Source organism: Bradyrhizobium sp. 35, from assembly GCF_023073215.1.
GTDB lineage: Bacteria > Pseudomonadota > Alphaproteobacteria > Rhizobiales > Xanthobacteraceae > Bradyrhizobium > Bradyrhizobium canariense_D.
The window spans coordinates 397,937-455,607 of record NZ_JADPJC010000157.1 but is presented as its reverse complement, the minus strand read 5'-3'; the positions used below and the strand labels follow the sequence as shown (position 1 = coordinate 455,607).

Sequence of the window (57,671 nt, the reverse complement as noted above, 5' to 3'; positions counted from 1 at the left end):
CGCGCAATCTGATCGAGCGCAAGACCGCCAAGGCGGACCAGCGCCGCAGCATGGTCTCGATCTCGGAAAAGGGCGTGAAGCTGATGGCTTCCGTCGCGCCGTCCTCCGAAGCGATTTATGCCGAGATCACGCGACGCTTTGGCGCGCGCAAGCTCGTCGAATTGCAGGAGATGCTCAGCGAGCTCGAACAAAGTCTCGCAGGGCTCGGCGCGGGCGAGGAGGCAAGTGCCGAGGAGTGAAAGCAGATATGCGCGAGCGCGCGGCAACAATCATGGACATCGCCGCATTTTTTCGCTCAAAGTGCCCCGCAGCCGATGCGCAAAAATCGGCGCGCCGGGACGGATTGCGCCGCCTTTGCCAAGTGAAACCTTGCGTCATCGCGAGCGTAGCGCGGCGGTCGGGTTCGCGCTAATAACGGCATCGTGCTGTCGCGGCGCTCGTCATGGTGACGAAGGTCCAAAACAAAGAAGGAAGGCAACGTGGCGAACAAGGTCAAGGAAATCTGGAAGTCGGGCAAGGCCGTGGTCAACGCGTGGCTCGCGATTCCCTCCGGCTTCTCGGCCGAGATGATCGCGCAATGCGGCTTCGACAGCGTCACCGTCGACATGCAGCACGGCGTGCAGGATTATCTGTCGATGGTGCAGTGCTTCCAGGCGATGGACAAGCATCCGATCACGCCGATGGTCCGCGTGCCCTGGAACGAGCCCGGCATCATCGGCAAGGTGCTCGATGGCGGCGCCTATGGCGTGATCTGCCCGATGGTCAACACGCCGCAGGAAGCCAGGAACCTCGTCTCCTATGCCAAGTACCCGCCGAAGGGCGTCCGCTCCAACGGCCCGATCCGCGCCGGCATGTACGGCACCGCGGGCTCCTACCAGAAGACGGCCAACGACGACATCGTGCTGCTGCCGATGATGGAGACCAAAACCGCGGTCGAGAACATGGAAGCGATCTTCGACGTCGAAGGCATCGACGGCGTCTATATCGGCCCGTCCGACCTCGGCTTCTCCTACGGCCTCGAACCGAAGCTCGATCGCACCGAGCCCGAGATCCTTGCGATCTACGAGAAGATCATCAAGGAGTGCGGCAAGCGCGGCCTCAATCCGGGCATCCATTGCAGCGGCGCCGAAGGTGCCGCGCGCGCCATCAACATGGGCTTCAAGCTGGTGACGCTCTCGAACGAGGTCGGCCTGATGACGACCTACGCCAAGATGCAGGTCAACGCCACCCGGAAGGATTCCGGCGGCAAGGCCTGAGAACTCGCGAATGGCGATGGGGAGTAGCGAATGAGCTGCTCCCCTTTTCCATTCGCCACTCGCTACTCACTATTCGTCTGAAGGAGACCTCCCATGACCATCAGCCCCGTCATTCGCCTGCATCCCGATGATGGCGTGCTGATCGCGCGCGCGAGCTTGCCGCCGGGAACATTGGTGGCCGACGGCGTGACGACGGTCGAGCGCATTCCTTCCGGCCACAAGGTCGCGATCAAGCCGATCGCATTGGGCGAGCCGGTGATACGCTACGGCCAGATCATCGGCTTTGCGACGGTGCCGATCGCGCCGGGCCAGCACGTGCACGTGCAGAACTGCGGCATGGGCGATTTCGCCAAGGACTATGCCTATTGCGTCGACGTCAAGCCGACGCCGAATTTCGATCTGCCGGCGAGTTTCGAAGGCATCCGCCGTCCGGACGGCCGCGTCGCCACGCGCAACTACATCGGCATCCTCACCTCGGTGAATTGCAGCGCGCATGTCGCAAGCCTCGTCGCCGACGTCTTCAAGAAGAATCCGTTCACCGGCGACAATCCGCTGGCCGACTTCCCCAATGTCGACGGCGTGGTCGCGCTGACCCACAAGACCGGCTGCGGCATGACGCAGAACGAGCCCTTAGCGCTGCTCCGCCGCACGCTCGGTGGTTATGCACGGCACGTGAACTTCTCTCATGTGATCGTGCTCGGCCTCGGCTGCGAGGTGAACCAGATCGGCGGCCTGATGGAGGAGCAGAAGCTCGCGGGACGTCTGCGTGCGATGGACATCCAGGAAGTCGGCGGCACCCGCAAGACGGTGGAAGCCGGAATTGCCTTCGTGCGCGAGGCACTCGCGGAGTCCAACAAGGTCAAGCGCGAGTCCGTTCCGGTGAGCGAATTGACCGTGGCGCTGCAATGCGGCGGTTCGGACGGCTATTCCGGTGTTTCCGCCAATCCGGCGCTGGGTGCGGCCAGCGATCTCATCGTACGTCACGGCGGCACCGTGATCCTGTCGGAGACGCCGGAGACCTATGGCGCCGAACATTTGCTCACGCGCCGCGCCGTCAGCCGCGAAGTCGGCGAGAAGCTGGTCGATCTCATGCGCTGGTGGGACGAATACACGACGCGCGAAGGCGCCGAGATGAACGCCAATCCCAGCCCGGGCAACAAGGCCGGCGGTCTCACCACCATTTTGGAGAAGTCGCTCGGCGCGATGGCGAAGGCCGGCACCACCAATCTCGTCGAGGTGCTGCGCTACGCCGAACCCATCACCAAGAAGGGTTTCGTGTTCATGGACACGCCTGGCTACGATCCCGTTGCCGCGACCGGGCAGGTCGCCGGCGGCGCCAATCTGGTCTGCTTCACCACGGGTCGCGGCAGCGTGTTCGGGTGCAAGCCGGCGCCTTCGATCAAGCTCGCGACCAACACGCCCATGTACAAGCGCATGGAAGAGGACATGGACGTCAATTGCGGCACCATCCTCGAAGGCGAGGAGAGCGTCCAGCAGTGCGGCCAGCGCATTTTCGATCTCATCCTCAAGACCGCGTCCGGACAGCCGACCAAGAGCGAGAGTTTTGATTTCGGCGGCGCCGAGTTCGCGCCCTGGGTGCTGGGCGCGACGATGTAGCAAAGGCGTAGCCCGTGCCGTAGGCACGGTCTGCCCGTTGTTAGTGCTTGATCGAGGTCACCAGCGGTGTTCTGCTCAAAAAAGCTGCTGGAGTGCCGCACCCCGTGTCGATCTACGTCGCATTACACCACGTCACGCATTACAAATACGACCGCCCGATCGATCTCGGCCCGCAGACCATCCGTCTGCGGCCGGCGCCGCATACCCGCACGCCGATCCTGAGCTATTCGCTCAAGGTCACGCCGGCCAATCATTTCGTGAACTGGCAGCAGGATCCGCTAGGCAATTGGATCGCGCGCTACGTCTTCCCGGAGAAGACGACCGAGCTCAAGATCGAGGTCGATTTCACGGCGCAGATGACCACGGTCAATCCGTTCGACTTCTTCGTCGAGCCCTATGCCGACAGCTTTCCGTTCGAATATACGCAAGATCTCAAGACCGAACTCGCGCCTTATCTCGAGACCGTCAAGCCCGATCGGCTGTTCGCGAAATATCTCGACACGATCCCGCACGAAGCCCCGAACACCGTCAACTTCCTGGTCGATCTCAACAGGGAGCTGCAGAAAAAGATCGGCTACGTCATCCGCATGGAAGCGGGCGTGCAGACGCCGGAGGAGACGCTCTCCTCCGCGGCCGGCTCGTGCCGCGACTCCGCCTGGCTCCTGATCCAGACCTTCCGGCACCTCGGTCTCGCCGCCCGTTTCGTCTCCGGCTATCTGATCCAGGTCCGTCCCGACATCGATCCGATCGAGGGGCCGCCGGAGGTCGAGAACGATTTCACCGATTTGCACGCCTGGGCCGAGGTCTACCTGCCGGGTGCAGGCTGGATCGGCTTCGACGCGACCTCGGGCATGCTCGCGGGCGAGGGCCACATCCCGGTCGCCGCGACACCGCACTACCGCTCGGCCGCGCCGATCTCCGGCGGCGCGGGCTTTGCCGAGGTCGAATTCGCCTTCGACATGAGCGTCAAGCGCATTCGCGAGGCGCCGCGCATCACAAAACCGTTCTCGGACGAATCCTGGATACGGCTCAACGATCTCGGCGAGCAGGTCGACGGCGATCTTGCGGCGCAGGACGTGCGTCTGACCATGGGCGGCGAGCCGACCTTCGTCTCCGTCGATGATCTCGAAGGCGCCGAGTGGAACACGGACGCTGTCGGTCCGACCAAGCGCGGGCTCGCCGACGATCTGATCCGCCGCCTGCGCGCGCGTTTCGGACCCGGGGGCCTGCTGCACTTCGGTCAGGGCAAATGGTATCCCGGCGAAAGCCTGCCGCGGTGGGCATTTGGCCTGTACTGGCGCAAGGACGGCGTGCCGATCTGGAAGAATGCCGACCTCATCGCCAGCATCGAAAATCCGCGGCCGGCGCAGGCCAAGGACGTCCAGGCGTTCGTGGAGGGCGCGGCGCTGCGGCTTGGGCTCGATCCCGGCTACATCATGCCGGCCTATGAGGACACCGCGTACTGGCTGCAGAAGGAATCCGAGCTTCCCGTCAACGTCGATCCCTCCGATTCCAAATTATCCGATCCGGAGGCCCGCGCGCGGATGGCGCGTGTATTCGAGCAGGGGCTCAACAATCCTCGCGGCTTCGTGCTGCCGGTGCAGCGCTGGAATGCGGCACCACGCTGGCGCAGTGAGCGCTGGCAGCTCCGGCGCAGTCATCTTTTCCTGATGCCGGGGGATTCCCCGCTCGGCTTGCGCCTGCCGCTGGACTCGCTCGGCTATGTCCCGCCCGATCAATATCCCTACATCGTCGAGCGGGATCCGATGGAGGCCCGCGGCAAGCTGCCCGTGTTCAGCCTTCCGGCGCGTCCGGACTCGCCGGAGCGGCTCGAGCCCGAAGAGCTCAATACCTCCGTGCCGGTTCGCACCGCGATGTCGGTTGAGGTCCGCGACGGCGTGCTCTGTGCCTTCATGCCGCCGGTCGAGCAGATCGAGGATTATCTCGAGATGATCGCGGCGCTCGAAGCCACGGCCGAGGAGATGCAGCTCCAGGTCCATGTCGAGGGTTATCCGCCGCCGTTCGATCCGCGCGTCGACGTCATCAAGGTGACGCCCGATCCCGGCGTGATCGAGGTCAACGTCCAGCCGGCAAAGAACTGGCGCGAGGCGGTCGACATTACCGTCGGGCTCTATGAGGATGCGGGCAAGACGCGCCTCGGCGCCAACCGCTTCCTGGTCGATGGCCGCCACACCGGCACCGGCGGCGGCAATCACGTCGTGGTCGGCGGCTCGAGCCCGCAGGACTCGCCGTTCCTGCGCCGGCCTGATCTGTTGAAGAGCCTGGTGTTGCACTGGCAGCGGCATCCGGCGCTGTCCTATTTCTTCTCCGGCCTGTTCATCGGCCCGACCAGCCAGGCACCACGCATCGACGAAGCCCGCCACGACAGCATTTACGAGCTCGAGGTCGCACTCACGCACGTGCCGCCGCCGGGCACTCAGGCGCCGCTGTGGCTGGTGGATCGCTTGTTCCGGCATCTCCTCGTCGACATCACCGGCAACACCCATCGCGCCGAGATCTGCATCGACAAGCTCTATTCACCTGATGGCACGACCGGACGCCTCGGCCTGGTCGAATTCCGCGCGCTCGAAATGCCGCCGGATCCACGCATGTCGCTGGCGCAGCAGCTGCTGATCCGCGCGCTGATCGCAAAATTCTGGCGCGAGCCGCAACAAGGCAAGTTCGTGCGATGGGGCACCGCGCTGCACGACCGCTTCATGCTGCCGCACTTCATCTGGGAGGATTTCCTCGAAGTGCTCACCGAGTTGAAGCAGTCCGGGTATCCGTTCGAGCCTGAATGGTATCTGGCCCAGCTCGAATTCCGCTTCCCCGCGTTCGGCCGCATCCATCATGGCGGCGTGACGCTGGAGCTGCGGCAGGCGCTGGAGCCTTGGCACGTCCTCGGCGAGGAGGGCTCGGCCGGCGGCACCGTGCGCTATGTCGACTCGTCGGTCGAGCGGCTTCAGGTCAAGGCGGAAGGCTTCGTCGCGGGCCGCCATATCGTCGCCTGCAACGGCCGCCGCCTGCCGATGACCGCCACCGGCCGCTCTGGTGAAGCCGTGGCCGGCGTCCGCTTCAAGGCCTGGCAGCCGGCCTCCGGCCTGCATCCGACCATTCCCGTTCACGCGCCCCTGACTTTCGACCTCATCGACACCTGGAACGGCCGCTCGCTCGGCGGCTGCGTCTATCACGTCGCCCATCCCGGCGGCCGCAGCTACGACACCAAGCCCGTCAACACCTACGAGGCCGAGGCGCGGCGGCTGGCGCGCTTCCAGGACCATGGCCATACGCCGGGTCCGATGCAGCCGCCGCCCGAGGAACGCACAAATGAGTTTCCGCTGACCCTCGACTTGCGGACCCCGCTCCTGCAATGAGTATGATGCCGGGGCAGGGAGTGGCGCATGGCCGAGGGCGCAGCCGAAGAGGACGACCAGGCGGGTCAGGCGCAAGGTCAACGTGATGGCCAGCGCGAAGGCCAGCGCCGCTTCGCGCAATGGGTCCGCGACTACAGGCGCCTGCCCGACATCCCCGACGAGTTTCTCGGCCCGGACGGCAAGCCCCGCGCGGTCTGGAGCCGCTTCTTCGATGCCTTCGGTGCGCTCGCGCCCGATGAGGTTGAGCGGCGGTTTGGCATGGCCGACCGTCATCTCCGCGAGGCCGGCGTCACCTATCGCGCGCCCGGCGAGAGCGCCGACCGGCCCTGGTCGATCAGCCATCTGCCGCTGCTGATTGACGAGGCCGACTGGAAGCAGCTGTCCGACGGCATCACCCAGCGCGCCGAGTTGCTCGAGCTCGTGCTGCGTGACATCTATGGCGAGGGCCGCCTCGTCGCCGAAGGCGCGCTGCCGGCGGCCGCGATCGCGGGGAGCCCCGAATATCTCCGTCCCGCCTGCGGCGTGCCGCCGCCGGGCGGGCGCTATCTCTCGCTCTATGCCGCCGATGTCGGCCGCGGGCCCGACGGACGCTGGTGGGTGCTCGGCGATCGCACGCAGGCGCCGTCGGGTGCGGGCTATGCGCTGGAGAACCGCCTGGTGCTTTCGCGCGCCTTCTCGGATCTCTACAAGTCGATGAACGTCCCGCGCGTCGCACCATTCTTCGAGGCGTTTCGCGACAGTCTTCGGGCGCGCGCCGACCGCGACGAACCGCGGATTGGCGTGCTCACGCCGGGCAGCTTCAGCGAGACCTATTTCGAGCACGCGACGCTGGCGCGCTATCTCGGCTTCCTGCTGGTCGAGGGCGACGATCTCGCCGTCAGCGACAATCATATCCACATCCGCACGGTTGCAGGCCTCAAGCGCCTCGACGTGCTGCTGCGCCGTGTCGATTCCAATTCGCTCGATCCGCTCGAGCTCGATGCCTCGTCACGGCTCGGGGTCCCCGGCCTGATCGACGTGCTGCGCAAGGACGGCGTCGTCGTCGCCAACATGCCGGGCTCGGGTGTCCTCGAGGCGCGCGCGATGCTCGGCTTCCTGCCGGCGCTCAGCCGCCGGCTGCTCGGCGAAGAGCTGAAGATGCCGCACATCGCGACCTGGTGGTGCGGCCAGCGCTCGGCGCGCGACGAAGTGTTGTCGCGGCTCGACGAGGTCGCGATCGAAGGCGCGTATCGGCGCGGCGTTCCCGGTTTCGACAGCAACGGTCCGGTGCTTGCGAGCGAACTCGACGCCGCCGGGCGCCGGCGCCTGAGCGACGCCATCGCTGCGCGCGGCATGGACTATGTCGGCCAGGAGGTGGTGCGGCTCTCGACCATGCCGGTGTGGGAACAGGGGCAAATCACGCCGCGTCCCTTCGTGCTGCGCGTGTTCGCAGCCGCGACGCCGGACGGGTGGGCCATCATGCCCGGCGGCTTCTGCCGGATCGCCGAGCAGCCGGATGCGCGCGCGGTGTCGATGGGCGACGGCGCGCGCTCCGCCGACGTCTGGGTGGTCTCGGACAAGCAGGTCTCGACCGCGACGCTGCTGCCTGCGATCGACAAGGTGCGCATCCGCCGTATCGCCGGCGTGCTGCCGAGCCGCGCCGCCGACAATCTGTTCTGGCTCGGCCGCTATCTCGAACGCGCCGAGGCGACGCTGCGGCTGGTGCGGGCGCTGGGCTCGCCGAGCGGGCCCAACAAGGGCACCGCGGCCTCACTGCAATCGGCGGAACGTATCCAGCGCCTGCTGGTGACTTGGGGCGCGATCTCGCAGACCTCGCGCGCGGCGCCCGGCCGCATCGTTGCCGAAGCGCTGCAGAGCCCGGAGCGTTTCGGCTCGGCACTGTCGCTGGTCCGCGCGGCCCAGCGCACGGCGACCTCCTTGCGCGAGCGGCTGTCGCCCGATGCCTGGCAAGTCATCACGGAGATGGTCGAGCGGCTGGCCGTCGAGGTCGAGGACGACGACAGCGTGCTGAGCGCGGCCGAGTTGACCTTGCAGGAGCTCGCGAGCTTTGCCGGCCTTGCGCATGAGAACATGAACCGCGCCGCCGGCTGGCGCTTCCTCGATATCGGTCGGCGCACCGAGCGCGCCATCAACACCACGCGCTTTGCCCGGCAGTTTGCCTATGACGAGGCCGGCGACGAGGATCTCGATATCCTGCTGACGCTGGTGGATTGCCAAATCACCTACCGCTCGCGCTATCTGCTGGCGCCGATCCTGGCGCCGGTGCGAGACCTCGCCGTGCTCGACAATTACAATCCGCGTTCCGTGGCGTTCCAGGTGACGACGCTGAACGAACACATCGCCGCACTGCCGAGCCTGAAGGAGCACGGCCTGATCGAGAAGCCGCAGCGGCTTGCGGTCGCGCTGCAGGCGATGCTCGCGACCGCGCAGGCCGAAAAGCTCGAGGTCAAGACGCTGTTCGCCCTGGAGCAGGATCTGCTCAGCCTCGCCGAGGCGGTCGGGCAGCACTACTTCCCGCACGGTCCCAATGCGAGCCGGCCGGAAAAGCTGACGGGGCTGGCGTGATCTACGATATCCGTCACGTCACCACCTACGAATACGAGAGCCCGGTTAGCTTCGCGCGCTGCACGCTGCGGCTGGAGCCGAGGAGCGGCAATGGCCAGGAGCTGATTTCGCATAAGGTCGAGATCCGTCCGCGCCCTGCGGAGCGTAGCGTCCGGCGCGATTTCTTCGGCACGTTGACCGAGAGTGTCGTGATCGAGGCCGCGCATCGCACCCTGCGCATCGATTCCCGCTCTCGCGTGAAGGTGTCGCGCCAGCCGCCGGCGCGCGCCGCTGTCAGCCCGGCTTGGGAGAACATTCGCGACATCGCCTTCGAGGCGACGAGCCTCGGGCCGTCCTCGCCGGTCGGCTATGTCTTTGCGAGCCCGCTAGTGCCGGTGCTGGGACCGGTCAGCGCCTATGCGGCGGAAAGCTTTGCGCCCGGCGCGGGCATCCTTGCCGGGGCGGTCGATCTGATGCATCGCATCCGCACCGAATTTCGCTACGACCCCAAGGCGACGGTGATCTCGACGCCGCTCAACGAGGTCTTCGTCAAGCGCCATGGCGTCTGTCAGGATTTTGCCCATGTCATGATTGCGGGCTTGCGCGGGCTGGGCCTGCCCGCGGCCTATGTCAGCGGATATTTGCGCACCATTCCGCCGGCGGGCCAGCCGCCCCTGCAGGGCGCCGACGCCACCCATGCCTGGGTGTCGCTGTGGTGCGGGGACGAGCTTGGCTGGGTCGATTTCGACCCGACCAACGATCTTATGGTTGCTGGCGACCATATCGTGCTCGCAGTCGGCCGCGACTTCTCCGACGTTTCGCCGGTCGACGGCATCATCGTCGGCTCGCCGAAGCAGAAGCTCGACGTCGCCGTCGACGTGCTGTTGGTGGAATGATTGCGGGTCCTGCCCGCGACACCCATCCCGGGTGTGGCGGGTCTGCACCGCAACCGCGATATCGCGGGGCACAAACCGCAACATATTTCCGAGTTTGCGCCCCCGGGTTTGGCCAGTCGGCCAAGATGGGCTATGCTGGCGCCTGCTCGAGGACGAGAATGAGACGTCGGGAATTGGCGTGGAAAACCACCGACAGACGGGGCTGCATCCATGATGACGTTACCGAAACTGGCGGCGGACTCCCTTGAAAAATTGCTGGGCTCGTTCATGCGTCGCCGGTTCGACGAGCCCTCTGCGCGCATCGTCGAGAGCGCAACCCGCACGGCGATGGAATGCATCGGCAATAGCGACGCGCTTTATCACAATATCGAGCATACGATGCTGGTGACGCTGGCGGGTCACTCCATCCTCAGCGGCCGATATCTTCACGCCCATCTGTCGGCGGAAGACTATGTCCATGTCCTGATCGCCTGCCTGGCCCATGACATCGGCTATGTGCGCGGCCTGTTCGAGGAGGATGACACCGATGGCTTCGTCATCGATGCAGCCGGCACCAAGGTGTCACTGCCGCGCGGCGCCTCGGATGCAAGCCTGATGATGTATCATGTCGACCGTTCCAAGCTTTATGTTTCGCGGCGGCTGCGACACATTCCGGGGCTCGATCCGGAGCGCATCGCCCGCGCCATCGAGGGCACCCGGTTTCCGGCCCGGGAAGGCCAGGACTATGACGACGAGGCCTCGATCCTGCGCGCCGCCGACTTCATCGGCCAGCTCGGCGACCCCAATTATCTGCGCAAGGCCAATGCGCTCTACTACGAGTTCGAGGAAGTCGGCATCAACCGCCAGCTCGGCTACGATTCGCCGGCCGACATCGTGAACCGCTATCCGCAGTTCTATTGGAATAGCGTCGCGCCGCACATCCAGACCGAGATCGGTTACCTCAACAAGACCGAGATCGGTCGGCAGTGGATCGCCAACCTCTACAGCAACGTGTTCCGCGCCGAGCGTGACATCACGTTATCCGGGCCGCAAAAATAGCTCCGCTTTCTAATGCAACAAAAAACGGTCACCACCGATATCCTCGACATCGCCTATCGCGAATACGGCGCGCCGGACGGCTGGCCCTGCATCATGGGTCACGGCTTTCCCTACGACGTGAACGCCTATGCCGAGACCGCGCCGATCATGGCGCAAGCGGGCGCCCGGGTCCTGGTGCCCTGGCTGCGCGGCTACGGGCCGACGCGATTCCGCTCCGCTGCGACGTTGCGCTCCGGCGAGCAGGCGGCGCTGGGCGCCGATCTGCTGGCCTTCATGGATGCGCTTGGAATTGCGCGCGCGGTCGTCGGCGGTTACGACTGGGGCGGGCGCGCAGCCTGCGTGGTCTCGGTGCTGCGTCCGGAGCGCGTGATCGCGCTCGTCTCGGGCAATTCCTACAACATCCAGAACATCGCGCGCTCGATGGAGCCGGCTTCGCCACCGGAGGAGGCGGCGCTCTGGTATCAATATCTCTTCCACAACGAACGCGGCCGCCGTGCGCTGGAGCGCAACCGGCGCGGTTTTGCGCGCCAGCTCTGGTTGATGTGGTCGCCGAGATGGGCCTTCGACGACGCGACGTTCGAGACCAGCGCCATCTCGTTCGACAATCCCGATTTCGTCGATGTCGTGATCCACTCCTATCGACATCGTTACGCGCTGGTCGCGGGCGATCCCGCCTATGCCGCGATCGAGGCGAAGCTCGCCGCCCAGCCCCTGGTTCGGGTACCGACCATCGCGATCGACGGTGACAGCGACGGCGTCAATTCCGGCACCGCTCACCACGCAGGCAAATTCGTGGGCTTTTTCGAGCGGCGCGTCTTTACAGGGGCCGGCCACAATTTACCGCAGGAGCGGCCGGCCGAATGGGCCCAGGCCGTGCTCTATGTACGGAAAGCGGCCTCATAGCGCCGGATTTCTCGTCCCGCTGTCTTGCCGCTCTCACAGCTTCCGATTTTTCCTGATTCCGGGAACCTTTTCCGATCGCAGCCGTCCAAAGCTGTGGGCCGCCTTCTGTATGCGGTTCGTTGCAGGGGAGTTTTCGATGAAGACGCAAACGCGCAGGCTGGAACGTGTCGCGGTCGCGCAGGCGCCGAGCGAGCGGCCTGAGAGGGCGGAGGTCGAGCAGGCGATCCGGACCATGATCCGCTGGGCAGGCGACGATCCCGCGCGCGACGGTCTGCGCGACACGCCGGACCGGGTCGCGCGCGCCTTCGAGGAGTATTTCTCCGGCTATGCGCAGGATCCGACCGAAATCCTGCAAAAGACCTTTGAGGAGATCGAAGGCTATGACGAGATGATCGTCCTGCGCGGCGTTCGCTTCGAAAGCCATTGCGAGCACCACATGGCACCGATCGTCGGCCGCGCCTGGGTCGCTTATATCCCGCAAGGGCGCGTCGTCGGCATCTCCAAGCTCGCGCGTCTCGTCGACATCTACGCCAAGCGGCTTCAGATCCAGGAGAAGATGACCGCGCAGATCGCCAACACGATCAACGATGTGCTGAGGCCCGAAGGCGTCGGGGTCATCATCAAGGCGACGCATCACTGCATGACCACGCGCGGCGCGCACAAGCCCGGGACAGATCTCGTCACCAGCCGCATGCTCGGCGTGTTCCGCGACAATGCGTTGACACGCCAGGAGCTGCTGGGGCTGGCCAATTCGGACGATTGATCCGCGGACGGCTCAAGGAGGCAACGCCACGACCGAAGACAAGAAGCCAAGCGGGCCCGACCTGAGCCGAGGCGTGACCCTCGGCGAATTCAAGGACGGCAAATTGCTCGGCCATGTCGGCGAGGAAGACGTCCTGCTGGTGCAGGCCGGCAGCGAGATCTTTGCGATCGAGCCGGCCTGCAGCCACTATCACGGTCCGCTCGCAGAAGGACTGGTGGTTGGCGACACCATCCGCTGTCCCTGGCATCACGCCTGCTTCTCCTTGCGGTCAGGCGAGGCGACCCGTCCGCCGGCGCTGAATGCGCTGGCGGTGTGGGAGGTCTCGCGCGATCAGGACAAGATCGTCGTCCAGCGCAAGCGCGAGATGCCGAAGCCTCCGGCACCTCACCGGACAGCGCCAGCGTCGGAAAAATTCGTCATCATCGGTGGCGGCGCGGCGGGTTTCGCGGCGGCGGAGACGCTCCGTCGCGAGGGCTTTGCCGGCGCCATCACCATGCTCAGCAATGACAGCGCGATGCCGGTCGACCGGCCCAATCTTTCCAAGGATTACCTCGCGGGCAACGCGCCGGAGGATTGGCTGCCGCTGCGGGGCGAGGACTATTATCGGGACGCCGGCATCGATCTCAGGCTCAACACGAATGTTGCCGCGATCGAGGCGAAGACGCGCAGCGTGACGCTGGGCAACGGCGACAGGCTGCCGTTCGACCGGCTGCTACTCGCGACAGGCGCCGAGCCGGTCCGATTGCAGATTCCGGGTGCCGACCAGCCTCATGTCTACACCCTGCGCTCCGTCGCCGACAGCCGCGCCATCATCAAGGCGGCCGGCAGCGCCAAGCGTGCGCTGGTGATGGGTGCCAGCTTCATCGGCCTCGAAGTCGCGGCCTCCTTGCGGGCACGCAAGATCGAGGTGCACGTGGTCGCGCCGGACGAACGGCCGATGCAGAAGGTGCTCGGTCCCGAGATGGGCGACTTCGTGCGCGCCCTGCATGAGGAGAACGGTGTCAACTTCCATCTCGAGGACACGGTGGAAAAGCTGGACGGCACGCGCGCCACGTTGAAGAGCGGCGGCGTGATCGAGGCCGACCTGGTCGTGATCGGGATCGGCGCCAAGCCGCGCCTTGCGCTTGCCGAGCAGGCGGGGCTTGCGGCCGATCGGGGCGTCAGTGTGAGCGAATATCTGGAGACCAGCATATCCGGCATCTTCGCCGCCGGCGACATCGCGCGCTGGCCCGATCCGCATTCGCGGCAAACCATCCGCGTCGAGCACTGGGTGGTGGCGGAGCGGCAGGGCCAGACCGCGGCGCGCAACATGCTCGGCAAGCGGGAGCGCTTCGAGGCCGTGCCGTTCTTCTGGTCGCAGCACTATGACGTGCCGATCAACTATGTCGGCCACGCCGAGAGCTTCGACGATATCGCGATCGACGGCAGCATTTCCGGCAAGGACTGCCTGCTGAAGTATCGCAAGGGCGGCCGCGTTCTTGCGATTGCTTCAATTTATCGGGATCTCGACAATCTCAAGGCCGAGCTGGAGATGGAGCGGACGCGCGGCTGAGGCGCGCATCCGGTCTCGATTTGCGTCAATGGCGCTGCCCGCGAGGGCGGCTGTGCACCGGCTGATCAGCAACTCGACGCAAGACCGTCTTGTGGAACTCCGCTGATCTGACGTGCTGGCAAAAGCAGCACGTCGCGCCTCCAAGTCGCGCGGCGATCATCACCGGGGAGAAACCATGAAAGCCGCTTTGGTCCTGGCTGCAGCCTTGGCTGCCTGCCTGTCCACGCCTGTCTCCGCGCAGAAATCCTACGGTCCCGGCATCAGCGACACCGAGATCAAGATCGGCAACACGATGCCCTATAGCGGCCCCGCTTCGCCCCTCGGTATCACCGGCAGGGTGATCTCGGCGTATTTCGACGAGGTCAATGAGAAGGGCGGCATCAACGGCCGCAAGCTCAATCTCCTGTCGCTCGACGACGCCTTCTCGCCGCCGAAGACCATGGAAGCGGCGCGGCGGCTGGTCGAGGGTGACGGCGTCGCCTTCATCTTCGCGACCATGGGCACGGCGCCGAGCTCGGCGATCGCGAAATATCTCAACAGCAACAAGGTGCCGCAGCTGTTTCTGATCAGCTCGGCCTCGAAGTGGAACGATCCCGCCAACATGCCCTGGTCGATGGCACTGCCATGGGCGCCGAACTACACCAGCGAGGCCGCGATCGACGTCGCCTATGCCCGCGCCAAGAACCCGAACGCGCGCTTCGCGGTGCTCTATCAGAACGACGACGCCGGCAAGGAATATCTGCGCGGCGTCAAGGAAGCGCTTGGTGCCGACGCCGACAAGGCGATCGCGATGGCGTCGAGCTTCGAGGTCGCCGACCCCACCGTCGATTCCCAGGTGCTGACGCTCGCCAACACCAAGGCCGACGTGTTCATGATCTATTCGGTGACGCCGCGCGCCTGCGCCCAGGCGATTCGGAAAGCGCATGAGGTCGGCTGGCAGGCGACGCGCTTCCTCGCCTCGGGCTGTGCCAACAAGGCGACTGTGATGGTCCCGGCCGGCCTCGATGCCGGCAAGGGCGTGCTCTCGCTCGGCTCGCTCAAGCCGTTCGTCGAGGCGCCGAAGGACGATCCGGCGATGACGGCCTATATCGATTTCATGAAGAAGCGCCTGCCCAATGCCGACGTCAACAACGTCGCGGGTCTCTACGGCTACACCGTCGCCGAGGCATTGGTGGTCTTGCTGAAGCAGTGCAAGGACAATCTGACGCGCGAGAACATCATGGCGCAGGCGGCCAATTTGAAGAACGTGCCGCTATCGCTACTGATGCCCGGCATCACCCTCAACACCACGCCGCAGGATTTCCGCCCGATCAAGGACGGCTATATGCTCCAGTTCAACGGCAACGACTGGATCGTCGCCAGCGAGCTGCTGCGCGGCACGTGAGGGGCACGCGAGCGGCAGCATAGACAGTGCACCCTCTCCCCTTGCGGGAGAGGGTGGATCGCCGCGAAGCGGCGAGCCGGGTGAGGGGTATCTCTCCGCGAGTCGTCTCTACATTTGAACTCGCGGATACAACCCCTCATCCGGCGCTTCGCGCCACCTTCTGCCACAAGGGGAGAAGGGAACAGGAGGACCCCATGGATTTTCAACACTCCGAACGTTCGCTGGAGCTGCAGGAGCGGGTCCGCCGGTTCATGCGGACGCATGTCGAGCCGGTCGAGGAGCTCTACTACGAGCAGGTGAAGCCGGAAGCGACACGCTACAGGACGCCGCAGATCCTTCAGGACCTGAAGCGGCTGGCGCGCGAGCAGGGGCTTTGGAACCTGTTCCTCTCCGGCGAGCACGGCCAGGATCCCAACAACACTGGCTTGACCAATCTCGAATACGCGCCGGTGAAGGAGATCATGGGCCGCATCCTCTGGGCGCCGGAGGTGTTCAATTGCTCGGCGCCCGACGTCGGCAACATGGAGGTGCTGGCCAATTACGGTACGCCGGCGCAGCAGGAGCGCTGGCTGAAGCCACTGCTGGAAGGGCGCATCCGCTCCGGCTTCTCGATGACGGAGCCGCAGGTTGCCTCCAGCGATGCCACCAACATCCAGTGCGAGATCAGGCGCGACGGCGGCGACTACGTCATCAACGGCCGCAAATGGTTCACCTCGGGCGCGATGAACGAGGATTGCGAGATCCTGATCGTGATGGGCAAGACCGCGCCCGACGATCCCGATCGCCACCGCCAGCAATCCATGATCCTGGTGCCGAGAGCGACGCCTGGCGTGCGCATCGTCCGCGACATGCTGACCTACGGCTATGACGACGCGCCGGTCGGCCATCCCGAGATCGTCTACGAGAACGTTCGCGTGCCCGCGGAGAACATCCTGCTCGGCGAGGGCCGCGGCTTCGAGATCGCGCAAGGCAGGCTCGGCCCCGGCCGTATCCACCATTGTATGCGGCTGATCGGCTGCGCCCAGCGCGCGCTCGAATTGATGTGTCAGCGCGCGGTCTCCCGCACGGCCTTCGGCAAGCCGCTCGCAGAACAGGGCTCGGTGCGTGAGGACATCGCGCACTCATTCTGCGAGATCGCGCAGGCGCGGCTCTTGACGCTGCAAGCCGCCGACAGGATGGACCGCGAGGGCAACAAGATCGCGCGCGACCTGATTGCGGCCGCCAAGATCGTGGTGCCCAGCATGGCCGCCCGCGTTATCGACCGCGCCATCCAGATCCACGGCGCTGCCGGCGTCTCGCAGGACACGTTCCTGGCGCGTGCTTACGTCTACGCCCGCTTCATCCGCATCGGCGACGGACCGGATCAGGTGCATCTGGCCGCGGTGGGGAAGGAGCTGATCAAGCGTGGCGGGGTGATGGGCTAGCAAACGCCATCACTGACGGCCCCATTTCTTCTTTCCCGCGCAAAGCAAGGCGGCATGAACACCTTGCCGGCGGCGCCTTGACCACCGTCACTGGACCAGATGTGCGGGCCGAAGGGGCCTGAATGCGGCGCGCAGCTCGGCGGAGAAAAGCGCCGGCTGCTCCCAGGCAGCAAAATGACCGCCTTTGTCGACCTCGTGGAAGTAGGTCAGGTTGCGATAGGCGCGCCGGGCCCACGTCTCCGGGGCTTGATAGCTCTCGCCCGGGAAGACCGTGATGGCCACCGGCAGTGAGATCTCCGCAGTCTTCTCCGGACCTGCAAGGGCGGGACTGCGCCCGCTATATTCCCAGTAAAGTCGCGCCGAGGAGGTGGCGCTGTTCGTCAACCAGTACAGCGTGATGTCGTCCAGCACCTCGTCGCGGGATTTTTCGGAGTCGGTGTCGTCGAACTTCCAATGCGAGAAGCCGGGATGTCCGAGCATCCAGGCTGCCAGGCCCGCGGGAGAATCCGTCAAGCCGTAGCCGATCGTTTGCGGCCTCGTTCCCATCATCAGCGCGTAGGACCGGTTGCCCATCTTGCCGGCCGCACTGAATGCATCGAACGCCGCGCGTTCCTTGGCGGAGAGGTCTGCCGGAGCAGGCCCGCCGGCCGCGAGGATCGCGGCGATATCGGGCGGGACGATCGCCGGCAAGTTGATATGGATGCCGAGCAAGCCTGCCGGCGCCAGCCGTGCCATCGCACTCGAGACCGGCGAGCCCCAGTCGCCGCCCTGCGCGACATAGTGGGTGTAGCCCAGGCGCTTCATCAGTTCCGCCCAGATGCGCGCTGTGTGGTCGGGACCCCAACCGGTATCGACCGGCTTGCCGGAGAAGCCATAGCCGGGCATCGAGGGGATCACGACGTCGAACGCGTCTTCGGCCCGGCCCGCATGGGCCGTCGGATCGGTGAGTGGATCGATCAGCTTGAGCTGCTCGAAAACCGATCCCGGCCAGCCATGGGTTATGAGGACAGGGAGGGCATTGGGATGTTTGGAGCGGACATGAATGAAGTGGATGTCGATGCCGTCGATGTTGGTGACGAACTGCGGAAGTCGATTCATCCTCGCTTCGATCTTGCGCCAGTCGTAGGCCGTCCCCCAATAGTTGACGAGGGGCTGGAGCTTCGCCAGCGGGATACCTTGGGACTGATCGGAAACAGTCTCGCGATCAGGCCATCGCGTCGCCAAAACGCGCCGCCGAAGCTCGACAAGGTCCTCCTCCGGCACGGCAATGTGGAAGGGGTGAATTGTGCTTTCGCCCGCGGCCGCCGCTGCACGCAGCGGAAACACGCTCGCGGAAATCGCCGCTGAAACTCCAATCGCTACGGTGCTCAAAAGCGCGCGCCGGCTTCTGTCGATGGTGTTCTCGGAATTGTATGGCATCGGCATGGGACACCCTCCTGGCTTCAGGCGATCGGAGCCTGCGGAGCAGGGCAGTCCTTCGTCTGGCTCTGCAACATGGCTCGGAAGCCGGTCAATAGCTCGTTAAGGCTTGTTAGATGCTGTGAGCAGTTGCGACTGATGCAGGGGCAAGGTGAAGAAAGACAAGTTCAGCAGTTCTGTCCCTTGTCCCCCGACAAGGACGGAGTAGACAAGCTGATCGGATCTGTGCGTCGGCTCCTTGTCCATGAACGCATTCAGCAGCGGGCCTTGCTGCGCGAGGACATTGCAAACTCCCTCTGTGACATCGCGCAAGCAAGCCTTCTCACGCCAGGTGGCAGCCTCCGTCGCTGCGATGATCGCTTCTGCGAAAACCCGCCGATGAGAATGAAAACACGGTCAGGCGGGCGAGCGCACCGATTATCCTGATTGGTCGCGCTATGAGAGTCATGTCGCGCTATTTCGCCGCGGCTCTCGTCGTCATGCTGTTGACGCAATGTCTGTCTTAGACGGCGACAACTAAAACACGGTGCTGGAACTATTGCGGTTCCTCCAACGGTTCCGGAGCCAGGGGTTGGCTCGACCCGCAAAACGATTTGCGGCATCGGAACTGAACAATCGAAAATCACAGGAGATATAATGGGGTTCCGATCGAGCGCCGCAATTTGCGGCGCCATGATTGCGCTTGCCGTTTCCGTTTCTGTAGCGCGATGTGAAGCTGGTGGGGTTCACTCAAACGCTGTCGACGATGCCGCTTCCGGGGAAGCGATCGTTGGCGCGGCATCCATGTACAATCCGTTCAAGCCGGGCAAAGAGGAGGGCGGCCCGAAGACGGCTTCCGGCGAGCGCTATGATCCCTCGGTGTGGTCGGCTGCCATCAAGACGAGCTTGCGTAAGAAATTCGGTGGGGTCCAATTTGGCGCGAAGCCGAAATACGCCCTCGTCGAGGCCGTCGGCAAGAAGGTCATCGTCAGGATAAATGACGTGGGACCGCTAAGGCCTGGCCGCATCATCGACTTCAATGAGCGGACGATGCGCCATTTCGATCCGAGCCTGGAGCGCGGGGTCATTCCTGACGTAAAAGTCCGACCGCTTGCCGGCGGCGATTGGACCCCCGGACCGGTTGGCTGAACGTCGCACCAGAAGGTCGCGCAGTACGACCGAAGGTCCCGACGCCATCGCCATGATGACATCACGGTTTGCTGCGCGCCCGCAGCAGCCATGTCTACGCGTCTAAACTACTAAGCGGCCGTGATCTTCGAAATCTGGCCTTCGGCTCCTGTGCCAAGGCCATCCACACCTGTCGCCTCTATGCAGAGTTTAAGCGCTCCGCCCAGAGTTGCAGCAGCCAGATCCGCCTTGGCACCTTCCCGCAGGCTTTCCAGCGCCGCTGGCTCGATGTCCTTCATCCAGCAACCCAGAATGATTGTGGCCTTCGGCAATTTACGGCGAAGCCGTCGCACCGAGTAACGCATATGGGCAGGGCTGCTTGCATCCATATAGACGAGGCAGACAATGGCGACCCCGTCGGTCTCCAGCCGGAAGATATTCGCCGTCGACAACGCTTCCGCTGCCTCGACTCTGGCCGACAAGCCATGCGCGCCGGTCAGTTGAGCCAGCATGATCGCAGCGGCTTCGTCGATCGGATTTCGCCCGGCCACACAGAGGACGGGATGTTCGCCTTGCCATCCAGCGGGCAAGTCCTCCTTGCGCAGAACCCGCAGACTCTCATAAGGCGCGTCCTCAGCCACGCCTTCTATGGCAGATGTAGCTTCGACATCTGTTGTCGGGCCGACCTTCGGCGGCAGACGCTCATCCTGCTCCGAAATGTTATTGGCAAATTCCTGGACCGCATCCCTGATTTTGGTCAGCCGGTCGGGAGCCAGAGCGCCGCGCTCGGCATCCACTTGAGCCAGTTGCAGTCCTCGCAGGGCGACTTCGTCGTAATAGGAGCTAAGAGATCGCTCCTTCAAGAACTCCTCGGCTTTTGCCGATGCTTCTGTCGGATCGCCGGCGAGCATCCGCTGATAGAATATCTCGGGCGGAGAGAGTGCTGGTCGGTCTCCAAACATGACGTCCAGGAACTCCAGCCGCTCGACATGGCGGCCCAGTACGACGAGACACACCGTGAGTGGTGTCGCCAGAACGAGGCCGATCGGACCCCAGAGCGCCGTCCAGAACGTCGCAGAAGCCACAACGGCCACCGGCGACAGTCCCGTGCTGTGTCCATAGACCATCGGCTCCAGCACATGGCCGACGACGGGCTCCACCACCACGAACAGCGCGATCGTCCAAAGCAGCATCGTCCAGGTTGGATCGACCGCGACCGCGAGAGCGAGAGGAAAGGCGGCGGCGATGACCGCCCCGATGTAAGGCACGAAGCGCAGCACTGCTGCCAGAATACCCCACAGGATCGCGCTTGGAACGCCGATCAGCCAGAGACCCGTTCCGATGATGATGCCGAAGCTGCCGTTCACGAGAAGCTGGATAAGGAAAAGCCGGCTGAGGCGGCTCGCCGCGTCATCAAGGGCAGCCGTGGTGCGCTGCAGGTCATCCGAACCGGCCAGCCTGATCAGACGATTACGAAGATCCTCGCGTTGAAGCAAAATGAAGATCACGAATATGACGATGATCCCGGTCGTTGCGAGCGGATGAAGCAAGGGTGAAATCAGCGTTTGCAAGCTCTCCAGCGCGCCGGGATCGGGCTGAAGCACTTCCACAGGAACGGGCCTCGGCGCGGCCGCTTTCGGAGCTGCTATGGTGCCCAACGAATTCGCGGCCTCCTTGGGCTTGTCGAGTTCTTTGCTGAGGTCCTTCAACATGCTCGAAGCCCGCTCGAGCGTGCCTCGACCAGCGGTGGTCTCACGGAAGGATTGGATCTTCTCGCTTATTGTGGACTGATATCGCGGCAAATCGCCAGCCAGCTGCGTGAGTTGGGTAGCAAGGAGACTGCCCATCGCAAATATGAATGCGAAGGCGATCACGACCACGCTCACCACAGCCAAACTGCGTGGAATGCGCAGACGCTGAACCAGTCGAACCAGGGGCGCCAGCACGAAGCTGAGCAAGACGGCCAGCGCTATGGGGATGATGATCTCGCGACCATAATACAGCACCATGACAATGATCGCGGCGAGAATGGCCATCGCCACGGCGCTCAATAGCGAAATCAATTCTTCCGGTGTTCGTGCTTTGAATGGCTGCCTGATCACAGCTCCTCGCTAGGCCGGGAAAAGCGGCGAGTTTGTTGACGTCCAGTGAGTTCAAAAAAGCCGCGGATTGCTCCGCGGCTTTTGCATTCACAGGATTCGTATCTCAGTAGCGGTCGGTGCCGATCCCGACGCTCACGCCGGGAGCGCGGAAGCCGATGCCGCTGCGCTCTTCATAGCCGCGCCGCTCGATGTAGCGCTCGCGAGGCGCATATCCGTAGGAATCGCGCCCTTCGCGGATGATGACACGGCGTTCGCCGCGCTCGCGCCAGCAACGACCGTCTTCGTTGCAGACCATGCGCACGTTCTGAATGTTGCTGTCCGGAGCGACAGACAGGGTGGGAGACAGCGGGGCTGCAGCAGCGGCGGTCACGAGAAGGGTACTTGCTGCGGCCGCCAGGGCGGCTGTGAAAAATTTCATCGTGTTTCTCCCAAATGTGATGTGTCAGTGAGGCAATAGACTGGGAACCCAATGGTTCCATGGCTGAACAGATATCGTCAGCTGCCGCCATTCTGTTCGCAGGCATTCCCTGCCCGAAAGACAGGTGAACTCGCCATGATTGGCGAGGAAGATGGGATTGCGGAGAGAGGCATCGCGCGGTCTCTGTGAAGATCGGCTTCGAGATCCTGCCGGCCCAGCGCGGAAAGCTCCAACATTGACATCATGCTCCTGTTTTGCCCGACGGAGCAAGTAGATTCGTCAAATCCGCAGAAGACGGGGCGGTAGCCAAGCCATTGAAATCGCTGTCCCCGGCTACTGTGCATGGGGTTGTTTTCGCGTTTTTGATGGAGCGACCCCACCGCCGGCTCTGTTGGCGATGGACGTGCGGCTACCCGGCCTTGGCGATGCGGCCGTCCGCCGCGCCCGAGCGCAGGTTCTGGAAGAACTTCTCCACCTCGCACGACAGCGTCTCCGCCGTCTCGGTCACGCTGCTCGCAGCCCTCAGCACCGAGGAGGCCGCAGTATCGGTCTCGCCGATGGCGTCGCGGAGCGAGCTGATGTTGGCGACGAGGGTCTCGTTGCCTTGGGCAGCCGATTGCGCGTTGGACGAGATCTCGCGCGTGGCGGCGTCCTGCTGGCTGATGGCGCCGGCGATCGCCGAGGTGACGTCGTTGATCTCGCGCACCGCGCCGCCGATCTCGCGGACGGCGTCGACCGCGTTGCGGGTGGAGGACTGGATCATCGAGACGTTTTCGCTGATGTCGGCGGTCGCTTTCGCGGTCTGCCCCGCGAGCGCCTTCACTTCGTGTGCGACGACGGCAAAGCCGCGGCCAGCATCGCCCGCGCGCGCCGCCTCGATGGTGGCATTGAGCGCGAGCAGATTGGTCTGCTCGGCGATCGCCTGGATCAGGCTGAGCACGCCGTCGATGCGTTGCGTGGCGGCCGCCAGGCTCTCGATCTCGGCAATCGATTTCTCGGTGCGCTGCCCGGTCTGCTCGACCGCACTGGCGGATTGCCGCACCTGCCGGCCGATCTCCACAACAGACGCAGACAGCTCCTCGGCCGCGCCTGCCACCGCCGTGACGTTGTGCGAGGCCTGTTCGGTGGCGTTCGCCGCCATGCCGGCGCGACTGCTCGCGTCCGCGGTGACGCGGGTGATGGTCTGCGCCGTCTCGCGCATGACGGAGGCGTTGTCGCTGAGGCCGCGCATGATCGCGCCGATCGCCTCGCGAAACGCGTCGACGGATTGCTCGATGTGGCGGGCGCGCTCCTCGCGCGCGGCGGAGTCCTGCGAGACCTGCGAGGCGAGGTTGCGGTTGCGCCCCATCGCGTCCTGGAAGATCTGGATCGCGCGCGCCAGTGCGCCGATCTCGTCGGCGCGGTCAGAGTGGGGCACCACGACGTTCTCGGCGCCGTCAGCGACCTGCTTGATGGTCGCGGTGATGGCGGAGAGCGGGCGTGCGATCGAGCGGGCGATGATGACGATGCCGATCACGACGAGGGCGAGCGCCACGCCGGCGAGGCAGGTCAGGACGAAGGACAGGATGCGATTGGTCTCGGTCTCGTGCGCGATTTGCCTCGCGCGCTCGGAATAGACTTTGGACAGCGCCTCGAGATCCTTGTTCAGCGCCGAGCGCACGGCGCGGTTGGCGTCGTTGTCGCCCCATTCGCGGCCCGCGGCCGCATTGATCTCGACGCCGCGGCGCACCAGCTCCTTGCGAAACTCGACGAACTGCTCGATGCGCTTCTTGAAGGTGGCGAACTGTTCGGCATCGTCAGCCTTGACGATGGTCTCCCAGCGCTTCACGACGTCGAGGATCTGGGCGTTGAACTTGAGCAGGCCCTCGCCGTATTTCTTCACCACGGCCGGTTCGGTCGACATGTAGACGCCGCGTGATTCCATCACGACCGCATAGACCAGCGAGTTGACCCGCTCAACGTTCAGCGCGGCGGCGTTCGCGGTCTCGATCGCGGTGGTCAGCTCGGCACCGCGGCGGCTGTTGTAGTCGGACAGCATCGCGATCGCGGCCGTGAGCAGCGCGAACAGCGCGAAGATCGCGTAGAGCTTGTTGGCAAGCGTGAAGCGGCCGGCGAGGCCGGCGGCATTCCCAGATTGGTCGGTTTTCATGGTTTCAGGGGCCCGAATGGCCGGGAGCGGCCGGAGAGCGCAGTCGTACAAATCAATGCAAAACTATGCAGAATGAAGATGGACGCGGCGTTAACGCCGGGTTTGGCCTCCTTCGCCCTCGGTCGAAAGAAAGGTCGATATTTCAGCGTCTTGATCTGAAGGTATAGTCTTGGGATTGCCCTGGAGTCGGCCTTTGGCCGACGAACCCCGGAGAGACCCTTGGTCTACCGCCACACCATCGACGCCACGACGTACACGTTCCCGGATTTGCGCGACCTGCTCGCCAAGGCGACGCCGCCGCGCTCCGGTGACCGGCTGGCCGGGATCGCCGCCGCCAGTGCCGAACAGATGATCGCGGCGCGGATGGTGCTGGCCGACGTCCCTCTCGGGCAGTTCTTACAGGAAGCCGTCATCCCCTATGAGACCGACGAGGTCACCCGCCTCGTTATCGACAGCCACGACGCCAAGGCGTTCGCGCCGGTGGCTTCGCTGACGGTCGGCGCCTTTCGCGACTGGCTGCTATCGGACGCCGCGACGCCCGAAATCCTACGCAAGCTGGCCGGCGGCATCACCCCGGAGATGGCGGCGGCGGTGTCGAAGCTGATGCGCAACCAGGATTTGATCCTGGCGGCGCGGAAATGCGAGGTCACCACCGCTTTCCGCAACACCATCGGTCTGAAGGGCCGGATGAGCACCCGGCTCCAGCCCAACCATCCCTTCGACGACGCCAGAGGGATCACCGCCTCCATCCTCGACGGCATCCTGCTCGGCGCCGGCGATGCCTGCATCGGCATCAACCCGGCGAGCAACGACCCGGCCGTGATCGGCCAATTGCTGCGGCTGCTCGACGAGGTCATCGCGCGGCTGAAGATCCCGACCCAGGCCTGCGTGCTGACCCATGTCACCACGACGCTGTCGCTGATCGGGCAGGGGGCGCCGGTCGACCTCGTGTTCCAGTCGGTCGCCGGCACCGAGGCCGCCAACCGCAGTTTCGGCGTCGACCTCGCGCTCCTCAAGGAGGCCCAAGAGGCCGGGCTGTCGCAGAAGCGCGGCACGGTCGGGCAGAACGTGATGTATTTCGAGACCGGGCAGGGCTCGGCGCTATCGGCCAATGCCCATCACGGCGTCGACCAGCAGACCTGCGAGGCCCGCGCCTATGCGGTGGCCCGCGCCTTTGCGCCCCTCCTGGTCAACAGCGTGGTTGGCTTCATCGGCCCGGAATATCTCTACGACGGCAAGGAAATCATCCGGGCCGGGCTGGAGGATCACTTTTGCGGCAAGCTGCTCGGCCTGCCGCTTGGGATCGACGTCTGCTACACCAACCACGCCGAGGCGGACCAGGACGACATGGACAATCTGCTGACGCTGCTTGCGGCCGCCGGCGTCACCTTCATCATGGGTGTCCCCGGCGCCGATGACGTCATGCTGAACTATCAGTCCACGTCTTTTCACGACGCGCTCTATGTCCGCGACGTCTTCGGATTGCGTCGTGCGCCGGAATTCGACGACTGGCTGGTGCGGTCGGGCATTGCGGGCCCCGATTTCCGTCTTGCCGGCGATGCAGGCCTGCTGCCCGATTTTGCCTCACGGTTGATCGCGTGACGTGGCGGAAGCACCCGGTGGCCCGAGGAAACCATTGGTGCCCAAGGGAATTAAGCTCTGCCACAATATTGAGAAATTCCGGCGGCAGCATTACGCTATGTAGCTGTCTGGCAATTTCCGCAGCTAAGTCGAGCGTGGCGGGGGAGCTTTGATGCGAGCTGAAAGTAACGGGACGTCCCGGCGGATTCTCTGCGTGTTTCCGCGATACACATCGTCGTTCGGGACGTTCGAGCATTCCTACCCACTAACCGATGGCGTCCGCGCCTTCATGCCGCCGCAGGGACTTTTGCTGCTCGCGGCCTATCTGCCCGAGGAATGGCAGGTCAAATTCGTCGACGAGAACCTTCGCCGTACGACCAGAGAAGAGTTCGAATGGGCCGAGGCGGTCTTCGTCAGCGGCATGCACATCCAGCGCCAGCAGATGAACGATATCTGCCGCCGCGCCCACGAGTTCGATCTGCCGGTCGCGCTCGGCGGCCCCTCCGTCAGCGCCTGCCCGAACTACTATCCATCCTTCGACTATCTCCATGTCGGCGAGCTCGGCGACGCCACCAATCAGCTGCTCGAGATACTGTCGCGCGACATCTCGCGTCCCGAGACCCAGGTGGTTCTGACCACCAAGGACCGCGTGCCGATGACGGAGTTTCCGATCCCGGCCTACGAGCTCGCCGACGTGAAGAAATACTTCCTCGGCAGCATCCAGTATTCCAGCGGCTGTCCGTATCAGTGCGAGTTCTGCGACATCCCCGGCCTCTATGGCCGCAACCCGCGCCTCAAGTCGCCGGAGCAGATCATCGCCGAACTCGACCGCCTGCGGGAATGCGGCATGACCGACACGGTCTATTTCGTCGACGACAATTTCATCGGCAACCGCAAGGCGGCGCTCGACCTCCTGCCGCATCTGATCGAATGGCAGAAGAGGACCGGCTACATGGTGCGGCTCGCCTGCGAGGCGACGCTCAACATCGCCAAGCGGCCGGAAATCCTCGAGAAGATGCGCGAGGCCTATTTCGTCACCATCTTCTGCGGCATCGAGACGCCCGACCCCGATGCGCTGAAGGCGATGCACAAGGACCACAACATGATGGTCCCGATCCTCGAGGGCGTGCAAACCATCAACTCCTACGGCATGGAGGTCGTGTCCGGCATCATCATGGGGCTCGACACCGACAAGCCGAACACTTCGGAGGCGCTGCTCGCCTTTGTCGAGGAGTCCCGAATTCCGCTGCTCACGATCAACCTGCTTCAGGCGCTGCCGAAGACGCCGCTGTGGGACCGTCTGGAGCGCGAGGGGCGCCTGGTCGAGGACGACGGGCGCGATTCCAATGTTGACTTCCTGTTGCCCTACGACGACGTCGTTGCGTCCTGGAAGCACGCCATGGCCGTCGCCTACGAGCCCGAGAAGGTCTACGGGCGCTTCCAGTATCAATGCGACCACGTTTACGTGCACCGCCTCAAGATGCCAACGCCGGACGAGATGAAGACCTGGACCAACATCAGGCGCGGCCTCGTCATGCTGCGAAACATCTTCTGGAAGGTCGGCGTGCTCGGCGACTACAAGCGCGTGTTCTGGAAGTTCGCGCTGGGCCGCATCAAGCGCGGTGATCTCGAAGGGCTGATCGGCTGCACCCTGATCGCGCACCATCTCATCACTTTTGCGCGGGCGGCCTCGACCGGCCAGCAAAACGCCTCGAACTATTCGATCCGGCTACGCGAGGCCTCCGTCCCCGCCGAATGATGCGACATGTCTGATCCGGCCATCCCGCGTCGTCCGACCCTCGATCTGCGTTCGCTCACGCCCGCGCGCGTGGCGCTGGGGCGCAGCGGCGCGAGCCTGCCGACGCGGGCACTGCTCGATTTCACACTGGACCACGCCCGCGCCCGCGATGCCGTACACGCCGTGTTCGATGCGCCGCGGCTGGTCGCGGATCTCTGCGCGCTTGGCCTCGTCGTCACCGAGGCGAACAGCCGGGCGGTCGACCGCGGGGACTATCTGCGGCGGCCCGATCTGGGCAGACGGCTCGATGCCGGATCAGCCGAGTCCTTGGCGCGGAGCGCCTCGGAGCCGTGCCAACTCGCACTCGTGATTGGCGACGGCCTGTCGGCGGCGGCGGTCCACGCCCATGCGGCCGCGCTGGTGATGCGCCTGCTGCCGTTGCTCGCGGCCGACGATGGTGTCGCGATCGGCCATGTCGTCGTCGCCTCAGGCGCGCGCGTCGCGCTCGGCGACGAGATCGGCGCCATTCTCGGCGCGCGCATGGTCGTGATGCTGATCGGCGAGCGGCCGGGCCTGTCGGCGCCCGACAGTCTCGGCGCCTATCTGACGTTCGCCCCGAAGCCGGGCCGTACCGATGCCGAGCGCAATTGCGTGTCGAACATCCACAAGGCCGGGTTGAGCTATGACGAGGCTGCCTTCAAGATCGCCTGGCTGGTCCGCGAGGGGCTCGCGCGGGAAGTGAGCGGTGTGGCGCTGAAGGACGAGAGCGCAGACCGGGCGCCGCGTCGAATTGGCACGGCTTTGCCCGGATGAAGGGCATTAAGGCAAAATCGCCACATCTTGATCGATTCGGCCACACTCCGCCTGCTTGCGAGAAGGGCGATTGACCTGCTAAACCCCTCGCAGCGATTTTCTGCGCATTTTCAAAGGGCAAGCCTCCCATTGGTATGGCATTTTCAAGCCGTTCGCGGGGCGCGACAAGCTCACAGACCCGAGCCGATTTAGGAACTGGACAAGGCATGCTCGAAAAGCACAGCGAGAGTGAGGTTCATGTCGACAAGGTCGAGCAGGGACCTGCGTCCTCGATCGCCTTCGGGCTGGAGCGCATCGGGCTGATCGCAGTCCGGGCGCCCATCGTCTCCTGCGTCGTCCTGCTCGTGCTGATCGTCGGCGCCGTGTTTGGCATCCACCGGATCAAGATCGACGATTCGCTGTCGCAGCTGTTCCGGTCCAACACGCCGGAATTCCGCCAGTACGAAGCGGTGACCAAGAAGTTCCCGGCCGAGGAATTCGATGTCCTCGTCGTAGTCGAGGGCAAGACCCTGCTGGCCCGGAACAACCTCGAGAAGCTGCGCGACTTCGTCACCGACATGCAGCTGGTCGAGGGTACGCGCGGACTGGTCTCGCTGTTCTCCGCGCGTCAGGCGCCCGCTCCGGGCAAGCTTCCCGCCGCACTGTTCCCGCCCGAGCTGCCCGAGGGCGAGGCCTATGACAAGTTCATCGAGGGCGTCAAAGCCAACGAGATCATCCGCGGCAAGCTGTTGTCCGAGGACGGCACGCTGGCGCTGATCGTGCTGTCGCTCGATCCGGAGGTGGTCGCCTCCAACAAGCTGACCAAGACCGTCGCCGACATCCGCGCGCTGATAAAGGAAGACCTCAGTGACACCGGGCTCAACGTGCAGCTTTCCGGCGTGCCGGTGATGCAGCTCGAGATCCGCAACGCGGTCGAGCGCGACGGGCTCACCTACAACATCCTCGGCATTCTCGCCGGCTGTGTCATCGCCATCATCTTCTTCCGCAAAATCTCGTTCATGGTGGCGGCGGCGTTCCCGCCGATGATCGCGATCCTGCTGGCGCTCGGCGCGCTCGGCTGGGCCAATTTCAATCTCAACATGTTCCTGAACGTGATGACGCCGCTCATCATGGTCATCAGCTTCTCGGACTCGATGCAGCTCACCTTCGCCGCGCGCGACCGGCTGATCGCGGGCCAGGACAAGTTCACCGCATTCAAGAACGCGGTGCTGGTGGTGGGACCGGCCTGCGTGCTGACGCACGGCACCGCAGGCATTTCCTTCATCGCGCTCCAGTTCTCCGACTCCGATCTGATCCGCAAGTTCGGCGAGGCGGGTCTCGCCGCCACCATCATCGCGCTGGTTGCGGTGTTGTCGCTCGTGCCGGTGTTCGGCGTGCTGCTCGTGCGCAACGAGAAGGTCTTTGCGACCAAGTTCCAGAGCGCGGATGCCGGCGTACAAGCGCTGCGTAATTTCTGCTACTGGATCGCGGTGCGCATGGTGGGCCGTCCCGGCCTGTTCAGCCTGATCGCGGTGGTGTTCGTGGCGGGCCTCGGCGTCATCTACGCAAATCTGGAGCCGCGCTACCGGCTCGCCGACCAGGTGCCGGACAAGCGCCAAGCGGTCGCGGCCAGCGACCGGCTCGACGCCAAGCTCACCGGCGCCAACCCGGTCAACGTTCTGATCCAGTTCCCCAAGGGTGAATCGCTCTATTCGCCGGAGACGCTGCAGACCATCGCGGACGTGCACGCGACGGTGGAGAAGGCCGCCGGTGTCGGCAATGTCTGGTCGGTCGAGACCCTGCGCCGCTGGCTCGCGGACAAGGCCGGCAGCGCCGACGTCGCGACCCTGAAGGAATATGTCAGCGTCATTCCGGAGCATCTGGTGCGCCGGTTCATCGATGCCGAGCAGGACGCGGTCGTGGTCGCAGGTCGCGTGCCGGACAAGGATTCCAGCCAGCTCCTGCCGATCGTCGACAAGCTCGATACCGAGCTCGACGCCGTCCGCAAGAAGCATCCCGGCTATGAAGTGGCGGTCACGGGTCTTGCCGCGATTGCCGCGCGCAATTCGGCCGGCATGATCGAGAAGCTCAACCGCGGGCTCACCGTCGAATTCGCGCTGGTCGCGATTTTCATCGGCCTTGCCTTCCGTTCCTGGGTCGTGATGTTCGCCTGCATCCTGCCGGGCATCTTCCCCGTCGTGATGTCGGGAACAGTGCTGTGGGCGATGGACGAGGGACTGCAATTTGCCAGTGTCGTAGCTCTGACCGTTTCGTTCGGCCTGGGCTTAAGCGCCACCATCCACTTCCTCAACCGCCTCAGGCTCGAGAGCAAGCCGGGCGTCGGCTCGGCGCTCGCAGTGGAGCGCGCGACCGTGCTGGTCGGCCCGGCCTTGATCCTGACCACGTTGGTGCTGGCCTGCGGTCTCGTCGTCACGGTGTTCTCCGATCTGCCGTCGCTACGGCTGTTCGGCTGGCTCAGCGCCTTCTCGATGGTGATGGCGCTCGTCGCCGACCTCTTCATCCTGCGGCCGACGGCGATGTGGTTGATCAATCTGCACGCCAAGCTTCAGGGCACCGACAAGCCGGCGATCTGAGCGGCTGCATCCATCGGACACGGAATCGGCGCGGTCCGGACGATTGCGCCGCGCCTCCGAAAAACAACAAGCCCCGGTTCGCGAGAACCGGGGCTTGTCGCTTTCGAAGCGGAAAGAGCTGTCAGCCCTTCGTCATCGTGATGTTGACGCCGCGAATCTCGCCCTTGGATGAGATCTGCACCGTCTGCTTGGTGCCGTTGGTGCGCAGCGACAAATTGGCGGCAAAGCCGTTGGCCTCGACGAACACCTCGATCTGGCCGCCACCGGCAGTGCCTTGGAGATTGCCGAAGATGTTGCGGTTGGTCTCGCTCCAATTGCCGGAGATGCGCTCGCCTTGGCTGGTCACATCGCTGGTGAGGTCGAACTTGTAGCTGTCGGAGGCGCAGTGCAACGCCTGCTTGAGACTGAGACCGGTGCCGGCAACCTTGTAGTCCGCCTTGCAGCGGATGCGCTCGGTCGAGCCGTCGGACAGCGACACCGTACCCGTCCCGGTCCATGCGCCCTCGAAACCTGCAAACGGTCCGGACGACTGAGCCTGACTTGTCGAAACCGAGAAGAGCAGCGCAGCGCCGATGCCGGCCGCCTTGATTGCCAGTTCAGTCCGTCCAAAGAATTTCATCTCAAAATATCCCGTTTAGAACGACGTCCGCTTCTCACGAAGAACGTCTCGCTACATCGAAAGTTTAGTGTTCCGAGCCAGTGACAGGTTCAATGCCCGACTGCCAGAGATGGCAGTTCACGACGCCTTGCGCCATGCTTCCACCTCTCGATTTGTCGTATTTCGGCATGTTTCTTGGTCCCGAGGCGGTATCGAGAGATGCAGCTCTGCAACAGGTGCGCAGCAAAACGCGGCGCACCTGAATTATGACGTACTATCAGTCTCTTACATTTGCCAGAGAAGACGCAGGGAAGCCCTGATTTGGTGGACGTGGCGCCAATTTGGCCGCATTTGCCAGTGCTTGTGCCTTCTCCGAGGCCGCTCCTCCCGCGGCGACTTGCCATCAGAACAATCCGCTCCGGTCGTCGCCCTGTGCTGTCCGGGATTGGTGCGATTCTGCCGTCAGAATGAAGGAATACAATGCGTAAGCTTCTCGTCGCTCTCACCTTGCTGTCGGCCTCCCTCTCGACCGCAGCGTTCGCCCAGCAAGGGCGCGGCACGGACGCCGAGCAGAAGGCCTGCTCGCGCGATGTGCAGAAGCTCTGCCGTCCGGTCATCGACCAGGGTGATTTCACCATCCTGGCCTGCCTCAAGGAGAACCGGGCCAAGATCTCTCAGGCCTGCGACCAGGTCCTGAAGAACCACAACCAGTAAGCTCGGCCACTGGCCCACAAAAGGCGGCCCCGGGGCCGCCTTTTCGGACCTGATCCGCAAAGGGCAGCCATCGAGAGACAGGATTGGTTTTGCGGCCGTATTCCCCTATATGGGGGCCGCGGCGGCATCGCCCGCACGGGCTCGCGCGAGCGAAAAAGCCCTTCCTGTCCAAACGATTGTAGACCAGCCCTCGATGACCTCTGCGAGCGAATTGCGATCCGGCAAGGGTGAGCGCGACGAGAATTTTCCCGTCGCGTCCTGGATCATTCATCCGCGTCATCGCGCGCTGATCCTGGCGTATTACAATTTCGTCCGCACCGCCGACGACATCGCCGACCACGCCACGCTGCCGCCGGATGAGAAGCTCGCTTATCTCGACCTGCTCGAGGCGGAATTGCTCGGCAAAGGCGACACCCAGGCCGAGGCCGTCAGCCTGCGGCACGCACTGGCCGAACGCGGCATGGCGTCGCGCCACGCGCTCGACGTGCTCATCGCGTTCCGTATGGACGTGACCAAGTTGCGCTACGAGAATTGGGACGAGGTCATCCATTATTGCCGCTACTCGGCGATGCCGGTCGGCCGCTTCATGCTCGACGTCCATGGTGAGAGCACCTCGACCTGGGCCGCGTCAGATGCGCTCTGCGCAGCGCTGCAGATCAACAACCACCTCCAGGATTGCGGCAAGGATTTCCGCGAGCTCAACCGCGTCTATCTGCCGCGCGATGCGCTGGCCGCGAGTGGCGCCTCGGTCGAGCAGCTCGGACTGGCGCAGTCGCCACCGGCGATGCTGGCCTGCCTTCAGGCTCTCGCCGTCCGCAACGAAGCGCTGCTCGCCGAGGGCAGGTCGCTAGCTGCGGAGATCCGGGATTTCCGCCTCGGCGTCGAGGTCTCGGTGATCCAGGCCTATGCCGACCGCATCGTGCGCCTGTTGAAGGTGCGCGATCCCCTGCGCGAGCGCGTGCACCTGAACAAGCTCGAGCTCCTCACCTTCAGCCTCGCCGGCATGATCGGCGAAGTCGGCCGCCGCACGGTCGGACGCAAGGCCATTTCCAGACCGGGGACTGCACATGACGCTTGAGGCGACCTCGCCCGGCGCAAATTATGGCTCGACCGCATCCGGCAGTTCGTTCTACGTCGCGATGCGCATCCTGCCGCACGACCAGCGTGAAGCGATGTTCCAGATCTACAGCTTCTGCCGCCAGGTCGACGACATCGCCGATTCCGATGGCCCGCGCGACGAACGGCTCGCCGCCCTTCAGGCGTGGCGCAACGACATCGATGCGCTCTACCAGGGCAATCCGCCGCCGCGGCTGAAGGACTACGTCACCTCGGTGAAGACCTTCGGCCTCAAGCGCGAGGATTTCCTCGCCATCGTCGACGGCATGGAGATGGACGTGCCGCAGGACATCCGCGCGCCCGACATGGCGACGCTGGATCTCTACTGCGATCGCGTCGCGAGCGCCGTAGGGCGGCTGTCGGTCCGGGTCTTCGGCTTGCCAGAAGAAGACGGCATCGAGCTCGCCCATCATCTCGGCCGCGCGCTCCAGCTCACCAACATCCTGCGCGACATCGACGAGGACGCGGGCCTCGGCCGGCTCTATCTGCCGCGCGAAGCGCTGCTGCATGCCGGCATCACCTCCAACGATCCGGACCGCGTGATCGTCGAGCGCGCGCTGCCGAAGGTCTGCCTGCCACTGGCGCAGCGCGCAAAGGTGTATTTCGAGAAGTCGGACGAGATCATGAACCGCAACCGGCGCCGCGCGGTGCGCGCGCCGCGGATGATGTCGAAATACTATCATGCCATTCTGGATCTCCTGATCGCGCGCGGGTTCAACGCGCCGCGCGAGCCGGTGCGTGTGTCGAAGATCACACGTATCGCCATCCTGCTCCGATACGCTCTCATCTGATGCAAAAAACAGCTCACATCATTGGCGCTGGAATCTCCGGCCTCTCCGTCGCCGTGCGACTTGCCAATGCCGGCTTCAAGGTCGCCGTGCACGAAGCGACGCAGCAGGCCGGCGGCCGTTGCCGTTCCTATTTCGACGGCGCCACCAATCTCACCATCGACAACGGCAACCATCTGCTGCTGTCCGGCAATAGCCATGCGCGCGCCTATGCGCGTTCGATCGGGACCGAGGCGGGCCTCGTCGGTCCGGAGCGCGCGCAGTTTCCCTTCGTCGATCTCAAGACCGGGCAGCGCTGGCAGATCGACCTCGGCGACGGCCGGCTCCCGACCTGGGTGCTCGACGAGAGCCGCCGCGTCCCCGACACTGGGCTGACCGATTATCTGAAGCTGGCGCCGCTGATCTGGGCATCGGAAGAGACGCTGGTCGGCAAGTCAATTCCGTGCGAAGGCGTTCTCTATCAGCGCCTGGTGCAGCCTCTGCTGCTCGCGGCCCTCAACGTCGATCCACCCGAAGGCTCGGCGGGGCTTGCCGGCGCGATCGTGCGCGAGACGCTGCTCGCCGGCGGGCAGGCCTGCCGTCCCCTGATCGCGCGCGACGGGCTCAGCGCGGTACTGATCGAGCCCGCCGTGACGTTCCTGCAGGGGCGCGGGCACAGCGTTCAGCTCGGCCATGAGCTGCGCTCGTTTGCGACCCATGACGGCAAGGTCGGCGCGCTGAATTTCGGCGGCGAGGATGTGATCCAGATCAGCGAAGGCGACGTCGTCGTGATGGCGGTGCCGCCGCGCGCTGCCTCCAACCTGCTGCCGGGCCTGAAGACGCCGACCGAATTCCGCGCCATCGTGAATGCGCATTTCCGCGTCGAGCCGCCGGCGGGATCGGCACCGATCCTCGGCGTGATCGGCGGCGTCGTGGAATGGCTGTTTTCGTTCCCGAACCGGCTGTCCGTCACCATCAGCAACGGCGACCGTCTGGTCGACATGCCGCGCGAGGAACTCGCGCAGGCGATCTGGAACGACGTCTGCAAGGCGGGCGGTGTTTCCGGCGAGCTGCCCCCCTGGCAGATCGTGCGCGAGCGCCGTGCCACATTTGCGGCGACGCCGGCGCAGAATGCCCTGCGTCCAGGGCCGGTCACTGCGCTGAAAAACCTGTTTCTTGCAGGCGATTGGACTGCTACGGGATTGCCTGCAACCATCGAGGGATCGGTCCGATCCGGTGATCGCGCCGCCGATCTGGTTCTGGCCGCCAAGGGATAGTGACAGGCGGCCCTGACGGGCATTTGTCCCGGTCAATTTCGGCCCATTCAATCGACTATCGGAGCAATCGAGCGAGATGGATTCCGTGAACGCGACCAGCCGCGAAGCCCAAGAATTCAGGAACTTGGAATCGAGCATTGCGTCGGCCACCGAAGGCGTCCTCGGCTTCCAGCAACCCGACGGCCATTGGGTGTTCGAGCTCGAGGCAGATTGCACGATTCCGGCCGAATACGTCCTGCTGCGCCATTATCTCGCCGAGCCGGTCGATGCCGTGCTCGAAGCCAAGATCGCCAATTATCTTCGCCGCGTGCAGGGCGCCCATGGCGGCTGGCCGCTGGTGCATGACGGCGAGTTCGACATGAGCGCCAGCGTCAAGGCGTATTTCGCGCTGAAGATGATCGGGGATTCCATCGACGCGCCGCACATGGTGCGTGCGCGCGAGGCGATCCATTCCCGCGGCGGCGCCATTCACAGCAATGTCTTCACGCGCTTCATGCTTGCGATGTTTGGCGTCGTGACCTGGCGCGCGGTACCGGTGCTGCCGATCGAGATCGTGCTGCTGCCGTTCTGGTCGCCGTTCCACATCAACAAGATCTCCTACTGGGCGCGCACCACCATGGTGCCGCTGATGGTCATCGCCGCGCTGAAGCCACGGGCGAAGAATCCCAAGGGCGTCGGCATCGACGAGCTGTTCCTGCAGGATCCGCGCTCGATCGGCATGACCGCCAAGGCGCCGCACCAGAGCATGGCCTGGTTCGTGCTGTTCCGCGCGCTCGACGGCATTTTGCGCGTGGTCGAGCCGATGTTTCCCAAGAGCCTGCGCAAACGCGCCATCGACGCGGCGCTCGCCTTCACCGAGGAGCGGCTGAACGGCGAGGACGGCATGGGCGCGATCTATCCGCCGATGGCCAACATCGTCATGATGTACGACGCGCTCGGCAAGGACGAGAACTTCCCGCCGCGCGCGATCACGCGCCGGGGCATCGACAAGCTGCTCGTGATCAAGGACGACGAAGCCTATTGCCAGCCCTGCGTCTCGCCGGTGTGGGACACGACGCTGACCGCCCACGCGCTGCTCGAAGCCGGCGGCGACAAGGCGGTGCCGGCCGCCAAGCAGGGTCTCGACTGGCTGATCCCGAAGCAGGAGCTCGAGGTGAAGGGCGACTGGGCGGTGAAGCGGCCCGACGTACGCCCGGGCGGCTGGGCCTTCCAGTACAACAATGCCCATTATCCCGATCTCGACGACACCGCGGTGGTCGTGATGTCGATGGACCGGATGCGCCGGGAGCACGGTGCGGCCGGCTATGACGCCGCGATCGACCGTGCCCGGGAGTGGATCGAGGGCATGCAGAGCAACGACGGCGGCTGGGCCGCCTTCGACGTCAACAATCTCGAATATTACCTGAACAACATCCCGTTCTCGGACCATGGCGCACTGCTCGATCCACCGACCGAGGACGTCACCGCCCGCTGCGTCTCGATGCTGGCCCAGCTCGGCGAGACCGCGGAGACCAGCAAGCATGTCGCGGACGGGATCGCCTACCTGCGCAAGACCCAGCACTCCGAAGGGTCCTGGTACGGCCGCTGGGGCATGAACTTCATCTACGGAACCTGGTCGGTGCTGTGCGCCCTCAACATGGCCGGCGTCCGCCATGACGATCCCATGATCCGGAAAGCCGCCGGCTGGCTGGCCTCGATCCAGAACCAGGACGGCGGCTGGGGCGAGGATGCCGTCAGCTACCGGTTGGACTACCGGGGCTGGGAGGCCGCCCCCTCGACCGCCTCGCAAACGGCATGGGCCTTGCTTGCTTTGATGGCTGCTGGCGAGGTTGATCACCCGGCCGTCGCCCGCGGGGTGGAGTACCTGATTGCAACACAGAACGAAAAAGGACTGTGGGACGAACAGCGGTACACCGCCACGGGCTTTCCCCGTGTATTCTATCTACGGTACCATGGTTATCCGAAGTTCTTCCCGCTGTGGGCGTTGGCGCGGTATCGGAACTTGCGGAACACCAACAGCAGGGTGGTAGGGGTCGGAATGTGACTTTGGGGACGGGGGACTATCTTACCGCGGGTCAAACCGTTGATCCGCGGCCGATATTGATCGTGACTGGACTGGTTCAGGAGGCCCGCATCGCGGCCGGGCCTGGCATGGCGGTCATCTGTTCGTCGAGCAGCCCCACCCAGTTGCGGGCGCTGTTGACGGTGCTGGATCCCGAGACGATTCGCGGTGTGATCTCCTTCGGCGTGGCCGGCGGGCTCGACCCGACGCTGCGCTCCGGCGACGTCGTGCTGGCGACCGAGGTGCTCGCGGGCGATACCCGCTGGGCCGCTGGCCTCTCGCTCGGCGACGACCTCATCGACCGCCTGACGTCGGGGCGCCGCCGCGTTGTGCGCGGCAGCCTCGCGGGTGCCGAGGAAGTGGTCACGGGGCGCTCCTGCAAGGCGGCGCTGCATTCGGAGACGGGAGCGGCCGCCGTCGACATGGAAAGCCACATCGCGGCGGCCTACGCCGCCGAGGCCGGCTTGCCGTTCGCCGCGGTCCGCGTCATCAGCGATCCCGCCCATCGCGCGCTGCCGGCGCTCGCCCGCGCCGCCATCAAGCCGAATGGCCAGATCGACGTGCTGGCCGTGCTGCGCGGCATCGCGCGCAACCCGACTGCGCTGCACGGACTGGTCTCGACCGGCCTCGACTTCAACCGCGCGCTACGCAGCCTGCGCGGCTGCCGCGACTTCCTGATCGGCACCGAACTGGTCGACAGCGAGGCGCTGGTCTCCGAGGCGGCCTGAGCGGGTTCTGCGATCACTAAAAACAAAAGGCCCGGTCGCCATTGGCGATCGGGCCTTTTCTTGTTGGTGGGACTAGCGCGCTTACGCGGCGGTCGACGCCTTCCGTGCGGCCTTCTCCTGTGCGGCGGCGGCCTCGTCCTTGCGGATCTCCGACAGGCGCTTCTGCACTTCCGCGGAGAAGATGTACTGCGCAGGACGCTGCTTGGACATGTCGATCTCCGGCGCCATCGGACCCGTGGTCCTGATGCCGCGCAGCGACACCCACATCGCCTTCAGCGGGTTGTTGATGGCGGCGGTCGCCGCCGTCGGCTCGTAGCCGCAATGGGCCATACAGTCGGCGCACTTCTCGTACTTGCCGGTGCCGTAGGTCTCCCAGTCGGTGGTGTCCATCAGCTCCTTGAAGGTTTTTGCATAGCCTTCACCGAGCAAATAGCAGGGCTTCTGCCAGCCGAAGATGTTGCGCGCGGGCATGCCCCAGGGCGTGCACTCGTATTCCTGGTTGCCGGCGAGGAAGTCCAGGAACAGGCCGGAATGCATGAAATTCCACTTCTTGCCCTTGCCCATCGCAAAGACGTCGCGGAACAGCTTCTTGGTCTTGGTGCGGTTGAGGAAGTGCTCCTGGTCCGGCGCGCGCTCATAGGCGTAGCCCGGCGACATCGAGACGCCGACGCCGAGCTCGACGGTCAGGTCGAGGAATTTGGCGATCTCTTCGGCCGGGTGGCCGTCGAAGATGGTGGCGTTGACGTTGACGGTGAAGCCGCGGGCCTTGGCCGCCTTGATCGCGGAGACGGCGCGGTCGAACACGCCCTTCTGCGACACGGCCTTGTCGTGGTGCTCCTTCAGGCCGTCGAGATGCACGGAGAAGAACAGGTAGGGCGAGGGCTCGAACAGATCGAGCTTCTTCTCGAGCAACAGCGCGTTGGTGCAGAGCGAGACGAACTTCTTGCGCGCGACGAGGCCGCGCACGATCTCGCCGATCTCCTTGTGGATCAGCGGCTCGCCGCCGGGAATGGCGACCATAGGCGCACCGCACTCGTCGGCCGCGTCCCAGCACTCCTGCGCCGTCATGCGGCGGTTGAGGATCGCATCCGGATAATCGATCTTGCCGCAGCCGACGCAGGCGAGGTTGCAGCGAAACAGCGGTTCCAGCATCAGCACGAGCGGATAGCGCTTGCGGCCAAGCAGCTTCTGCTTGATCAAATAGCCGCCGATACGCATTTCCTTGAAGAAGGGGATAGCCATTACAAGTTTCTTTCTGGGCTTGAAATTCGGGTGGGTCAGCTCGCAGCCAGTTCGGCCGGAAGCCGGAATTCGATGTTTTCCTCGCGGCCCGGGAGCACCGAGACCTTGACCGGTCCGATCCGCCGCATTGCTTCGATCACGTCATCCACGAGTACCTCGGGCGCCGAAGCGCCAGCCGTGACACCGACGGTTCTGGCATCTTTCAACCACTCCGGATTGAGCGCGCTGCCGTCGGCAATCAGATAACTCGCGACACCGGCCTCAGTGCCGATTTCGCGGAGCCGGTTCGAATTCGAGCTATTGGCAGCGCCCACCACCAAGATCACGTCGACCAGCTTGCTCAAGTCCCTTACCGCAGATTGGCGGTTCTGTGTCGCATAGCAGATATCCCGGATATCCGGGCCTTGAATATCTGTAAAGCGGGCCTGCAGGGCCGAAATGATGTCCTTTGTGTCATCCACCGACAGGGTGGTCTGGGTGATATAGGCCACTGGCGTATCCGCCGGCAGCTCAAGGGCCTTAACCTCTTCAACGCTTTGGACCAGCAGTACGGGGGCGGGAACCTGGCCCATCGTACCCTCGACCTCGGGGTGGCCGGCATGGCCGATCAGGATCAGGGTGCGGCCCCTGGCGATGTAGCGCTTCCCCTGATTGTGAACTTTCGTGACCAAGGGGCAGGTGGCATTGAGCACCGGAAGGTCGCGCGCGGCCGCTTCTTCCTCGACGCTGCGGGCGACGCCATGAGCGCTGAAGACCGTCACCGCCTTCGGCGGCACCTCCGACAGTTCCTCGACGAAGATCGCGCCCTTGTTCTTCAGGCTCTCGACGACGTACTTGTTGTGCACGATCTCATGGCGCACGTAGACAGGCGGGCCGTACTTCTCCAGCGCCCGTTCCACGATCTCGATCGCACGCACTACCCCCGCGCAAAAGCCGCGCGGTTGCGCCAGATAAACTTCCATTGGACGGCCATCACGCAAGTTGCACCAATCCGCTCTCAAGTTCAGGGGACACCCCGATACGAACCAATGAGTTGCAATATCCGCACCATCGGTTCGGCGCACGCGGTAGCCGCCCACCCCTGCCGGGGCCCCGGTGCATGGAGGTGCAGTACTTTGTGTCAAAAAATCGGCAGTAAGGAAAGGTGGAATGAACTTTGGTTCCCTGCCGGATCAGTTTCGCGGTATTATAGTAGAGGGTGCCCGTGGCAGCAACGTGGCGACATTTGTGCGCACACTTCGTCACTTTCCCGCCTCAACTCCTCGGCTATACCGATGGCCCGCATGATTATGCCATGGTCTTCCGCCGTTTACCTCGAAGCTTCTGACGGCGATAACCACTCAAAACAGCAATAGGTTTCGGCCGGGAACTCCGTTAAACAGCGGGCGTTTCCGGCAAGCTGTTAACCGCAGAAAGAAAAGTAGTGCTGCAAAGCGTCGTCGTTGCCATCGTCAGGGCCTGCACCCGGTTTGCCTCCCTCGTCGTCGTTCTCGGGCTCCTGCTGGCGGTGGGGGCGGGCTATTACACGTCCCAGCATTTCGCCATCAACACCGACATCAACTCGCTGATTGCCCAAAATCTGGACTGGCGCCAACGCGACCAGCAGTTCGATCGCGCCTTCGACCGCGATGCGACGATTACGGCGGTGGTCGAAGCCAAGACGCCGGAGATGGCGACCGCGGCGTCGGACGCGCTCTATGCCAAGCTGAAGGACAACAAGACCGAATTCCAGTCGATGCAGCAGCTCGGCACCGGCGAGTTCTTCGAGAAGAATGGTCTGTTGTTCCTGCCGACAGAGGAAGTTGCCAAGGTCACCGGCCAGTTCGAATCCGCAGCACCCCTGATCGAGATCATGGCGGGCGATCCCTCGATCCGCGGCCTGACCGGCGCGCTCGAGACGGGACTTGCCGGCGTCAAGCGCGGGCAGGTCAAGCTCGACAACACCGAACGGCCCTTCAACCAGATCGCGCAAACGGTCGAGACCGTGCTCAACAAGGGCAATGCGACGTTCTCCTGGCGCCAGCTCGTCAGTGACGAGCCGCTGACGGATTCGGACAAGCGCGCCTTCATCGAGTTCAAGCCGATCCTCGACTACAACGCGCTTGAGCCCGGCAAGGGCGCAACCGACGCGATCCGCAAGGCCGCAGCCGATCTGGATTTTGCCACCAAATATCAGGCGCGAGTCCGGCTGACCGGGCCGGTCCCGATCGCCAACGAGGAATATGCAACCGTCCAGGAAGGCGCCGTCGTCAATGGCATCGGCACGGTCCTCGTCGTGCTGCTCATCCTGTGGCTGGCGCTGCATTCGGCGAAGATCATCTTCGCGGTGTTCGTCAATCTCTTCGTCGGTCTTGCGCTGACCACCGCCGCCGGCCTGATGATGGTGGGCTCGCTCAATTTGCTGTCGATCGCATTCGCCGTGCTGTTCGTCGGCCTCGGCGTCGATTTCGGCATCCAGTACAGCGTCCGCTATCGCTCCGAGCGCTACAAGCACAACGATCTCTCGGGTGCGCTGATCCTGGCCGCCAAGCGCTCGGCAATTCCGTTGTCGCTGGCGGCAATGGCGACCGCGGCTGGCTTCCTCTGCTTCATCCCCACGGACTACAAGGGTATCGCCGAACTCGGCCAGATCGCCGGCGTCGGCATGCTGGTCGCGTTCCTCACTAGCATCACCGTGCTCCCGGCGATGCTGAAGCTGTTGAACCCGCCCGGTGAGAAAGAGCCGGTCGGCTATGCCTTCCTGGCGCCGCTCGATCACTTCCTGGAGAAGCACCGCGTGCTGGTCGTCGGTGGCACCATGTTTCTGGCGGTCGCCGGCCTGCCGCTGCTCTATTTCATGAAGTTCGACTTCAACCCGATGAATCTGCGCAACCCGAAGGCAGAGTCGATCGCGACCTTCCTCGACTTGCGCAAGGATCCCAACACGGGCGCCAATGCCATCAACGTGATGACCACGTCGGAAGAGCAGGCAAGGCAGGTGGAGGCGAAGCTGGAGAAGGTGCCGGAGGTGTTGCGGGTGATGTCGCTCAACAGCTTCGTTCCTGAAGACCAGCCGCCGAAGCTGAAGCTGCTCGCGCAGGGCGCCAAGGTGCTGAACCCCGCGCTCAATCCCGACCAGATCGACGCCGCGCCGTCGGACAAGGAAAACGTCGATGCGCTGAAATCGTCGGTCGACAATCTGCGCCGGACCGCAGGCGATGCGAAGGGCCCGGGTGCGGTTGCCTCGCGTCGGCTCGCGGATGCGCTGGAAAAGCTCGCCAATGCCGATGAAGCCACACGGAACAAGGCGCAGGACGTGTTCGTCGCGCCGATGAAGATCGTGTTCGACCAGCTCCGGAACGCGTTGCAGGCCGAGCCGGTCACCCTGAAGTCATTGCCGGCAGATCTCGTCAGCGCCTGGAAGAGCAAGGACGGTATCATCCGCGTCGAGGCGCTGCCGAAGGGTGATCCCAACGACAACGACACGCTACGCAAATTTGCGGCGGCGGTGCTCGTTGCCGAGCCGACCGCGATCGGCGGTCCGGTCTCGATCCTGAAATCCGGCGACACCGTGGTGAAGGCGTTCATCCATGCCGGAATCTATGCGCTGCTGGTGATCGGCCTGTTGCTGTGGATCACGCTGCGCCGGTTCGTCGACGTGTTGATGACGCTGGTGCCGCTGTTGGTGGCAGGCGCGGTCACGCTCGAGATCTGCGTGCTGATCGGCTTGCCGCTCAACTTCGCCAATATCGTCGCGTTCCCGCTGCTGCTCGGCGTCGGCGTGGCCTTCAAGATCTACTATGTCGTGGCCTGGCGCTCGGGCAGGACAAACCTGCTCCAGACCAGCCTGACGCGCGCGATCTTTTTCAGCGCGCTGACAACGGCCACCGCGTTCGGCAGCCTTTGGCTGTCGAGCCATCCCGGCACGTCCAGCATGGGCAAGCTGCTGGCGTTGTCGCTGGTGACGACGCTCGCCGCCGTGCTGCTGTTTCAGCCTGCCCTAATGGGCAAACCCCGCAATCTCAGGGAGTAGGCAGATGTCGCCGACCTGGTCGGCGGCGCCCTTCTGACCGGGTTTGGCGGTGCCGGCGGCCTTCGGGGCTGCGGGCGCAGGCTGCGCCACCGTAGCGCCGGTCGTTCCCGGGGCTTTCGGCGCCGCGCCGGTGGGCTTCGGCGCGCCCTTGGCCATGGCGTTGGCGGAGCTCAAGGGAATCGGGGGGCTGACCCGGGTCCAGGTCTCGCCACCGCACAGGAACCCCATCACGCAGCCCTTGATCTCGAGCTGGTCGGTGCCAACCGGCGTGATGGTTGCGCTGTAGAGCTGGCCGTCCTTGGCATTGTAGACCTGACCTTCCCATTGATCGGCGCCGGGCTTTTTCTTCATGTCGATCAGGGTCGCCATGCCCAGCGTGAGCCGGGTCTTTTTCGACGCGTCCGGATTGTTCTCGTCGCGGCCCCCGGGCTGTTTTTCCCAGGAAACCGCGCCCCACATGCTGCCATTGCATTGGGCGACACGAATGTTGGCGACGCCGTCGGCAACCCGCCAGTCGCCGGTCGGATCGGCCGCGAGCGCCGGGTTCAGGCAGGTGTAACCGCCAGCCAGTATTAGTCCGGTGTAAAGGGCTAAACGCATGATAGTTCCTTGGCAGTGCAACATGGTCTAAAGCTCTGCTTGCGAAGATGGTCCGAAAAAGGGCAAAAGGCCGCACAGACCGTTTCAGCGACGTTCCGTTTTCAGTTGACGAGACGGCCCTCAACCGAAGTATGTAGCGGATGCACAGCCCAAATCCAGACATGTCTCAGCTGTTCGCGGACCGCCAGGCCCAGCGCAGCGCCCTGCATAATCGGCATCTGAACGAGCAGTTCGTTCGGGTTCTGAAGACCATCGGCTACGATGTCGGCTTCCAGAAGGGGCAGGGACAGTATCTCTACGACCGCGACGGGGCCCGCTATCTCGACCTCTTGTCCGGTTTTGGCGTGTTTGCGATCGGGCGCAATCATCCTGTCATGCGTGAGGCGCTCAAGAGCGTGCTCGATGCCGACCTGCCCAACCTCGTCCAGTTCGACGTCTCGGTGCTCGCCGGCGTGCTCGCCGAGCGGCTCCTGAAATACGTCCCCTATCTTGATAAGGCGTTCTTCGCCAATTCCGGCGCCGAATGCGTCGAAGCGGCGATCAAGTTCGCCCGCGGCGCCACCGGTCGTCCGGGGATCGTCTATTGTGCCCACGGCTATCACGGCCTGACCTATGGCGCGCTGTCGCTGACCGGTGATTCGAACTTCCGCACCGGCTTCGAGCCGCTGCTGCCGGGATGCACTTCGATCCCGTTCAACGATCTCGCCGCGCTCGAAAAAGCGCTGGCCTCGCGCGAGGTGGCGGCCTTCGTCGTCGAGCCAATCCAGGGCAAGGGCGTCAACATGCCCACCGACGAGTTCCTGCCGGGTGCAGCTGCGCTCTGCAAGAAATACGGCACGCTGTTCGTCGCCGACGAGATCCAGACCGGCATGGGCCGCACCGGCCGCTTCCTTGCGGTCGAGCACTGGAACGTCGAGCCCGACATGGTGCTGCTGTCCAAGTCGCTGTCCGGCGGCCACGTGCCGGTCGGCGCGGTGCTGACGCGCAAGAGCATCTTCGACAAGATCTTCAACCAGATGGACCGCGCCGTCGTGCACGGCTCAACTTTCTCCAAGAACGACCTGGCGATGGCCGCCGGCATTGCCACGCTTGACATCATGGAGTCCGAGAAACTGATCGAGTCCGCCGCCAAGCGCGGTGCCGAGCTGCGCCTCGCGCTCACGCGTATGGTGCCCGGCTACGAGCTGTTGAAGGAAGTCCGCGGCAAGGGCCTGATGATCGGCGTCGAGTTCGGCCCGCCGAAATCGCTGCGGCTGCGGGCGTCCTGGAACGTGCTGGAGGCGGCCAATAAGGGCCTGTTCTGCCAGCTCATCACCGTGCCGCTGTTCAAGGACCACAAGATCCTCACGCAAGTCGCCGGCCATGGCAGCCACACCATCAAGCTGTTGCCGCCGCTCACCATCACCGAGGAAGATTGCGGCTGGATCGAGCGTGCGTTCGACGACGTCATCGCCGGCAGCCACAAGGTTCCCGGCGCGATCTGGTCGCTCGGCAAGACGCTGGTGGACAATGCGGTGCGAAGGTCTGCGTAAGGCCTCTGCTGCGGCCTGATGTCGCGACGTGCGACCTGCTGAAGCAGTCCGTCTCCCGAAATTCCAAATCGACGCTTATTTTCCGGCATTGACCTGACCGGGAGAGGAGTCGGCGATGCCTTTGACTGGCGGCTGTCATTGCGGCGCGATCCGTTATGAAGTGAACGGCGACATGATGGTGCATGCGCTCTGCCATTGCGCGGATTGCCGCCGTCACTCCGGGGCACCGATGGTTGGCTGGGCGATGTATTCGCTCAAGGCGGTCAAAGTCGTGCGCGGTCAGCCGAAGATCTATCAATCATCCGAACATGGACGACGTCACTTCTGTGCCGATTGCGGCACGGGGCTGTTCTACATCAATGAAAACCTGATGCCCGATATCATCGATATCCAGAGCGGCACCTATGATGACCCCGATGCCATGCCGGCGACGATGCACATTCAGGTCGCCGAGCGGATTGGCTGGATGGAGCGGGCTCACGAACTGCCCGTCTTCGAACGATTTCCTCCGCTCGAATGACGGCATGCGCAGAGGCTAACCGTTCATCGCCGCCTCGAACTTGTCGACGAATTCGGCAAGCTCGTCTGCGCCGAGATCGCTGACGGCCCAGAAGTTCAGGCCGCGATTGCCCCAGCGCCGGCAGTTGAAGCCCTGCATGGCTTCGGTCTTGGGTGCGCGGTATTCCGCGTTCGATGTCTGCGACACGAACAAATTGACCACGTGCTGCCGGCGCTTGTAGACGACCGCACCGATCGCACGTGCGTCGATATAGTCGAGCCTGCCGCCGACCAGCGTAAACCCTTGCGCGGTGAGGTCGACGACGGGCGGAGCGACGTCGAGCTTGCCGTTGAACCACGGCTTCACCGTGTGCTGGTCGGTCGAGACCACGTCGATGAGGTGGCCGGCCTGGAGCGAGCGAAGATGCGCGGAGACGACCTCCGACAGGATGCGCTGCTGGTCGTCCTGGCGCAGCACCAATGCGGCGACGCCGGAGGCGGCGAGCGCGGAGACTGCCGAGCCCATCGCAAAGCCGCGCAGCACGGAGCGGCGGCTCGGCTGTTGATGCTGCGGCTGCGGCAGCGAGGCCTCGATACGCGCACGCAGGCTCGCCGGTGCGGTGTAGCGCAAATCGGCGTCTGCGAGCACACGCTGCATCTCGCGCTGCGCGGCGAACTCCGCAGCGCAGGCCGGGCAGCCGGCGATATGGGCTTCGACCTCGCGCGCGTGGCCGGCATCGAGCTCGTTGTCGAGCAGCGCGTGAAGCAGGATTCTTGCTTCGTCGCAGGTCATCTTGCTTGCTCCTCATCCGCCGTCCAGCCCGCGCGCAGCATGGCGCGGGCGCGGGCGAGGCGGGACATCACAGTGCCGACGGGCACGCCAGCGGCCTCGGCGATTTCACGATAGGAGAGGTTGTTGATCTCCCGCAGCACGAACGTTTCCTTGAACGGCTCGGCGAGCGCGTCGATCAGCTTGCGGATCGCGCTCGCATCGCGGCTGCGCAGCACTTCGGTTTCGGGGCTGGCCTCGGTCTCCTGCCAGATCGGCGTCTGCTCGGCAGCGCCGGGCGTATCCTCGATCGCGGTGTGCCTGTGTGCGCGCCGTGCATATTCGGCATTGCAGACGTTACGCAGGATCGCGAATAGCCAAGGCTTTATCGCCGGCCCACGATAGCTGTCGAAATGCTTCAGCGCGCGCAGATAGCACTCCTGCACCGCGTCCTCGGCATCGGAGGGGTCACGCAAGAGATAGCGCGCGAGCGTGTAGACGTCGTCGAGATGGGGCAGCGCCGCCTCGCGGAAGCGTTGCGCCTTCTGCAAATCGTCGTTGGCGGGCATCGCTCCTCGCTTTGCCTCTTGTTCTGCTCGTTGCTTGGTTTCGTCGCTGATCGTCTCGTCCCTATTCGTTTCGTCCCTGAGTGTGACCGAAGGCACACGGGCCCGGCCGGTGTGGGACCACCGGCCGGGCAAGACGTTGATGCCTTGGTTCGAGGTGTTACTCAACCTTGATCATCCCCGTCATGTGCGGGTGCAGAGAACAAAAATATTTGTAGTCGCCCGCATTGGTGAAGGTGAACGAGAACTTGTCGTCAGTGTCCAGGGTCTTGGACCTGAATTTGCCGGCCGACACCACGGTGTGGGGGATGTCGTCCCGGTTGGTCCAGGTCACGGTGGTGCCGACCTTGATCCTGAGCTCGGCCGGCTGGAAGACGAAGTTGTCGATATGCACCTCCATGTCCTCGGCACGGGCGGTTGTGACGGGTAATAGCATGGCCGCGGCCAGAGCGAGACCGAAGGCGACACCGAGGTCGCGGCGATTGAGAATCTTCATTGTCAGCTTCCGTTAGCCTTGCATCAACCCTGGAGCGGCGTGTCGATGATCGCGAGCCGCTGCTCGTTCTGCTTGAAGTTGATGCTGGCAACGCCAAGCATCGCGCGGAGCTTTGCGTCCTCGACCTTCATCGGTCCAGGCGAGGGGGCAGCTCCCGGCGTCGGCTGCGGGAAGGCGGTCGAGCGTGCGGTGTGGAAGGTGACGTTGCCCTCGACCTTCTGCATCACCTGGTGAATATGGCCGTTCAGCACGGTGACCGAACCAAAGCCTTTTACCTGGTCCAGCGCGCGAGCACCGTCCTCGGTGCCCCAGCCCCATTCGGGGTAGACGGTCCAGAGCGGAATGTGGGCGAACAGCACGATCGGCGTCGATTTCGACTTGCCGCGCAGATCGTCCTCGAGCCAGGCGAGCTGCTCGGCACCGAGATTGCCGAGGCCGCCGGCCTTGAGGTCGACGACATTGACGAGGCCGATGAAGTGCACGCCGCCGGCGTCGAACGAATACCAGCCTGCGCCCTTGGTACCGCGGCCGTAGCGCTCGCGATAAAACTTCACCTCCTCGTCGAGGAAATCATGCTCGCCGGGCACGTAGTGCACGTCGAGCTTGCTCTGCGAGATGATGCGATCGGCATTGTCGAACTCGGCGGCCTTGGAGAGATGCGTGATGTCGCCAGTGTGGATCATGAACGACGGCTTGACCGGCATCGCGTTGATCTTGTTGACGGCTTCCTCCAGCGTGCCGAGCGCGTTGGGATTGGCCGGCTTGTCGAAGCCGACATGGCTGTCGCTGATCTGGAGGAAGGTCATTCCGGGCGCCGCCGCGGTCGCAGCCTGCGCGGAATCGATGATGCCGAGCGAGCGCGGGACGCCACCGGTGACGGTCCAGAGCACCCCGGTGCCCGCCCAGGTCATACATTCCAACACCTTGCGGCGGCTTAAGCCGTCCTCACCGTGATCGTGTCCGCTCATCGCGCAGCTCCACTCCGCCCGGAATTGGGCTTCGGAGATGTGATTGGGAGAGGAGGGGACTTATTCCCGGACGCGATGACGTTTTCGTGAGGTGGTTGGACGCGTAGCCCGTATGGAGCGTAGCGGAACACGGGACCAGACTTACGATACTCCCTGGATTTCGCTACGCCCGATCAAAGCTACGCATTCACTTTGCATCCTCCAAAATCATCGTCGCGCCTTTCTCGGCGATCATCGCGGTCGGCGTGTTGGTGTTGCCAGACGTGATGGTCGGCATGATCGAGGCATCGACAATGCGAAGGCTGCCGAGACCGTAGAAGCGCAGGCGTTCGTCGACCACCGCCATCGGATCATTTGCTGCGCCCATCTTCGCGGTACCGACGGGATGGAAGATGGTGGTGCCGATGTCGCCGGCGGCCTTGGCAAGAGAGGCATCGTCGTCGCCGACGGCGGGGCCGGGCAGATATTCGCTTGGGCGGTATTTTGCCAAGGCCTTCTGCTGCATCAGGCGGCGGGTGGTGCGGATGGCATCGGCGCCGACCTGACGGTCGTCGTCCGTTGAAAGATAATTCGGCGCGATGATGGGCTTCTCGTCCGGCGCCGCCGAACGCAGACGTACGGTGCCACGCGATGTCGGCTGGAGATTGCAGGCGCTCACCGTGATCGCGGGAAAGCGGTGCAGGGGATCGCCGAACTTGTCGAGCGACAGCGGTTGCACGTGGAACTGGATGTTGGCGCGTGCGCGCGTCGCATCGGAGCGGGTGAAGATGCCGAGCTGCGACGGCGCCATGGTCAACGGCCCGCGGCGGCGGAAGGCGTAGTCGAGGCCCATCAGGCCGCGTCGAACCAGGTTGTAATAGGTCTCGTTCAGTGTGCGCACGCCTTCGACCTTGTAGATCGCGCGCTGCTGCAGATGATCCTGCAGATTGCGGCCGACGCCGGGCTTGTCCATCACGATGTCGATGCCGAGCGGCGACAGCCAGTCGGCAGGTCCGATGCCGGAGCGATGCAGCACCTGTACCGAGCCAATCGCGCCTGCCGAGAGGACCACCTCGCGTTTCGCACGCGCCTCGATGATCTCGCCGTTCTGGATGAAGCGCACCCCGACGGCGCGGCCCTGTTCGATGATCAGACGATCGACCAGCACATGCTTTTCGAGCCGCAGGTTCGGGCGGTTCAATACCGGCTTGAGAAAGCCGCGCGCCGACGACCAGCGCCGGCCGCGCTTCTGATTGACGTGGAAATAGCTGGTGCCTTCGTTGTCGCCGGTATTGAAATCCGGGATGCGCTTGATGCCCATCTCCTCGGCCGCATCGCCCACGGCATCGAGTATGTCCCAGGACAGCCGCGGCGCCTCGATGCGCCAGCCGCCGCCGGCGCCGTGATGCTCGCTTGCGCCGAGGAAGTGATCCTCGAGCCGTTTGAACAGCGGCAGCACGTCGTCATAACCCCAGCCGGTCATGCCGAGCTGGCGCCAGTGATCGTAATCGGCGGCCTGTCCACGCATCGAGATCATGGCGTTGATCGCCGAGGAGCCGCCGATCACCTTGCCACGGGGATAGGCGAGCGAGCGGCCGTTCAGGCCGGGCTCGGCCTCGGTCCTGAACATCCAGTCCGAGCGCGGATTGCCGATGGCGAAGAGATAGCCGACGGGAATGTGGAACCAGATCCAGTTGTCGTCGCCGCCGGCTTCGAGGAGGAGGACGCGATTGCTGCAATTGGCCGACAGCCGGTTGGCGACGATGCAGCCCGCCGTGCCGGCCCCAACGACAATATAGTCAAACTCACCTTCGAGCCGCCTTGGCATTCTGCTTCCACCCAATAGGCATTATGCCCAGGCTTGTCCCAGGCATCCACGCACTTTCCGTTCTAATAGTCAGACGTGGATGGCCGGGACAAGTCCGGCCATGACGGGAGGACAGAGCTACCCCAGATCCCCGCCAGTTGGGTGGACTGGTGCTTGCATGGTAGACAGGCCTGCATTTTCAACAAAGCTTGAGACCCTCCATGCCCATCGTGAACCGCGTCGCCGACCTTCAACCCGATATTCAGGCCTGGCGCCGGGACATCCACCAGCATCCGGAGCTGCTCTACGACGTCCACCGCACCGCAGCATTCGTCGCGGACCGCCTGCGCGAATTCGGCTGCGATGAGGTCGTGACGGGCATCGGCCAGACCGGCGTGGTCGGCGTGATCAAGGGCAGCAAGCCGGCCGGCGAGGGCCTCAAGGCCATCGGCCTGCGTGCCGACATGGATGCCCTGCCGGTCGAGAAACAGACCAACCTGCCTTACGCTTCGAAGACTCCCGGCAAGATGCACGCCTGCGGCCATGACGGCCACACCGCGATGCTGCTCGGTGCTGCGCGTTATCTCGCCGAGACCCGCAACTTCGCCGGCGATGCGGTGGTGATCTTCCAGCCGGCCGAGGAGGGCGGCGCGGGTGGCTTGGCCATGGTCAAGGACGGCATGATGGAGCGCTTCGGCATCGAGCAGGTCTACGGCATGCACAACGGTCCGGGCATTCCGGTGGGCTCGTTCGCGATCCGGCCGGGTCCGATCATGGCGGCGACCGATGAGGTCGATATCATGATCGAGGGCCTCGGCGGCCATGCCGCGCGGCCGCACAAATGTGTGGATTCCGTTCTGGTCGGTGCACAGGTGATCACGGCGCTGCAGTCGATCGTTGCGCGCAGCGTCGATCCGCTGGAATCGGCCGTGATTTCGATCTGCGAGTTCCACGCAGGCAATGCCCGTAACGTGATTCCACAAACCGCGACACTGAGGGGCACCATCCGCACGCTGTCGCCGGAGGTGCGCAAGCTGGTGGAGAAGCGCGTCCACGAGGTTGTGGCGGGCGTGGCGCAGATCACAGGCGCCAAGATCGATCTGCACTACAAGCGGAATTATCCCGTGGTGAACAATCACGCCGCGGAGACCGAGATCGCGCGTCGCATCGCCGGGCAAGTTGCGGGCGAGGCCAATGTGCTCGAGATGTCGCCGCTGATGGGTGGCGAGGATTTCGCCTATATGCTGGAGGCGCGCCCCGGCGCCTTCATCTTCTGCGGCAACGGCGACAGCGCCGGCCTGCATCACCCCGCCTACAATTTCGACGACGAGGCCATCGTTTACGGCACGTCGTACTGGGTCAAGCTGGTCGAGCAATCGCTCGCGGCATCGTAAGGCCAAGCGCAAGATCAAGCCGAAAGCACAAACGAAAAGGGCCCGCGCATCGCACGGGCCCTTTGTCTTCGAGTGAAGTGATCGGCTTCAGAAGATCCGCGAGAAGATCACGTACAGCGTGCCCGACAACAGGATCGCGACGGGCAAGGTCAGCACCCAGGCCATCACCATGTTCCTGATGGTGGCGACCTGGAGACCCGAACCGTTCGCGGCCATGGTGCCGGCGACGCCGGACGACAGCACGTGGGTGGTCGAGACCGGCAGCCCGAACACGTCGGCGGCGCCGATCGTGGCGGCGGCGACGAGCTCGGCGGAGGCACCCTGCGCGTAGGTGAGATGGGTCTTGCCGATCTTCTCGCCGACGGTGACGACGATGCGCTTCCAGCCGATCATGGTGCCGAGGCCGAGCGCGATCGCGACCGCGACCTTCACCCAGGTCGGGATGAACTTGGTCGCGCTGTCTAGCCCGCCCTTGTAGGCGTTCAAGGTCGCGACCTCTTCCTTGCTGAGGTCGTTTTCCTTGTCCTTCATCAGGAATCGGATCGCTTCCGAAGTCAGGTACATGTCGTTGCGGGTGTTGCCGACGACTTCCGCCGGCACCTTGTTCAGCGAACCGTATTTCGCGACCTGCTCGCCGACATCCTTCACCAGCACTGACAGCGAAGGGTAGGTGCCTTCGCTGATGTGATGCGAGGTGACGTACTGCGTCACCGCAGGACGGGGATCGCCGATGATCGCATGGCCGGCGCCCTTGGCCGCAACCACCTTGGAGGCGGCATCCGAGACCTTCGCGAACTGGGCGACCTGCGACTCCGGCAATGCGCGGTTGAGCGCATAGGCTGTGGGCACGGTGCCGATCAGGATCAACATGATCAGGCCCATGCCCTTCTGGCCGTCGTTCGAACCATGGGCGAAGCTGACGCCGGTGCAGGTCAGGATCAGCAGGCCGCGAATCCACATCGGTGGGGCTTTGTGACCCTCAGGGGCGGCATAGAGCGCCGGGTTCTTGATGATCAGCTTGAGCAGCAGCAGTAGGCCGGCGGCGCAGACGAAGCCGACCAGCGGCGACAACAACAGCGCATAGCCGATCTCCGTGGCCTTGCCCCAGTCCACGCCCGAGGTACCGTCGCGGCCGCGCATCAGCGCGTTGGCGACGCCGACGCCGATGATCGAGCCGATCAGCGTGTGCGAGGAAGAGGCCGGCAGGCCGAAATACCAGGTGCCGAGGTTCCAAAGGATCGCGGCGATCAGCAGCGCGAACACCATCGCGAAACCGGCGCTCGAGCCGACCTGCAGGATCAGCTCGACCGGCAGCAGCGAGACGATGCCGAAGGCCACCGCGCCGGACGAGAGCAGCACGCCGAGAAAGTTGAAGAAGCCCGACCACATCACCGCGATTTCGGCCGGCAGCGAATGGGTGTAGATCACGGTCGCTACCGCGTTGGCGGTGTCGTGGAAGCCGTTGACGAATTCGAAACCGAGCGCGATCAGGAGGGCAACGATAAGGAGGATGTAGGGCAGGTAGCTCGTGACCCGCGTGCCGGTCGCATCGACATCCGAATAGATGCTGTAGGCCACATAGAGCAGACCCGCGGCGAGGATGCCGAAGAACAGGATCATCGTCAGCGGATTGAAGCCCTTGTCGAGATTTGGCCGCGAGGCCGGCTGGATCGGCGGGGGATCTGCTACCGCGCGGTCGAATGCAACATCGGTCATGTCTGGACGCCCCTTAACTTTCTGTAGGGGCTATTGTCCGCGATTGATTTGAAGGCTGGATGACAGACGGCGCCTGAAAGGGGTTTTCCCGCCTGTATTCAGGCGGCGCGCGCGGCTTTCTTCTGCAAACCGGCGACGATCTTCAGGTCTTCAACAAAGCGCTGATATTCCAGCGCCTTGGCTTCCGGATCGGGCAGCCGCAGCAGATAGGACGGGTGCACGGTCACCAGCGCCTTGTGACCGTCGGGCAGGTCTATGAGCCGGCCGCGGTTCTTTCCGATCGGGGTGATCTTGCCGAACACGCTCTGCGCGGCGGTCGCGCCCATCGCGACGATGAGATCGGGCTGGATGACGGAGACTTCTCGTTCATACCACTGTCGGCAGGCCTTTATCTCCGGTGTATTCGGCTTCTGATGCAGGCGAATCTTGCCGCGCGGTACGAATTTGAAGTGTTTCACCGCGTTGGTGACATAGACCTTCTTGCGGTCGACGCCGGCCTCCTGCAGCGCCTTGTCGAGCATCTGGCCGGCTGGACCGACGAAGGGATGGCCGGCGAGGTCTTCCTTGTCGCCAGGTTGTTCGCCGACCAGCATGATATTGGCGGACTTCGGACCCTCGCCGAACACGGTCTGGGTGGCGTCCTTGTAGAGATGGCAGGCGCGGCAGTGGGCGGCCTCCTCGCGGAGCGCTTCGAGATCGTCGGCAGCGGTCTTGCGTTTCATCGGAGCCTCCGGCCGCTTTTGAGGCTTGTGCGGATCGGTTGGGGCATTGACGATCATGGCGCCGGTCATGCGCTCGGCGTCCTCAATCAGGGGCTTAATGATCGAAGCCTCGGGCAGGTTCCTCCAATATTTCTTCGGCATCTCGGTCTGCATTGCCTTCACCTTCAGGCGGGCCGGATTGAAGATGCTGGCGTAGTAGCGCCGCCAGGTTTCCTCCAGCCGGTCTTCGCTCGGTGCCTCGCTCTTGCTGACGCCTGATGTGAACGAGAGCGCGTGGCCATCCCAATGCGCGCACAAATCCGGCGTCAGGATCGACCAGGGCATGTCGGCAAAGCGCTTGGCGAAGAACGGCGCGGCGAGCTCGACGATGTGATGCTCCGGCTCGAACCAGGCGACGTAGTGTGCTTCGCGTTCCCTGCCGATCTCACGGAAGCGCACGAAGGCATGCATCTTGTGCTCGTCGCGGTAGACCGCCTTTGCCATGGCCGCGACTTGCGCCACGTCGTGATCGGTCGCGACCTCGATGAGGTCGTGATTGTCCTTCAGCCGAAACAGCAGGCGATAGAGGATCGCGAAACGCTCGGGATCGCGATGCAGGATCGCGGCCTTGGCGAGCTCGACGAATTTTGCTGGCACGTTGAAGGTGCTATCGCCACCGGCCGGCAGCGGAGACGGCGAGGGTGGCGCGAACAGCTCCGCTTCGCCGCCCTGCACGGTCCAGGTGACATCGACCGGTTTCATTTGGTGAAGCACGAGGCTACGCGCGGCTTTGCGCCAGCCGTCGAAATCGGTTTCGTTCTCGAGGGTGATGTACTGCATCAGAAGCCAAATCCCAGTTGTGTGGCCTTCGGCTTGAACCGTTCGATCAGCCGTGCCTCGTCGAGGCGGTGCGGCGCGGGCCGGTGATCGCTCAGCACGATGAACGGCAGCGCTTTGTTCCGGGGCACATGCAGCCGCGCGAGATCGGCGACGCGGATGGTGGTCGTGCGGCGCGCCGCGATGATGCGCTCGACCGCCTTGGTGCCGAAGCCCGGCACGCGCAACAATTCCTCGCGGCTGGCCCGGTTGACGTCGAGCGGGAAGCGGTCGCGGTGGCGCAGCGCCCAGGCGAGTTTTGGATCGATGTCGAGCGGCAGCATCGCACTGTCGTCGACGATCTCGCCGACGTCGAAGCCGTAGAACCGCATCAGCCAATCGGCCTGGTAGAGTCGGTGCTCGCGCAGCAAGGGCGGCGCGCGCAGAGGCAGCGCGCGGCTGGCATCGGGGATCGGGCTGAACGCGGAATAATAGACGCGCCTCAGCCTGTATGAACTGTAGAGATTGGCGCTGGTGTGGAGGATAGTGTGGTCGGAGGCCGCGTCGGCGCCGACGATCATCTGCGTGCTTTGGCCGGCCGGTGCGAAGCGCTGCGGCTTGGCTTTCGTCTTCGCGCTACGGCTTTCCTCGGCCTCGTCCAGCTTCAGCCGCAGTCGGCCCATTGTGCGGCGGATCGCGCGCACGTCCTTCTCGGGCGCGAATTGCTGCAGGCTCGTCTCCTGCGGCATCTCGATGTTGATGGAGAGACGGTCGGCATATTTGCCGGCCTCGGAGATCAATGCATCGTCGGCCTCGGGGATTGTTTTGAGATGGATGTAGCCACGGAAGTGATGCTCCTCGCGCAGTTTGCGCGCGACGCTTACCACCTGCTCCATGGTGTAGTCGGGGTTGCGGATGATGCCGGAGGAGAGAAACAGTCCTTCGATGTAATTGCGCCGGTAGAAGTCGAGCGTCAGCTTGACGACTTCGTCGATGGTGAAGCGGGCGCGTGGCACGTTGGAAGAGGCCCGGTTGACGCAATAGAGGCAGTCGTAATTGCAGGCGTTGGTCAGCAGCACCTTGAGCAGCGAGATACAGCGACCGTCCGGCGCGTAGGAATGGCAAATGCCCATGCCGGGCGCGGTCGATCCCATGCCCTTGCCGTCGCTGGAATCCCGCCTCTCGGTGCCGCTGGAGGCGCAGGACGCGTCGTACTTGGCGGCGTCCGCCAGGATTTCCAGCTTGCGTTGCACGTCCATATTGGAATCCCTTTGATTCAGCTCATGAATCCCAAGGCCCGCCAATTCGATTGACTCCCGGGGCGTCGTTAGCTTTATATTAGAACATATCATGAACAAATGAGCTAGCCGCTGGTTCTCTTTTTGAGAGCCATCGGCAATCACCCTTGAGGAGCGGCGTATATGAGCGGCGCACGAACAAGCGCGCTTGCAGCCTTGCGCGGCCAGATCGAGCGCATCGAGACGGCGGAGGTCGTGCATCATCGCGACCGTGTCGCGCTCGGCCATCGCGAGGCCGACAGCGCGCTGAAGGGCGGGCTCGCACGCGCGGCAATCCACGAGGTATTTTGCGAAGGACGTCAGGGCGCGGCCGCGACGGGCTTTGTCACCGGACTTGCGGGGCGCGTGACGGCACGCAAACCGCTGCTGTGGGTGCGGCAGGATTTTTCAGAAATTGAAACCGGTGCGCTGTCGATGAGCGGGCTCACCGAGATCGGTCTCGATCCGCGCCGCATGGTGATGGTGCGCGCCGCCGACGTGGAGAGTGCGTTGCGCACGGCGGCCGATGCGCTCGCCTGCGACGCGCTGGGTGCGATCGTGCTCGAGCTCTGGGGCGAGACGAGGCAGTTCGATCTGGTTGCGAGCCGCAAGCTGACGCTGGCTGCGCAGTCTTCTGGTGTCACCGGCTTGCTGCTGCGGATGGCCGCGCAACCTTTACCCTCAACCGCCGAGACCAGATGGATGCTGCGCGCGGCGCATTCGCCGCCGGGCGCGATGTGGAGTGCCTGGGGGGCGCCGCGCTTCGATGCCGAGCTCCTGCGCAATCGTCATGGCCCGTGCGGCCGGTGGATCATGGAATGGAAATGTGATGAGTGCCAGTTCTCTGAATCGTCGGCGTATCCTCAGCCTGTGGCTGCCGCGCCTGCCCATCGATCGGATCCAGCGGTTCTTCGGCAACGTCGGACTGCATGAAAATAATGCGCCCAGCATCGTCGTTGCCAAGGACAGCAACGCGCTGGTGATCCATGCGCTGGACGAGGCGGCCGAGCGCCTCGGTCTGCATATCGGCCAGCCTTTGGCCAATGCCCGGGCGATGTGTCCTGATTTAAAGGTGTTCGACGCCGATGCCGTGGCCGATGCCAAGACGATCGGCGACATCGCCGACTGGTGCGATCGTTTCACGCCGCTGGTGGCACTCGATCCGCCGCACGGGCTGTTCCTCGACATCACCGGCTGCGCGCATCTGTTCGGCGGCGAGGCTGCGCTGTTGCAAACCCTTGTCCGCGCCCTCGACCGCCAGGGCTTTGCCGTCAGCGCGGCGATCGCCGGCACCTCGGTCTGCGCGCGCACGCTGACGCGGCAATCTTCAGGGACCATCGTTGCCGATGGCGAGGAGGCGGCGGCAATCAGTCGGTTTCCGGTGT

Annotated in this window: 45 protein-coding genes (2 of these 45 running past the window's edge); 29 read left to right on the top strand and 16 right to left on the bottom strand. The window is 64.1% G+C overall.

From position 1 onward, the window contains the following. From hpaR to IVB36_RS34365, 12 genes are all read left to right on the top strand, one after another. A protein-coding gene (gene hpaR, locus IVB36_RS34420) for a homoprotocatechuate degradation operon regulator HpaR (RefSeq protein ID WP_018456948.1) crosses the window boundary here: on the top strand, positions 1-239 show its 3' end. It extends 280 nt beyond the left edge of the window; the window shows 239 of its 519 coding nt (coding positions 281-519); the start codon falls outside the window, past its left edge; it ends in the stop codon at positions 237-239. A gap of 240 nt (positions 240-479) precedes the next feature. Beyond that, positions 480-1,256 carry an aldolase/citrate lyase family protein gene (locus IVB36_RS34415; protein WP_018456947.1) on the top strand — a complete coding sequence of 259 codons (777 nt, stop codon included), beginning with the start codon at positions 480-482 and terminating at the stop codon, positions 1,254-1,256. 93 nt (positions 1,257-1,349) lie between these two features. Further along, positions 1,350-2,873 carry an altronate dehydratase family protein gene (locus tag IVB36_RS34410; protein WP_018456946.1) on the top strand — a complete coding sequence of 508 codons (1,524 nt, stop codon included), beginning with the start codon at positions 1,350-1,352 and terminating at the stop codon, positions 2,871-2,873. A gap of 104 nt (positions 2,874-2,977) precedes the next feature. After that, entirely contained in the window at positions 2,978-6,247 is a 3,270-nt protein-coding gene (locus IVB36_RS34405) for a transglutaminase family protein (protein WP_247394093.1), read from the top strand. Positions 6,248-6,274: 27 nt separating this feature from the next. Next, positions 6,275-8,812 carry a circularly permuted type 2 ATP-grasp protein gene (locus IVB36_RS34400; RefSeq protein WP_247394586.1) on the top strand — a complete coding sequence of 846 codons (2,538 nt, stop codon included), beginning with the start codon at positions 6,275-6,277 and terminating at the stop codon, positions 8,810-8,812. Beyond that, the gene (locus IVB36_RS34395) at positions 8,809-9,687 is read left to right on the top strand and encodes a transglutaminase family protein (RefSeq protein WP_085362335.1); all 879 of its coding nucleotides are present in this window, start codon (positions 8,809-8,811) and stop codon (positions 9,685-9,687) included. The genes IVB36_RS34400 and IVB36_RS34395 overlap by 4 nt, the downstream gene beginning before the upstream one ends. Positions 9,688-9,897: 210 nt before the next feature. Further along, positions 9,898-10,725 (top strand): metal-dependent phosphohydrolase, encoded by an 828-nt coding sequence (locus IVB36_RS34390; RefSeq protein WP_026233269.1) that lies wholly within the window; start codon positions 9,898-9,900, stop codon positions 10,723-10,725. Between the two features lie 12 nt (positions 10,726-10,737). After that, positions 10,738-11,628 (top strand): alpha/beta hydrolase, encoded by an 891-nt coding sequence (locus tag IVB36_RS34385; RefSeq protein WP_247394073.1) that lies wholly within the window; start codon positions 10,738-10,740, stop codon positions 11,626-11,628. 136 nt (positions 11,629-11,764) lie between these two features. Then, on the top strand, positions 11,765-12,391 hold the full coding sequence (folE, locus tag IVB36_RS34380) for a GTP cyclohydrolase I FolE (RefSeq protein WP_018456940.1): 627 nt from the start codon (positions 11,765-11,767) through the stop codon (positions 12,389-12,391). Positions 12,392-12,464: 73 nt separating this feature from the next. Next, entirely contained in the window at positions 12,465-13,943 is a 1,479-nt protein-coding gene (locus IVB36_RS34375) for an FAD-dependent oxidoreductase (RefSeq protein WP_247471868.1), read from the top strand. A gap of 175 nt (positions 13,944-14,118) precedes the next feature. Beyond that, on the top strand, positions 14,119-15,327 hold the full coding sequence (locus IVB36_RS34370) for an ABC transporter substrate-binding protein (protein WP_018456938.1): 1,209 nt from the start codon (positions 14,119-14,121) through the stop codon (positions 15,325-15,327). A 194-nt stretch (positions 15,328-15,521) separates the two neighbouring features. Then, a complete protein-coding gene (locus IVB36_RS34365) occupies positions 15,522-16,751 on the top strand; it encodes an acyl-CoA dehydrogenase family protein (protein ID WP_018456937.1) in 1,230 nt (409 codons plus the stop codon). An 87-nt stretch (positions 16,752-16,838) separates the two neighbouring features. On the opposite strand, the gene IVB36_RS34360 is transcribed toward IVB36_RS34365, so the two are convergent. Beyond that, positions 16,839-18,176 carry an epoxide hydrolase gene (locus tag IVB36_RS34360; RefSeq protein ID WP_247394070.1) on the bottom strand — a complete coding sequence of 446 codons (1,338 nt, stop codon included), beginning with the start codon at positions 18,174-18,176 and terminating at the stop codon, positions 16,839-16,841. Between the two features lie 630 nt (positions 18,177-18,806). Here IVB36_RS34360 and IVB36_RS34355 point away from each other — a divergent pair. Continuing rightward, entirely contained in the window at positions 18,807-19,298 is a 492-nt protein-coding gene (locus tag IVB36_RS34355; RefSeq protein WP_026233268.1) for a septal ring lytic transglycosylase RlpA family protein, read from the top strand. Between the two features lie 110 nt (positions 19,299-19,408). Here the strand turns inward: IVB36_RS34355 and IVB36_RS34350 are convergent, their stop codons facing one another. The 3 genes from IVB36_RS34350 to IVB36_RS34340 all read right to left on the bottom strand — a co-directional run bounded on the left by IVB36_RS34350 (position 19,409) and on the right by IVB36_RS34340 (position 23,946). Beyond that, entirely contained in the window at positions 19,409-21,313 is a 1,905-nt protein-coding gene (locus IVB36_RS34350) for an AI-2E family transporter (protein WP_247300316.1), read from the bottom strand. Positions 21,314-21,482: 169 nt separating this feature from the next. Next, entirely contained in the window at positions 21,483-21,797 is a 315-nt protein-coding gene (locus IVB36_RS34345) for a hypothetical protein (protein ID WP_018456931.1), read from the bottom strand. A 409-nt stretch (positions 21,798-22,206) separates the two neighbouring features. Then, positions 22,207-23,946 carry a HAMP domain-containing methyl-accepting chemotaxis protein gene (locus IVB36_RS34340; protein ID WP_247394584.1) on the bottom strand — a complete coding sequence of 580 codons (1,740 nt, stop codon included), beginning with the start codon at positions 23,944-23,946 and terminating at the stop codon, positions 22,207-22,209. A gap of 219 nt (positions 23,947-24,165) precedes the next feature. On the opposite strand from IVB36_RS34340, the gene IVB36_RS34335 reads away from it, so the two are divergent. From IVB36_RS34335 to IVB36_RS34320, 4 genes are all read left to right on the top strand, one after another. After that, positions 24,166-25,548 carry an ethanolamine ammonia-lyase subunit EutB gene (locus IVB36_RS34335; RefSeq protein ID WP_247394067.1) on the top strand — a complete coding sequence of 461 codons (1,383 nt, stop codon included), beginning with the start codon at positions 24,166-24,168 and terminating at the stop codon, positions 25,546-25,548. A gap of 151 nt (positions 25,549-25,699) precedes the next feature. Then, the gene (locus tag IVB36_RS34330; protein WP_085352431.1) at positions 25,700-27,286 is read left to right on the top strand and encodes a B12-binding domain-containing radical SAM protein; all 1,587 of its coding nucleotides are present in this window, start codon (positions 25,700-25,702) and stop codon (positions 27,284-27,286) included. Between the two features lie 6 nt (positions 27,287-27,292). Then, on the top strand, positions 27,293-28,078 hold the full coding sequence (eutC, locus tag IVB36_RS34325; RefSeq protein ID WP_085362342.1) for an ethanolamine ammonia-lyase subunit EutC: 786 nt from the start codon (positions 27,293-27,295) through the stop codon (positions 28,076-28,078). A 206-nt stretch (positions 28,079-28,284) separates the two neighbouring features. After that, positions 28,285-30,651: an MMPL family transporter gene (locus IVB36_RS34320; RefSeq protein WP_018456926.1), complete on the top strand. Its 2,367-nt coding sequence runs from the start codon at positions 28,285-28,287 to the stop codon at positions 30,649-30,651. Between the two features lie 121 nt (positions 30,652-30,772). Here IVB36_RS34320 and IVB36_RS34315 read toward each other — a convergent pair whose 3' ends face one another. Beyond that, positions 30,773-31,270 (bottom strand): hypothetical protein, encoded by a 498-nt coding sequence (locus IVB36_RS34315; protein WP_018456925.1) that lies wholly within the window; start codon positions 31,268-31,270, stop codon positions 30,773-30,775. 459 nt (positions 31,271-31,729) lie between these two features. Between IVB36_RS34315 and IVB36_RS34310 the strand changes: the two genes are divergently transcribed. The 6 genes from IVB36_RS34310 to IVB36_RS34285 all read left to right on the top strand — a co-directional run bounded on the left by IVB36_RS34310 (position 31,730) and on the right by IVB36_RS34285 (position 37,913). Next, a complete protein-coding gene (locus IVB36_RS34310; RefSeq protein ID WP_007593627.1) occupies positions 31,730-31,963 on the top strand; it encodes a hypothetical protein in 234 nt (77 codons plus the stop codon). Positions 31,964-32,156: 193 nt separating this feature from the next. Further along, positions 32,157-33,041: a squalene synthase HpnC gene (hpnC, locus tag IVB36_RS34305; protein ID WP_018456924.1), complete on the top strand. Its 885-nt coding sequence runs from the start codon at positions 32,157-32,159 to the stop codon at positions 33,039-33,041. Further along, positions 33,031-33,870 carry a presqualene diphosphate synthase HpnD gene (gene hpnD / locus IVB36_RS34300; RefSeq protein ID WP_247394062.1) on the top strand — a complete coding sequence of 280 codons (840 nt, stop codon included), beginning with the start codon at positions 33,031-33,033 and terminating at the stop codon, positions 33,868-33,870. The genes hpnC and hpnD overlap by 11 nt, the downstream gene beginning before the upstream one ends. Further along, a complete protein-coding gene (gene hpnE / locus IVB36_RS34295; protein WP_085352235.1) occupies positions 33,870-35,123 on the top strand; it encodes a hydroxysqualene dehydroxylase HpnE in 1,254 nt (417 codons plus the stop codon). The genes hpnD and hpnE overlap by 1 nt, the downstream gene beginning before the upstream one ends. A 76-nt stretch (positions 35,124-35,199) precedes the next feature. Then, entirely contained in the window at positions 35,200-37,167 is a 1,968-nt protein-coding gene (shc, locus tag IVB36_RS34290) for a squalene--hopene cyclase (protein WP_085352236.1), read from the top strand. After that, on the top strand, positions 37,164-37,913 hold the full coding sequence (locus IVB36_RS34285) for a phosphorylase (protein ID WP_026233265.1): 750 nt from the start codon (positions 37,164-37,166) through the stop codon (positions 37,911-37,913). The genes shc and IVB36_RS34285 overlap by 4 nt, the downstream gene beginning before the upstream one ends. Before the next feature lie 81 nt (positions 37,914-37,994). On the opposite strand, the gene hpnH is transcribed toward IVB36_RS34285, so the two are convergent. Continuing rightward, positions 37,995-39,155: an adenosyl-hopene transferase HpnH gene (hpnH, locus tag IVB36_RS34280; protein ID WP_007593619.1), complete on the bottom strand. Its 1,161-nt coding sequence runs from the start codon at positions 39,153-39,155 to the stop codon at positions 37,995-37,997. 35 nt (positions 39,156-39,190) lie between these two features. After that, a complete protein-coding gene (gene ispH / locus IVB36_RS34275) occupies positions 39,191-40,117 on the bottom strand; it encodes a 4-hydroxy-3-methylbut-2-enyl diphosphate reductase (protein WP_035993095.1) in 927 nt (308 codons plus the stop codon). Positions 40,118-40,578: 461 nt separating this feature from the next. Here ispH and IVB36_RS34270 point away from each other — a divergent pair, with 461 nt between their 5' ends. Beyond that, complete coding sequence (locus IVB36_RS34270; protein ID WP_018456918.1) at positions 40,579-43,167, top strand: MMPL family transporter; 2,589 nt, start codon at positions 40,579-40,581, stop codon at positions 43,165-43,167. On the opposite strand, the gene IVB36_RS34265 is transcribed toward IVB36_RS34270, so the two are convergent. After that, positions 43,135-43,767 carry a DUF2147 domain-containing protein gene (locus IVB36_RS34265; protein ID WP_247394060.1) on the bottom strand — a complete coding sequence of 211 codons (633 nt, stop codon included), beginning with the start codon at positions 43,765-43,767 and terminating at the stop codon, positions 43,135-43,137. The two genes, IVB36_RS34270 and IVB36_RS34265, sit on opposite strands and share 33 nt — an antisense overlap. A 140-nt stretch (positions 43,768-43,907) precedes the next feature. Between IVB36_RS34265 and hpnO the strand changes: the two genes are divergently transcribed. Both hpnO and IVB36_RS34255 read left to right on the top strand, forming a co-directional pair. Next, positions 43,908-45,299, top strand: coding sequence for an aminobacteriohopanetriol synthase HpnO (gene hpnO / locus IVB36_RS34260; protein ID WP_026233264.1), 1,392 nt, complete (start codon positions 43,908-43,910; stop codon positions 45,297-45,299). A gap of 115 nt (positions 45,300-45,414) precedes the next feature. After that, positions 45,415-45,819: a GFA family protein gene (locus tag IVB36_RS34255; protein WP_247394057.1), complete on the top strand. Its 405-nt coding sequence runs from the start codon at positions 45,415-45,417 to the stop codon at positions 45,817-45,819. A 15-nt stretch (positions 45,820-45,834) separates the two neighbouring features. On the opposite strand, the gene IVB36_RS34250 is transcribed toward IVB36_RS34255, so the two are convergent. The 5 genes from IVB36_RS34250 to IVB36_RS34230 all read right to left on the bottom strand — a co-directional run bounded on the left by IVB36_RS34250 (position 45,835) and on the right by IVB36_RS34230 (position 50,403). Next, on the bottom strand, positions 45,835-46,590 hold the full coding sequence (locus tag IVB36_RS34250) for an anti-sigma factor (protein WP_247394054.1): 756 nt from the start codon (positions 46,588-46,590) through the stop codon (positions 45,835-45,837). Further along, the gene (locus IVB36_RS34245; protein WP_247394035.1) at positions 46,587-47,135 is read right to left on the bottom strand and encodes a sigma-70 family RNA polymerase sigma factor; all 549 of its coding nucleotides are present in this window, start codon (positions 47,133-47,135) and stop codon (positions 46,587-46,589) included. The genes IVB36_RS34250 and IVB36_RS34245 overlap by 4 nt, the downstream gene beginning before the upstream one ends. A 157-nt stretch (positions 47,136-47,292) precedes the next feature. Beyond that, positions 47,293-47,628: a cupredoxin family copper-binding protein gene (locus IVB36_RS34240; RefSeq protein WP_247394006.1), complete on the bottom strand. Its 336-nt coding sequence runs from the start codon at positions 47,626-47,628 to the stop codon at positions 47,293-47,295. Positions 47,629-47,651: 23 nt separating this feature from the next. Next, the gene (locus tag IVB36_RS34235) at positions 47,652-48,596 is read right to left on the bottom strand and encodes a metallophosphoesterase (RefSeq protein ID WP_247394004.1); all 945 of its coding nucleotides are present in this window, start codon (positions 48,594-48,596) and stop codon (positions 47,652-47,654) included. 187 nt (positions 48,597-48,783) lie between these two features. Then, positions 48,784-50,403, bottom strand: coding sequence for a GMC family oxidoreductase N-terminal domain-containing protein (locus IVB36_RS34230; protein ID WP_247394003.1), 1,620 nt, complete (start codon positions 50,401-50,403; stop codon positions 48,784-48,786). Between the two features lie 200 nt (positions 50,404-50,603). Here IVB36_RS34230 and IVB36_RS34225 point away from each other — a divergent pair, with 200 nt between their 5' ends. Then, the gene (locus tag IVB36_RS34225) at positions 50,604-51,776 is read left to right on the top strand and encodes a M20 aminoacylase family protein (protein ID WP_247394577.1); all 1,173 of its coding nucleotides are present in this window, start codon (positions 50,604-50,606) and stop codon (positions 51,774-51,776) included. 87 nt (positions 51,777-51,863) lie between these two features. Here the strand turns inward: IVB36_RS34225 and IVB36_RS34220 are convergent, their stop codons facing one another. The 3 genes from IVB36_RS34220 to IVB36_RS34210 all read right to left on the bottom strand — a co-directional run bounded on the left by IVB36_RS34220 (position 51,864) and on the right by IVB36_RS34210 (position 56,268). Continuing rightward, positions 51,864-53,492, bottom strand: coding sequence for an inorganic phosphate transporter (locus IVB36_RS34220; RefSeq protein ID WP_247394000.1), 1,629 nt, complete (start codon positions 53,490-53,492; stop codon positions 51,864-51,866). A 98-nt stretch (positions 53,493-53,590) separates the two neighbouring features. Then, a complete protein-coding gene (locus IVB36_RS34215) occupies positions 53,591-55,033 on the bottom strand; it encodes a UdgX family uracil-DNA binding protein (protein ID WP_247393988.1) in 1,443 nt (480 codons plus the stop codon). Then, positions 55,033-56,268 carry a putative DNA modification/repair radical SAM protein gene (locus tag IVB36_RS34210; protein WP_085352244.1) on the bottom strand — a complete coding sequence of 412 codons (1,236 nt, stop codon included), beginning with the start codon at positions 56,266-56,268 and terminating at the stop codon, positions 55,033-55,035. Before IVB36_RS34210 ends, IVB36_RS34215 begins: the two co-directional genes overlap by 1 nt. 162 nt (positions 56,269-56,430) lie before the next feature. Here IVB36_RS34210 and IVB36_RS34205 point away from each other — a divergent pair, with 162 nt between their 5' ends. Together IVB36_RS34205 and IVB36_RS34200 are read left to right on the top strand one after the other, a co-directional pair. After that, entirely contained in the window at positions 56,431-57,219 is a 789-nt protein-coding gene (locus IVB36_RS34205; RefSeq protein ID WP_204510671.1) for a DNA repair protein, read from the top strand. Continuing rightward, on the top strand, positions 57,116-57,671 hold the 5' portion of the coding sequence (locus IVB36_RS34200; protein WP_166520834.1) for a DNA polymerase Y family protein. It continues 1,037 nt past the right edge of the window; only the first 556 of its 1,593 coding nucleotides appear in the window; it begins with the start codon at positions 57,116-57,118; its stop codon lies beyond the right edge, outside the window. The genes IVB36_RS34205 and IVB36_RS34200 overlap by 104 nt, the downstream gene beginning before the upstream one ends.

Coding starts and splice junctions, on each gene's coding strand:
- IVB36_RS34410 (WP_018456946.1), top strand. CDS start 1,350: ATGACCATCAGCCCCGTCATTCGCCTGCATCCCGATGATGGCGTGCTG.
- IVB36_RS34400 (WP_247394586.1), top strand. CDS start 6,275: ATGGCCGAGGGCGCAGCCGAAGAGGACGACCAGGCGGGTCAGGCGCAA.
- IVB36_RS34390 (WP_026233269.1), top strand. CDS start 9,898: ATGATGACGTTACCGAAACTGGCGGCGGACTCCCTTGAAAAATTGCTG.
- IVB36_RS34385 (WP_247394073.1), top strand. CDS start 10,738: ATGCAACAAAAAACGGTCACCACCGATATCCTCGACATCGCCTATCGC.
- folE (WP_018456940.1), top strand. CDS start 11,765: ATGAAGACGCAAACGCGCAGGCTGGAACGTGTCGCGGTCGCGCAGGCG.
- IVB36_RS34370 (WP_018456938.1), top strand. CDS start 14,119: ATGAAAGCCGCTTTGGTCCTGGCTGCAGCCTTGGCTGCCTGCCTGTCC.
- IVB36_RS34365 (WP_018456937.1), top strand. CDS start 15,522: ATGGATTTTCAACACTCCGAACGTTCGCTGGAGCTGCAGGAGCGGGTC.
- IVB36_RS34360 (WP_247394070.1), bottom strand. CDS start 18,176: ATGCCGATGCCATACAATTCCGAGAACACCATCGACAGAAGCCGGCGC.
- IVB36_RS34355 (WP_026233268.1), top strand. CDS start 18,807: ATGGGGTTCCGATCGAGCGCCGCAATTTGCGGCGCCATGATTGCGCTT.
- IVB36_RS34350 (WP_247300316.1), bottom strand. CDS start 21,313: ATGGCCATTCTCGCCGCGATCATTGTCATGGTGCTGTATTATGGTCGC.
- IVB36_RS34345 (WP_018456931.1), bottom strand. CDS start 21,797: ATGAAATTTTTCACAGCCGCCCTGGCGGCCGCAGCAAGTACCCTTCTC.
- IVB36_RS34340 (WP_247394584.1), bottom strand. CDS start 23,946: ATGAAAACCGACCAATCTGGGAATGCCGCCGGCCTCGCCGGCCGCTTC.
- IVB36_RS34330 (WP_085352431.1), top strand. CDS start 25,700: ATGCGAGCTGAAAGTAACGGGACGTCCCGGCGGATTCTCTGCGTGTTT.
- eutC (WP_085362342.1), top strand. CDS start 27,293: ATGTCTGATCCGGCCATCCCGCGTCGTCCGACCCTCGATCTGCGTTCG.
- IVB36_RS34320 (WP_018456926.1), top strand. CDS start 28,285: ATGCTCGAAAAGCACAGCGAGAGTGAGGTTCATGTCGACAAGGTCGAG.
- IVB36_RS34315 (WP_018456925.1), bottom strand. CDS start 31,270: ATGAAATTCTTTGGACGGACTGAACTGGCAATCAAGGCGGCCGGCATC.
- IVB36_RS34310 (WP_007593627.1), top strand. CDS start 31,730: ATGCGTAAGCTTCTCGTCGCTCTCACCTTGCTGTCGGCCTCCCTCTCG.
- hpnC (WP_018456924.1), top strand. CDS start 32,157: ATGACCTCTGCGAGCGAATTGCGATCCGGCAAGGGTGAGCGCGACGAG.
- hpnD (WP_247394062.1), top strand. CDS start 33,031: ATGACGCTTGAGGCGACCTCGCCCGGCGCAAATTATGGCTCGACCGCA.
- hpnE (WP_085352235.1), top strand. CDS start 33,870: ATGCAAAAAACAGCTCACATCATTGGCGCTGGAATCTCCGGCCTCTCC.
- shc (WP_085352236.1), top strand. CDS start 35,200: ATGGATTCCGTGAACGCGACCAGCCGCGAAGCCCAAGAATTCAGGAAC.
- hpnH (WP_007593619.1), bottom strand. CDS start 39,155: ATGGCTATCCCCTTCTTCAAGGAAATGCGTATCGGCGGCTATTTGATC.
- ispH (WP_035993095.1), bottom strand. CDS start 40,117: ATGGAAGTTTATCTGGCGCAACCGCGCGGCTTTTGCGCGGGGGTAGTG.
- IVB36_RS34265 (WP_247394060.1), bottom strand. CDS start 43,767: ATGCGTTTAGCCCTTTACACCGGACTAATACTGGCTGGCGGTTACACC.
- hpnO (WP_026233264.1), top strand. CDS start 43,908: ATGCACAGCCCAAATCCAGACATGTCTCAGCTGTTCGCGGACCGCCAG.
- IVB36_RS34255 (WP_247394057.1), top strand. CDS start 45,415: ATGCCTTTGACTGGCGGCTGTCATTGCGGCGCGATCCGTTATGAAGTG.
- IVB36_RS34250 (WP_247394054.1), bottom strand. CDS start 46,590: ATGACCTGCGACGAAGCAAGAATCCTGCTTCACGCGCTGCTCGACAAC.
- IVB36_RS34245 (WP_247394035.1), bottom strand. CDS start 47,135: ATGCCCGCCAACGACGATTTGCAGAAGGCGCAACGCTTCCGCGAGGCG.
- IVB36_RS34240 (WP_247394006.1), bottom strand. CDS start 47,628: ATGAAGATTCTCAATCGCCGCGACCTCGGTGTCGCCTTCGGTCTCGCT.
- IVB36_RS34235 (WP_247394004.1), bottom strand. CDS start 48,596: ATGAGCGGACACGATCACGGTGAGGACGGCTTAAGCCGCCGCAAGGTG.
- IVB36_RS34230 (WP_247394003.1), bottom strand. CDS start 50,403: ATGCCAAGGCGGCTCGAAGGTGAGTTTGACTATATTGTCGTTGGGGCC.
- IVB36_RS34225 (WP_247394577.1), top strand. CDS start 50,604: ATGCCCATCGTGAACCGCGTCGCCGACCTTCAACCCGATATTCAGGCC.
- IVB36_RS34220 (WP_247394000.1), bottom strand. CDS start 53,492: ATGACCGATGTTGCATTCGACCGCGCGGTAGCAGATCCCCCGCCGATC.
- IVB36_RS34215 (WP_247393988.1), bottom strand. CDS start 55,033: ATGCAGTACATCACCCTCGAGAACGAAACCGATTTCGACGGCTGGCGC.
- IVB36_RS34210 (WP_085352244.1), bottom strand. CDS start 56,268: ATGGACGTGCAACGCAAGCTGGAAATCCTGGCGGACGCCGCCAAGTAC.
- IVB36_RS34205 (WP_204510671.1), top strand. CDS start 56,431: ATGAGCGGCGCACGAACAAGCGCGCTTGCAGCCTTGCGCGGCCAGATC.